The 55,684-nt window shown below is 61.4% G+C and carries 52 protein-coding genes and 1 pseudogene; 15 read left to right on the top strand and 38 right to left on the bottom strand.

Annotated features, from left to right (window positions below; genetic code table 11):
- Positions 1-462: 462 nt before the first annotated feature.
- Positions 463-1,107: a ribbon-helix-helix domain-containing protein gene (locus tag ACE3PR_RS21010; protein WP_374376203.1), complete on the bottom strand. Its 645-nt coding sequence runs from the start codon at positions 1,105-1,107 to the stop codon at positions 463-465.
- 333 nt (positions 1,108-1,440) lie between these two features.
- On the opposite strand from ACE3PR_RS21010, the gene ACE3PR_RS21005 reads away from it, so the two are divergent.
- Positions 1,441-1,785: a hypothetical protein gene (locus ACE3PR_RS21005; protein WP_374376200.1), complete on the top strand. Its 345-nt coding sequence runs from the start codon at positions 1,441-1,443 to the stop codon at positions 1,783-1,785.
- A 64-nt stretch (positions 1,786-1,849) separates the two neighbouring features.
- On the opposite strand, the gene ACE3PR_RS21000 is transcribed toward ACE3PR_RS21005, so the two are convergent.
- Positions 1,850-2,182, bottom strand: coding sequence for a hypothetical protein (locus tag ACE3PR_RS21000; RefSeq protein WP_374376198.1), 333 nt, complete (start codon positions 2,180-2,182; stop codon positions 1,850-1,852).
- A gap of 475 nt (positions 2,183-2,657) precedes the next feature.
- Between ACE3PR_RS21000 and ACE3PR_RS20995 the strand changes: the two genes are divergently transcribed.
- The 5 genes from ACE3PR_RS20995 to sseA all read left to right on the top strand — a co-directional run bounded on the left by ACE3PR_RS20995 (position 2,658) and on the right by sseA (position 10,228).
- Positions 2,658-5,678, top strand: coding sequence for an EAL domain-containing protein (locus tag ACE3PR_RS20995; RefSeq protein WP_374376196.1), 3,021 nt, complete (start codon positions 2,658-2,660; stop codon positions 5,676-5,678).
- Positions 5,679-5,736: 58 nt separating this feature from the next.
- Entirely contained in the window at positions 5,737-7,446 is a 1,710-nt protein-coding gene (gene ade, locus ACE3PR_RS20990; protein ID WP_374376194.1) for an adenine deaminase, read from the top strand.
- A gap of 97 nt (positions 7,447-7,543) precedes the next feature.
- Positions 7,544-8,542, top strand: coding sequence for a cysteine synthase A (locus tag ACE3PR_RS20985; protein ID WP_374376192.1), 999 nt, complete (start codon positions 7,544-7,546; stop codon positions 8,540-8,542).
- 106 nt (positions 8,543-8,648) lie between these two features.
- Entirely contained in the window at positions 8,649-9,359 is a 711-nt protein-coding gene (locus tag ACE3PR_RS20980; RefSeq protein WP_374376190.1) for an alanyl-tRNA editing protein, read from the top strand.
- A gap of 14 nt (positions 9,360-9,373) precedes the next feature.
- The gene (sseA, locus tag ACE3PR_RS20975; RefSeq protein ID WP_374376188.1) at positions 9,374-10,228 is read left to right on the top strand and encodes a 3-mercaptopyruvate sulfurtransferase; all 855 of its coding nucleotides are present in this window, start codon (positions 9,374-9,376) and stop codon (positions 10,226-10,228) included.
- Positions 10,229-10,240: 12 nt separating this feature from the next.
- Here sseA and ACE3PR_RS20970 read toward each other — a convergent pair whose 3' ends face one another.
- The 9 genes from ACE3PR_RS20970 to ACE3PR_RS20930 form a co-directional block, all read right to left on the bottom strand.
- Positions 10,241-11,485: a peptidoglycan DD-metalloendopeptidase family protein gene (locus ACE3PR_RS20970; RefSeq protein WP_374376186.1), complete on the bottom strand. Its 1,245-nt coding sequence runs from the start codon at positions 11,483-11,485 to the stop codon at positions 10,241-10,243.
- A gap of 3 nt (positions 11,486-11,488) precedes the next feature.
- Complete coding sequence (locus tag ACE3PR_RS20965) at positions 11,489-12,166, bottom strand: protein-L-isoaspartate(D-aspartate) O-methyltransferase (RefSeq protein WP_374376183.1); 678 nt, start codon at positions 12,164-12,166, stop codon at positions 11,489-11,491.
- Entirely contained in the window at positions 12,163-13,005 is an 843-nt protein-coding gene (gene surE, locus ACE3PR_RS20960) for a 5'/3'-nucleotidase SurE (RefSeq protein WP_374376180.1), read from the bottom strand. Before surE ends, ACE3PR_RS20965 begins: the two co-directional genes overlap by 4 nt.
- Positions 12,998-14,275 (bottom strand): serine--tRNA ligase, encoded by a 1,278-nt coding sequence (serS, locus tag ACE3PR_RS20955; protein ID WP_374376177.1) that lies wholly within the window; start codon positions 14,273-14,275, stop codon positions 12,998-13,000. Before serS ends, surE begins: the two co-directional genes overlap by 8 nt.
- A gap of 93 nt (positions 14,276-14,368) precedes the next feature.
- On the bottom strand, positions 14,369-15,172 hold the full coding sequence (gene tatC, locus ACE3PR_RS20950) for a twin-arginine translocase subunit TatC (protein WP_374376174.1): 804 nt from the start codon (positions 15,170-15,172) through the stop codon (positions 14,369-14,371).
- Positions 15,173-15,182: 10 nt separating this feature from the next.
- A complete protein-coding gene (tatB, locus tag ACE3PR_RS20945) occupies positions 15,183-15,650 on the bottom strand; it encodes a Sec-independent protein translocase protein TatB (protein WP_374376170.1) in 468 nt (155 codons plus the stop codon).
- A 75-nt stretch (positions 15,651-15,725) separates the two neighbouring features.
- A complete protein-coding gene (tatA, locus tag ACE3PR_RS20940) occupies positions 15,726-15,944 on the bottom strand; it encodes a twin-arginine translocase TatA/TatE family subunit (RefSeq protein WP_374376168.1) in 219 nt (72 codons plus the stop codon).
- 125 nt (positions 15,945-16,069) lie between these two features.
- Complete coding sequence (locus ACE3PR_RS20935; protein WP_374376166.1) at positions 16,070-17,203, bottom strand: ABC transporter ATP-binding protein; 1,134 nt, start codon at positions 17,201-17,203, stop codon at positions 16,070-16,072.
- The gene (locus tag ACE3PR_RS20930; protein WP_374376163.1) at positions 17,200-18,933 is read right to left on the bottom strand and encodes an ABC transporter permease; all 1,734 of its coding nucleotides are present in this window, start codon (positions 18,931-18,933) and stop codon (positions 17,200-17,202) included. Before ACE3PR_RS20930 ends, ACE3PR_RS20935 begins: the two co-directional genes overlap by 4 nt.
- Positions 18,934-19,163: 230 nt before the next feature.
- Here ACE3PR_RS20930 and ACE3PR_RS20925 point away from each other — a divergent pair, with 230 nt between their 5' ends.
- From ACE3PR_RS20925 to ACE3PR_RS20910, 4 genes are all read left to right on the top strand, one after another.
- The gene (locus ACE3PR_RS20925; protein ID WP_374376160.1) at positions 19,164-19,598 is read left to right on the top strand and encodes a group III truncated hemoglobin; all 435 of its coding nucleotides are present in this window, start codon (positions 19,164-19,166) and stop codon (positions 19,596-19,598) included.
- A gap of 41 nt (positions 19,599-19,639) precedes the next feature.
- Positions 19,640-19,918, top strand: coding sequence for a hypothetical protein (locus ACE3PR_RS20920; RefSeq protein ID WP_374376158.1), 279 nt, complete (start codon positions 19,640-19,642; stop codon positions 19,916-19,918).
- Positions 19,919-20,051: 133 nt separating this feature from the next.
- Complete coding sequence (locus tag ACE3PR_RS20915) at positions 20,052-20,972, top strand: class I fructose-bisphosphate aldolase (protein ID WP_374376156.1); 921 nt, start codon at positions 20,052-20,054, stop codon at positions 20,970-20,972.
- Entirely contained in the window at positions 20,956-21,582 is a 627-nt protein-coding gene (locus tag ACE3PR_RS20910; RefSeq protein WP_374376207.1) for a thiamine phosphate synthase, read from the top strand. Before ACE3PR_RS20915 ends, ACE3PR_RS20910 begins: the two co-directional genes overlap by 17 nt.
- A 4-nt stretch (positions 21,583-21,586) precedes the next feature.
- Here ACE3PR_RS20910 and ACE3PR_RS20905 read toward each other — a convergent pair whose 3' ends face one another.
- The 4 genes from ACE3PR_RS20905 to ACE3PR_RS20890 form a co-directional block, all read right to left on the bottom strand.
- Entirely contained in the window at positions 21,587-22,315 is a 729-nt protein-coding gene (locus ACE3PR_RS20905) for an amino acid ABC transporter ATP-binding protein (RefSeq protein WP_374376205.1), read from the bottom strand.
- Between the two features lie 68 nt (positions 22,316-22,383).
- Positions 22,384-23,532, bottom strand: a complete 1,149-nt coding sequence (locus tag ACE3PR_RS20900) for an amino acid ABC transporter permease (RefSeq protein WP_374376153.1) — start codon at positions 23,530-23,532, stop codon at positions 22,384-22,386.
- Between the two features lie 7 nt (positions 23,533-23,539).
- Positions 23,540-24,754 carry an amino acid ABC transporter permease gene (locus tag ACE3PR_RS20895; protein WP_374376151.1) on the bottom strand — a complete coding sequence of 405 codons (1,215 nt, stop codon included), beginning with the start codon at positions 24,752-24,754 and terminating at the stop codon, positions 23,540-23,542.
- 88 nt (positions 24,755-24,842) lie between these two features.
- Complete coding sequence (locus tag ACE3PR_RS20890) at positions 24,843-25,880, bottom strand: amino acid ABC transporter substrate-binding protein (protein WP_374376148.1); 1,038 nt, start codon at positions 25,878-25,880, stop codon at positions 24,843-24,845.
- A 302-nt stretch (positions 25,881-26,182) separates the two neighbouring features.
- Here ACE3PR_RS20890 and metC point away from each other — a divergent pair, with 302 nt between their 5' ends.
- Positions 26,183-27,352, top strand: a complete 1,170-nt coding sequence (gene metC / locus ACE3PR_RS20885) for a cystathionine beta-lyase (RefSeq protein WP_374376145.1) — start codon at positions 26,183-26,185, stop codon at positions 27,350-27,352.
- Positions 27,353-27,411: 59 nt separating this feature from the next.
- Here metC and rpsD read toward each other — a convergent pair whose 3' ends face one another.
- From rpsD to cimA, 5 genes are all read right to left on the bottom strand, one after another.
- Complete coding sequence (rpsD, locus tag ACE3PR_RS20880) at positions 27,412-28,026, bottom strand: 30S ribosomal protein S4 (protein WP_374376143.1); 615 nt, start codon at positions 28,024-28,026, stop codon at positions 27,412-27,414.
- A 189-nt stretch (positions 28,027-28,215) separates the two neighbouring features.
- Positions 28,216-29,283 (bottom strand): WD40/YVTN/BNR-like repeat-containing protein, encoded by a 1,068-nt coding sequence (locus tag ACE3PR_RS20875; RefSeq protein ID WP_374376141.1) that lies wholly within the window; start codon positions 29,281-29,283, stop codon positions 28,216-28,218.
- Between the two features lie 28 nt (positions 29,284-29,311).
- Complete coding sequence (locus tag ACE3PR_RS20870; RefSeq protein WP_374376139.1) at positions 29,312-29,581, bottom strand: MoaD/ThiS family protein; 270 nt, start codon at positions 29,579-29,581, stop codon at positions 29,312-29,314.
- Positions 29,582-29,645: 64 nt separating this feature from the next.
- Positions 29,646-30,386, bottom strand: coding sequence for an RNA methyltransferase (locus ACE3PR_RS20865; protein ID WP_374376137.1), 741 nt, complete (start codon positions 30,384-30,386; stop codon positions 29,646-29,648).
- 14 nt (positions 30,387-30,400) lie between these two features.
- On the bottom strand, positions 30,401-32,002 hold the full coding sequence (gene cimA, locus ACE3PR_RS20860; RefSeq protein ID WP_374376134.1) for a citramalate synthase: 1,602 nt from the start codon (positions 32,000-32,002) through the stop codon (positions 30,401-30,403).
- 115 nt (positions 32,003-32,117) lie between these two features.
- Here cimA and ACE3PR_RS20855 point away from each other — a divergent pair, with 115 nt between their 5' ends.
- Positions 32,118-32,753 (top strand): LysE family translocator, encoded by a 636-nt coding sequence (locus ACE3PR_RS20855; protein WP_374376131.1) that lies wholly within the window; start codon positions 32,118-32,120, stop codon positions 32,751-32,753.
- 2 nt (positions 32,754-32,755) lie between these two features.
- On the opposite strand, the gene ACE3PR_RS20850 is transcribed toward ACE3PR_RS20855, so the two are convergent.
- The 4 genes from ACE3PR_RS20850 to ACE3PR_RS20835 are packed head-to-tail and all read right to left on the bottom strand — an operon-like array spanning position 32,756 to position 37,673.
- On the bottom strand, positions 32,756-33,196 hold the full coding sequence (locus ACE3PR_RS20850) for a PAS domain-containing protein (RefSeq protein WP_374376129.1): 441 nt from the start codon (positions 33,194-33,196) through the stop codon (positions 32,756-32,758).
- Positions 33,197-33,254: 58 nt separating this feature from the next.
- Positions 33,255-34,631, bottom strand: a complete 1,377-nt coding sequence (gene cysS, locus ACE3PR_RS20845) for a cysteine--tRNA ligase (RefSeq protein WP_374376127.1) — start codon at positions 34,629-34,631, stop codon at positions 33,255-33,257.
- 10 nt (positions 34,632-34,641) lie between these two features.
- Positions 34,642-35,982 carry a glutamate--tRNA ligase gene (gene gltX / locus ACE3PR_RS20840; protein ID WP_374376125.1) on the bottom strand — a complete coding sequence of 447 codons (1,341 nt, stop codon included), beginning with the start codon at positions 35,980-35,982 and terminating at the stop codon, positions 34,642-34,644.
- Between the two features lie 32 nt (positions 35,983-36,014).
- Positions 36,015-37,673: an NAD+ synthase gene (locus ACE3PR_RS20835; protein ID WP_374376123.1), complete on the bottom strand. Its 1,659-nt coding sequence runs from the start codon at positions 37,671-37,673 to the stop codon at positions 36,015-36,017.
- A 114-nt stretch (positions 37,674-37,787) separates the two neighbouring features.
- Here ACE3PR_RS20835 and ACE3PR_RS20830 point away from each other — a divergent pair, with 114 nt between their 5' ends.
- Positions 37,788-38,087 carry a hypothetical protein gene (locus tag ACE3PR_RS20830; RefSeq protein WP_374376121.1) on the top strand — a complete coding sequence of 100 codons (300 nt, stop codon included), beginning with the start codon at positions 37,788-37,790 and terminating at the stop codon, positions 38,085-38,087.
- A gap of 3 nt (positions 38,088-38,090) precedes the next feature.
- Here the strand turns inward: ACE3PR_RS20830 and ACE3PR_RS20825 are convergent, their stop codons facing one another.
- From ACE3PR_RS20825 to ACE3PR_RS20780, 10 genes are all read right to left on the bottom strand, one after another.
- On the bottom strand, positions 38,091-39,263 hold the full coding sequence (locus ACE3PR_RS20825) for a nicotinate phosphoribosyltransferase (protein ID WP_374376119.1): 1,173 nt from the start codon (positions 39,261-39,263) through the stop codon (positions 38,091-38,093).
- On the bottom strand, positions 39,235-40,614 hold the full coding sequence (locus tag ACE3PR_RS20820; RefSeq protein ID WP_374376117.1) for a class II 3-deoxy-7-phosphoheptulonate synthase: 1,380 nt from the start codon (positions 40,612-40,614) through the stop codon (positions 39,235-39,237). Before ACE3PR_RS20820 ends, ACE3PR_RS20825 begins: the two co-directional genes overlap by 29 nt.
- Positions 40,615-40,762: 148 nt before the next feature.
- Positions 40,763-41,254, bottom strand: coding sequence for a hypothetical protein (locus ACE3PR_RS20815; protein ID WP_374376114.1), 492 nt, complete (start codon positions 41,252-41,254; stop codon positions 40,763-40,765).
- Between the two features lie 116 nt (positions 41,255-41,370).
- Positions 41,371-42,663, bottom strand: a complete 1,293-nt coding sequence (locus ACE3PR_RS20810) for an MBL fold metallo-hydrolase (RefSeq protein WP_374376112.1) — start codon at positions 42,661-42,663, stop codon at positions 41,371-41,373.
- Positions 42,664-42,670: 7 nt separating this feature from the next.
- Positions 42,671-44,419 carry a hypothetical protein gene (locus tag ACE3PR_RS20805; RefSeq protein ID WP_374376110.1) on the bottom strand — a complete coding sequence of 583 codons (1,749 nt, stop codon included), beginning with the start codon at positions 44,417-44,419 and terminating at the stop codon, positions 42,671-42,673.
- Between the two features lie 102 nt (positions 44,420-44,521).
- The gene (locus ACE3PR_RS20800; RefSeq protein ID WP_374376108.1) at positions 44,522-44,980 is read right to left on the bottom strand and encodes a hypothetical protein; all 459 of its coding nucleotides are present in this window, start codon (positions 44,978-44,980) and stop codon (positions 44,522-44,524) included.
- Between the two features lie 24 nt (positions 44,981-45,004).
- The gene (gene gor / locus ACE3PR_RS20795; protein ID WP_374376106.1) at positions 45,005-46,363 is read right to left on the bottom strand and encodes a glutathione-disulfide reductase; all 1,359 of its coding nucleotides are present in this window, start codon (positions 46,361-46,363) and stop codon (positions 45,005-45,007) included.
- 68 nt (positions 46,364-46,431) lie between these two features.
- Positions 46,432-46,908, bottom strand: coding sequence for a hypothetical protein (locus tag ACE3PR_RS20790; RefSeq protein WP_374376104.1), 477 nt, complete (start codon positions 46,906-46,908; stop codon positions 46,432-46,434).
- A gap of 92 nt (positions 46,909-47,000) precedes the next feature.
- Positions 47,001-48,416, bottom strand: coding sequence for a hypothetical protein (locus ACE3PR_RS20785; RefSeq protein ID WP_374376101.1), 1,416 nt, complete (start codon positions 48,414-48,416; stop codon positions 47,001-47,003).
- Positions 48,413-49,372 (bottom strand): ABC transporter ATP-binding protein, encoded by a 960-nt coding sequence (locus ACE3PR_RS20780; RefSeq protein ID WP_374376099.1) that lies wholly within the window; start codon positions 49,370-49,372, stop codon positions 48,413-48,415. The genes ACE3PR_RS20785 and ACE3PR_RS20780 overlap by 4 nt, the downstream gene beginning before the upstream one ends.
- A 268-nt stretch (positions 49,373-49,640) precedes the next feature.
- On the opposite strand from ACE3PR_RS20780, the gene gltA reads away from it, so the two are divergent.
- Positions 49,641-51,053 carry a citrate synthase gene (gene gltA, locus ACE3PR_RS20775; RefSeq protein WP_374376096.1) on the top strand — a complete coding sequence of 471 codons (1,413 nt, stop codon included), beginning with the start codon at positions 49,641-49,643 and terminating at the stop codon, positions 51,051-51,053.
- Between the two features lie 77 nt (positions 51,054-51,130).
- Complete coding sequence (locus ACE3PR_RS20770; RefSeq protein ID WP_374376094.1) at positions 51,131-51,742, top strand: dimethylsulfonioproprionate lyase family protein; 612 nt, start codon at positions 51,131-51,133, stop codon at positions 51,740-51,742.
- Between the two features lie 2 nt (positions 51,743-51,744).
- Here the strand turns inward: ACE3PR_RS20770 and gloA are convergent, their stop codons facing one another.
- The 4 genes and pseudogenes from gloA to ACE3PR_RS20750 form a co-directional block, all read right to left on the bottom strand.
- Positions 51,745-52,134, bottom strand: coding sequence for a lactoylglutathione lyase (gene gloA / locus ACE3PR_RS20765; RefSeq protein WP_374376091.1), 390 nt, complete (start codon positions 52,132-52,134; stop codon positions 51,745-51,747).
- A 34-nt stretch (positions 52,135-52,168) separates the two neighbouring features.
- Positions 52,169-53,521 carry a phosphoglucosamine mutase gene (glmM, locus tag ACE3PR_RS20760; protein WP_374376088.1) on the bottom strand — a complete coding sequence of 451 codons (1,353 nt, stop codon included), beginning with the start codon at positions 53,519-53,521 and terminating at the stop codon, positions 52,169-52,171.
- A 66-nt stretch (positions 53,522-53,587) separates the two neighbouring features.
- Positions 53,588-54,631 (bottom strand): dihydropteroate synthase, encoded by a 1,044-nt coding sequence (gene folP / locus ACE3PR_RS20755; protein ID WP_374376086.1) that lies wholly within the window; start codon positions 54,629-54,631, stop codon positions 53,588-53,590.
- 74 nt (positions 54,632-54,705) lie between these two features.
- Positions 54,706-55,684: pseudogene (locus ACE3PR_RS20750) on the bottom strand (cell division protein FtsH); the annotation flags it as partial.

Genomic DNA, 55,684 nt, shown 5'->3' with positions numbered 1-55,684 from the left:
ATCGTCTCGCCAGGCGTCACCTGGATGCGAACAACGTTCTCGCCCTGGGGCAATTGGACCTGGGTCGCACCCTGGGTCAGGTTTGCCCGCTCGACCTCGCCCTCATGGGCAACGGTCGAATTGACGGTTTCGTTTTGGATGTTCGTGGTGTCGGTGGCCATGGCTCGCTCCAATCAGTCGGGTGGACTTTTGCGATAGGAGGGGAGGCGACATCTTTTGTTAACTATGCGGACGTCGACGCCGCTTCCCCTGTTCGTGACGTGACAATATGAGCCTCGGGCCGGAGGCTCAATGCGAGCTAAGCTTGAATCGACATACGATCGTATGTGCAGGATCGTTTTTTGGGAAAATTTGGAATAATTACGCCGTGCAATCGTTCGGAATTGTCACGGCATTCAATGGAAATGGCCGGCATCTGTGACGCCGGCCATCCTCGTCTGGCGCGTTAAAAACGCCTAAAAATCATGTCGTTTCAATCATTAGGATATAAGCGAGGTCGCCTTCCGCCCGGCGAAGGATCGGGCAGATGTTCGCCTTGGCCATGATCAGCCGGCCAGGACGCAAGCAAACGATTCGGGCCGGGAAAACCTGGTTCCGGCCGCCGGCAAATTGTTCGACGATCTGGTTTAGTGGTAGCGACGACTTGACTTGAAAATATTGGTCGAGCGGTTTGCCGACCAAAGCCGATTCCCCCAGCCCCAGCCACTTCTGCGCCGCGGCGTTGGCTTTGAGCATCACGTTCTGGCCGTTGGCGACAAAGGCCGGCACAGGGCAGGCATCCGCGACGAGAGAAGCCGAGACACCCTGCCCCGACATCGATTGCTGACGGACCCGGTCTTCCAGATCGCCGATCTGCTGCTTCAACTCGGCCAGGCATTGCGCCCGTACCGTGGCCGAAAAATTGCCTTCGTGATTGGTGGCGACCGACAACTCGTCGACCAGTTGATTGAGCCGCATGCGGCGGCGGTTGGCGGCCTGTTCGAGGGCTGCCCAGGAAGCCTGATCCAGTTTCAGCGAATATCGGCGGCCGCGATATTGAACGACCCGATGCACCAGCTTCGGATCCGGCAGCGCCTTCGCCAGCGCCACCGTTGTTTCGCGTTGCAACTCCATTCCACTCGACCTTTCTTGCGGTTTCGTTGAGGTCTTAGAGATGGCTCATCTGCCCCCGGAACCGGTCGATTCCCAGGGCACAATTTCCCCACGATGCAACCTCATGAGTTTGGCCACATGGGACTTGGCACATGGGGTCTCGGCACATGGGATTGGGTGGCGGCCAAATGGCGACCGGACGCCGCCGAACCGGCGGGCCACGCACCTGACAGACACACACGACAGTGTGACACAACTGGAGGCAATCTGGCTAGACTCTCATTTCTGCTTTTAGCCGGCGCCTGCAACTGGCTAGAATGGCGGCAGAAAGTGTTCTGGGGGAATAAGATGCCATTCGTAAAGCGGGGCGAAGACGGTCGAATCATCGCCCTTTACCGCGAGATTTCGGCGGGTGCCGAGGAATATTTACCCCCCTCGCATGCGGAAATCGTCGATTTCGTGCGCGATACGACCGATATCGACCGACCCAGCATGCTGCAATCCGATCTCGAGATGATCCGCGTTTATGAAGATCTCACCGATCTCTTGATCGGCAAGAACATCGTCATGCTGACGGACTTCCCGCCCGCCGCGCAGGAGAAGCTGATTCGGCGCAAGCGCCTGCGCTCATCTCTGAGCCCGATTACAGAATTGCTGGACGGGTCGGACGAAGACGATCAGGAATTGCTCTGAGAGAGCTTGGCTAAGACGGACCCGTACTGAAGACGGGCCTCGACATTGGCTGAAACCGCCGCGTTCAGGCGATCACGTGATCGACTGAAATGCTGAGGCCAGGCGAGTAATAGAGCTTGGTGCCATCCTCGAAGACCCAGTATTGCAGGCCTTTGACGTCGATCCCGCCATCGGTCACGTGGGATTCCGCGATGCCGCTTTCCAGCAGCCTGAGATCGGTAACGATGTTGAGACTGGGATCGTCCCCCTCATTGAGAATGACGATCTCGCCATTGGCATCCGGCAGCAGGTCCGAAAGGTTCAACGTGAGCGCATCGACCGGCATCATGGCATCCGCCATGCCGCCGATCTGGCTTGCTTCATCGATCTTGGGGTCGTTCATCTCCGTCTGACTCATCGCTGCGCCCATCCCTTTTTGCGCTACCGCGCCATCCCTTATGCGCCGGAGAAGTTAAAATTCTAGTTAAAAGCTAATCGAATCGATTCTACTGCGCAATCCCCAGCCCAAACCCCTGGTCGCGCCGTAAATTGCATAATTTTACCTGAATAAAATACAATATCATATTGATTATAAAATATAATAACTATGGATATGAAGATGGGAAGTGCCAAGGGAGAGTCGGTCAAAAATGTGAGGTCATGCGGAAAATCATTTCTTCCGCACGATCGAATCACTTTCTCCGGGCAAGCGAATGGTTGAGTCGCCGCGCGAAAACAGATCATTATCGCTACAGAATCAGCGACGGGAATCACGCGGCGTGACGCAGGCTTTTGAGCAAAATGGCGAGCCATCGCCGCGCCCGTCTGACTCCATGCCAGTCGTCAGGGGCCGCCCTGCGCCACGCCCCCGGCGCCCAGGCTTCCTCGCTGCTTTGCTCGCCACCGCCCTGGTCGTCGCAGCGCATTACATCGCACCCGTCCAGCTGGAGCGATTGGAGCGCCTGACCCTGGATTGGCGCTTCCTCATGCGTGGCCCCGAGCAGCCCAGTGGCGACGTGGTCATCGTTGCCTATGACGAGGCCTCGATCCGCAGTTTCGGCCGACTTCCGGTGGATCGTAGTCTGATGGCCCAGGCGATCGACCGCGTGGCCGCCGAAGGCGCCAAGGCCATAGCGCTCGACTTCCTGTATCTGGAGCCACAAAAGAACCTCGATCACAGGGTTCGGACGGTGCTGGAAGCCCTCGCCGGCGGCCGCCCGGCTTCCGATCCACTGGCGAAGGATGCTCGGCGTCTCGCGGATGAAAGTGCCGCCGATGTCGACCTGGCCGGTGCCATTGGCCGGGCCGGAAACGTCGTCCTGGCCTTTGCCATGTCGGAAGATTCCGGCGAGGAGCTTCCGCCTGGCTCCGTCATCGATTGGGCCTATCCCTATAGCTCCAGCGCTTGTGAGCCGCCGGCGGTCTATCAATTTGGCCCCCGGATTCAGGCGCCCATCCCCAGCCTGGCGGACAGCGCCGTGCTGGGTGGAACGGTGAATGTGAATTTCGACGTCGACGGTTCACCGCGCGCCGAACTGATGGCCTCGGCCCTCGACGGATATTGTTTTCCGCCCCTGCCCTTCGCGGCAGCCGCCGCCTATCTGGACATCCCCTGGAGCAAGGGGAATATCGGAATCGCCTTTGGCGAGCATCTTCAGATAGGCGATCGCCAGATAACGGTCGGTATCGATAACGAGCTTGTCGTCAATTATTTCGGCGCCACCGGGACGATCCCCACCATCTCCTACGCCGAGGTGATCAGCGGCCGGTTGCCCACGGGCGTGTTCGAGAACCGGCTGGTCTTCTTCGGCACGCGGGTTCTCGGCGGCATCGACGTCTTCCGCACCCCCTTCGACGGCAATCTGCCCGGTGTCGAGCGCAACGCGACCGTGGCCGAGCGCTTGCTCCATGGCGGCAATATCGTGCAGCCGATCTGGTCCGGCATCGCCAGCCTTGCCGCGGTCGTTCTGCTGGGGGCGCTCAGCGCCTTCATCGCCCGGTTCCTGGCGACCGGTCCGAGCATCGCCGCCAATGGCGCGCTGGCCGCGGGCTGGTTCGTCTTGGGTTACGTCGCCCTCTTCCCCTATGGGATCTGGCTCAACGTCCTCTATCCGGTGGTCTCGATCGTGCTCAATGCCGCCGTGCAACTGGCTTTCCGAACCATTGCCGAGGAACGCAACCGCCGCCGGGCAGAGGTCGACCTAAAACGCAGTGAAGAACGCTATGCCCTCGCCGCCCGCGGTGCCAATGACGGGTTGTGGGATTGGGACATGCTGTCGGGCACCTTCTACACCTCGCCGCGCTGGCAGCAGATGCTGGGTTTGCGCGGAGACCGCATGGCCGGTTTGCCGGGTGACTGGTTCGACCGCGTACACCGGGACGACATCGACACCTTGCGCGCGGCGATCGATGCGCATCTCAGCGGCTCCTCAACACATCTCGAACAGGAACTGCGCATGCGCCACGCCGATGGCGAGGATCGCTGGGTGGTCGTGCGCGGCATGGCGGTACGCGATAGCAATGGCCGGGCGTCGCGCTTTGCCGGTTCGATGACCGACATCACCGCGCGGAAGCTCGCCGAGCGGCAATTGATGTTCAATGCCCTCCATTCGCATCTCACGGGCCTTCCCAACCGCGCGCTGCTGATCGACCGGACCGACCAGGCCCTGCAACTCTGGTCGCGCGACAAGAATGCCGATGTCGTCATGGCGGTCCTCGATCTCGACCGCTTCGGTCACTTCAACGAAAGCCTCGGCCAGAAAGTGGGCGACGACATCCTCATCATGGTGGCGCGCAATCTGGAGCAGGCCATGCGCCCCGACGACACACTCGCCCATCTCGGCGAGGACGAATTCGCCGTGACGCGCTTCATCGCCGGCAATGTTGAGGAACAGGTCGAAGAACTGATCGGCACGCTGAAATCGGTTCTGGCGGAGCGTCTGAATATCGCCGAACGCTCGCTCGAAATCGAAGCCTCGATCGGTTTTGTGATCGCCTCGCAGGCGGCCGGCGCCGCCGCCGACGAATTGCTGCGCGACGCGAACCTCGCCCTCTACCGGGCCAAGGCCCAGGGCCGCAATCAGATCGTGCGCTTTGAGCCCAGCATGCATCAATCGGCCATGAAGCGCTTCGGCCTGGAAGCCGATCTGAAGCGCGCGATCGCCGCCGGCGATCAGCTGGAGCTGTTCTATCAGCCGATCATCGACATGAAGGATGGGCATGTCCATGGCTTCGAAGCGCTCATTCGCTGGCGCCATCCGGAACGTGGCATGATCTCGCCGATCGATTTCATCCCGCTCGCCGAAGATACCGACATGATCGTCGAGATCGGCCGCAAATCGATCATGGAAGCCGCGCGCCAGATCGCCGCCTGGATGCCCGCCGAGGGCGAACCGCCGCAAATCGCCGTCAATGTTTCCGGCAAGCAATTCATGGCGGCGGGGCTCCTCGAGGACATTGAGCGAACGCTCAAAGTGACCGGCATTCCGAAGGGATCGCTGAAACTGGAAGTGACCGAAAGCCTGATCATGGATAACCCGGAGCGCACTGCGGAGATCCTGCGCAAAGTCATCGCCATGGGCTGCAAGGTCTCGATCGACGATTTCGGGACCGGCTATTCGTCGCTGAGCCATCTGCACCGCTTCCCCTTCCATACGCTGAAGATCGATCGCTCCTTCGTCATGCGCATCACCGACAGCCGCGAGGGCCTCGAAATCGTGCGCGTAATATCGAGCCTCGCCCACATCCTGGAGCGCGATGTCGTCGCAGAAGGCGTCGAGACCGAAGAGCAGGCAGCGGCCCTCGCCAAGCTCGGCATCCAGTTCGGCCAGGGTTACCTCTGGTCCAAGCCTCTGCCGGCCGGCGAAGCCTCGGTATTTCTCGCCAAAAACCGCCAGAAATTCGCGCGGCATTGAGCCGCTCTGTCGCCTGAGTTGACAGCATGCTAGGCTTCCACACCAAAGGAGAGGCAGCATGAGCGCGTTGCGCCAGCAGATCGAACGCGGCATCGACCAGGGATTGGGCCGGGACGTCGCTGACCTCGTCATAAAGAACACACGCTTTCTCAATGTCGTCACCGGCGAGATCGCCCAGGGCGACATCGCGATCTGCGGCGACCGCATCGTCGGCACATATGAAAGCTATAAGGGCCGCCGCGAGATCGACGGACGCCGATTGATCGCGGTGCCGGGCTTCGTCGATTGCCATCTGCATGTGGAATCGAGCCTGGTGGCGCCGGCCGAATTCGATCGCTGCGCGCTTCCGCGTGGTACCACGACGGCGATCTGCGACCCGCACGAAATGTGCAATGTGCTGGGCAAACAGGGCCTCGACTTCTTCCTGGAAAGCGCCACCGCGACGGCGATGGATCTGCGCGTGCAGCTTTCCTCCTGCGTGCCGGCGACACATCTGGAAACGGCAGGCGCCACGCTCAGCGCCGCCGATCTAACGCCCTACCGCAATCACCCCAAAGTCATCGGCCTCGCCGAGTTCATGAACGCGCCCGGCATCTTCCACAAGACGCCCGAGGTGATCGACAAGATCGAGGCTTTCTGGGGCGCCCATATCGACGGCCATGCGCCGTTGATGAAGGGCTACGAGCTCAACGCCTATCTCGCCTGCGGCATCCGCAATTGCCACGAGACGACCAGCGAAGCGGAAGCCTGGGAAAAGCTCAGGAAGGGCATGCAGGTCTTCATCCGCGAAGGCAGCGCCTGCAAGGATCTCCATGCGCTGGCGCCCATCATCAATACGCGCACCGCACCCTTCCTCGGCTTCTGCACCGACGATCGCAACCCGCTCGACATCGCCGAGGAAGGCCATATCGATCATCTAATCCGTGGCGCCATCAAGGCCGGCGCGCCGATGGCCGATGTCTATCGCCTGGCCACCTGGTCGGCGGCGCGTGGTTTCGGCCTCACCGATCGCGGCCTCATCGCACCGGGCCAACGCGCGGATATCGTGCTCCTCGGCGATCTCGACGATTGCGCCGTGGTGCAGGTGATCGCAGGTGGCCGCGTGGTGGATGACGAGCTCTTCGCCGCGCGGCAGATGCCGCTGCCGGTCGGCTACAATTCCGTGAAACTGAAGCCGGTCCGCGCCGAGGATTTCCGCGTGCCGGCGAGTGGGCCGACCGGGCCTGTCATCGGCATCCGCGAAGGCCAGGTCCTCACCGACTTCCTCACCTTGACATTGCCCTACAAGAACGGCGAGCGCCTCGTCGACCTCGCCCAGGATGTGATCAAGGTCTGCGTCTTCGAGCGGCACGGCCGCAGAGGCAGTGTCGGCCGCGGCTTCGTCAGGGGATTGAAGCTCGCGCGCGGTGCCATCGCCTCCTCGATCGGCCATGACAGTCACAATGTCTGCGTCGTCGGCAGTGTGGATTCCGACATGGCCTTGGCGGTCAACCGGCAGATCGAACTGGGCGGCGGTTTCGTACTGGCGGAAGGCGGCAAGATCCTTGCCGAAATGCCCCTGCCTCTAGCGGGGTTGATGAGCGATCACAGCTTCGAAAGTGTTGCCATGCAGATCGGTGCCTTGCGCCGGGCCGTCCGAAACCTTGGTTGTCCGCTTGCGGAACCCTTCCTGCAGATGGCCTTCCTGCCCCTGCCGGTTATTCCACACCTCAAAATCACGGATCTTGGCTTGGTGGATGTGGATAAGTTCGAGCTCGTCGCTGCCTGAGACATTCTGGCGCCACTCAGAAAGCCCGCCTGACCCTTGATCCACCTTGGCAAAGCGCCTAATTTCACACCAAGAACAGATTTCCGCGAGGATTGAGATGGATTACCGTCAGGGCTTTGTCGACACGATCGGCAACACACCGCTCATCAAACTCAAGAAGGCCTCCGAACTCACCGGCTGCACCATTCTCGGCAAGGCGGAATTTCTCAATCCCGGCGGGTCGGTGAAGGATCGCGCGGCGCTGGCGATCATCGAAGACGCTGAGCAGAAGGGCCTCATCCGCAAGGGCGGCCTCATAGTCGAAGGCACTGCCGGCAATACCGGCATCGGCCTCGCTTTGGTCGGCAATGCCCGCGGCTACAAGACGCTCATCATCATCCCGGAGACGCAGAGCCAGGAGAAGAAGGACATGCTGCGCCTCGCCGGCGCGGAGCTGCGCGAGGTCCCGGCCCTGCCCTACAAGGATCCCGGCAATTACGTGCGCGTTTCCGAAAGCGTCGCCGAGGAATTGAAGGAGACCAATCCCAACGGCGTCATCTGGGCCAACCAGTTCGACAATGTCGCCAACCGCCAGGGCCATTACCGCACGACGGGTCCGGAGATTTGGCGCCAGACGGATGGCAAGATCGACGGCTTCGTCTGCGCCGTCGGCACGGGCGGGACATTGGCCGGGATTTCCATGTTCCTGAAAGAGCAAAACCCGAAGGTAAAGATCGGCTTGGCTGACCCCGAAGGCGCCGCGCTCTATTCCTATTTCAAGACCGGCGAATTGAAATCGTCCGGATCCTCGATCACCGAGGGCATCGGCCAGGGCCGCATCACCAAGAATGTCGAAGGCACGCCGGTCGATTTCCCCTACCAGATTCCTGATTCCGAAGCCCTGCCGATCGTGTTCGATCTCCTGAAGGAAGAAGGCCTGTGCCTGGGCGGTTCCAGCGGTATCAATGTCGCAGGCGCCATCCGCCTCGCCAGGGAATTGGGGCCGGGTCATACCATCGTCACGATCCTGTGCGATTTCGGCACGCGCTATCAGTCTAAATTGTTCAACCCGGCCTTCCTGGTCGGCAAGGGACTGCCGACGCCCGGTTGGCTTTAACCCGGGCTGGCTCTAAACGCGAAATCGTCCCGGTACAATCGGTCGCCTTGACCACCCGGTGCCCCCATCTATGATCGGGGTTAACGCAGCAAAAAAGTCGACCGGGATGGAAGAGCTCTTTCGTCAGGATTCCTACCTCAAGAACTGCACCGCCAGAGTGACCAGCGCGGATGCCGAGGGTATTCGCCTGGATCGCACGGTCTTCTACCCGACCGGTGGTGGCCAGCCCGGCGATGTCGGGCGCCTCCTGCTTTCTGACGGCAGCGCGATCGAGATCACCGATACACGCAAAGGCGCCGCACCCGGCGAGATCCTGCATATTCCCGCCGAAGGCAGCACCCTCCCCGCCATCGGCGCCGAGGTGACTGCCGAGATCGATTGGGAGCGGCGACACCGGCTGATGCGCATGCATACCTGCCTGCATCTCCTCTGCTCCCTTATCACCGGCGATGTCACCGGCGGCCAGATCAGTGATGGCAAGGGACGGCTCGATTTCAACCTGCCGCCCGATGCCAATCTCGACAAGGTGGTGCTGACCGAGGGCCTCAACAAACTGGTGGCCGAGGACCGTGACGTCACACCGCGCTGGATCAGCGACGAGGAACTTGCAGCAACGCCGGAACTCGTCCGCACCATGTCGGTGAAGCCCCCGTCGGGTCAGGGCAAGGTACGCCTGCTCGACATCGCGGGCGTCGACCTGCAACCCTGCGGCGGCACTCATGTGCGCCGTACAGGCGAGATCGGCGCCGTCGAGGTGACCAAAATCGAGAGCAAGGGCAAGATGAACAAGCGCGTCAATATCGCTTTCAGGGCTTGAAGGAACGCATCGACATGGCCGGCAGCTACGTCAATCCGCAATACCTCGTTTCCACCGAATGGCTCGCCGCCAATCTTGATCAGCCGGATCTGCGCATCGTCGACGCGACCTACTACCTGCCGATGCAGAACAAGAATGCGCGTGCCGAATACGACGAACGGCACATACCGGGTGCCATTTTCTTCGACATCGACGATATCTCGGATGGCAGCGTTGACCTGCCGCACATGCTGCCGCCGCCGGAGAAATTCGCCTCGCGCGTGCGCAAGCTAGGTATCGGCGACGGCAACCGCATCGTCATCTATGATTCCCAGGGCATGATGAGCGCCGCCCGCGTCTGGTGGATGTTCCGCATTTTCGGGGCGAAGGACGTGGCCGTCCTTGATGGCGGCCTGCCGAAATGGCTCTCGGAAGGCCGGCCGGTGGACGACCATCAGCCGATCCCGCGCGAACGCCATTTCAGCGCGCGGCTCGACAACACGCAGGTACGCAGCAAGACGCAGATGCTGGCCAATCTGAAGACAGCGCGCGACCAGGTCCTGGATGCCCGCGCCAGTGGCCGCTTCAACGCAACCGAGCCCGAGATCTGGCCAGGTCGTCGCGGCGGCCATATCCCTGGCTCGAAAAACCTGCCCTACACACAGCTCCTGAAGCCCGACCAGACTTTCCATGATGGCGAGACATTGAAGGCAAAATTCGAAGCGGCCGGTATCGACCTCAAGAAGCCCGTCGTCACCAGTTGCGGCTCGGGCATCACGGCGAGCGTGCTCGCCCTCGGCTTATCGCTGATCGGCCATCGCGACGTCTCGGTCTATGATGGCTCCTGGGCGGAATGGGGTCTTCCCGGCGACACGCCGGTAGAGCCTTAAGCGGCGCCGTCCTTAAGCACCGTCCAGATACTTCATCGGATCGACGGCTTCTTCGCCTTTGCGGATCTCGAAATGGAGCTGCGGCTTGTCAACGCTCCCGGTCGAGCCGACGCGGGCGATGACATCTCCGCGCTTCACCTTGGCGCCCTTCTCGACCAGCAGCGATTGATTGTGGGCATAAGCGGTGATGAGACCGTTCGAATGCCGCACCAGGATAAGGTTACCAAAGCCACGCAGCTGGTTGCCGGCATAGGCGACGGTGCCGTCGGCGGCAGCCATGACCGGTGCACCGGCGGGTGCTGCGATATTGATGCCGTCATTGCGCAGACCGTCCGCTGTGGCGCCATACTTCGCGATCACCTTACCCTGGACGGGCCAGGAGAAACCGGCGGAACTCGCGGGCCCCACCACAGGTGCCGCAGCCGCACTTTCTACCGGCGCGGCCTCGACCGCGGCAGGCGCCGGCGCGGGCACGGGCGCCGATGTTGCTGCGCTCGCGGCTTGCTTCTGCTTTTGCGCCTCTTCATAGGCATGTTCCGCCGCCTCTTCCGCGGCAGTGAGATCGGGCTCTGCCGGCACCGTGGCACCGGTATTGGATGCCGGCGCGGTCGGCGTCGAGGTTGGCGCCGCTGTCGTGGGCGAGCTGGCGACGGGATCCGGCGTGAAGGGCTTGGCACCTGTCGGCGTTGCGGCCTGGCTGCCGGCGGGAACTTGCGCACTGCCGCCGCCAACCGGCGGCAGGGGTGTTGCCTCGACGGAACCCGACGGCGCGGCATCGATCGGCTGCTGGGCGACCATGGTCTGCTGCGGCGCTTCAAGCGTGCTGGGCAGGGTCAGCGACTGGCCGATGCGCAGCAGATAAGGCGGCGTCAGATTGTTGAGATCGACCAAAGCGCTTTGCGACACCTGGAACCTCCTGGCAATGCCGCTCAACGTGTCGCCTGACTTCACCGTATAGGCCTGACGTTCGGCAATGCGCAGTTCCTGGCCGGGACGCAAGTTATATGGCGGCTGCAGATCATTGTTGTCGATAAGGGCCCGGATCGGCGTATTGGTGCGGGCCGAGATCGTCGCCAGGGTATCGCCCGGCGCCACGAAATAGGCGTCATTGACGATCTTGCCCATCTGCGGATTGGCGGGGGTCGCCACGGCGTCGCCGGACTGGTCGAAGATGGGCGCGCGCAAGCCACCGCAGGCGGTCAACATCGCCCCGCAGATCAGCATCATGCCCAAGGCGTTCATGCGACGAAGCCGCATCGCTCAGTTCTCCATCCGCCGCGGCGCCGGACGCGGCTCGCCTTCCGGCAAGGCACCCGCCACCAACGGCACGAAACGCACGTCGGAAATAACTTTTGCCGCAAGGCTGCCATCATCGTTCTTGGTCAGCTTGACCAATACCTGATCGCCGCGCTCCGGCCCCACCGGAATGACCATGATACCGCCCACCGCCAATTGATCGGCGAGCGCCTGCGGCACTTCCGGTGCGGCGGCGGTGACGATGATGCGGTCGAAGGGCGCTTGCTCGCGCCAGCCCTTGCTGCCGTCGCTGCAGCGGCTCGTAATGTTGTGGAGCCGCAATTGATGGAAACGCTGTTCCGCCTCTGCGAGCAGCGATTTATAGCGCTCGATCGTGTAAAGGCGCCGGCAGAGTTTGGAAAGCACAGCGGCCTGATAACCCGAGCCGGTGCCGATTTCGAGCACCTTGTGGGTCTTCTTGACCTCCAGCGCCTCGGTCATCATGGCGACGATCTGCGGCTGGCTGATGGTCTGGCCATGGCTGATGGGCAGAGCCTGGTCTTCGTAAGCCTGGTCGTGGAAATGATCGAGCACGAACAATTCGCGCGGGATCCGTTCGATGGCATTGAGGACGTCGCCATCGGTAAGGCCCGCGCGCCGCAGATTCATGATCATGCGGATCTTGCGTGCGTGCAGGCTCATTGCGGGCCGATACCCCTCTTCTTGCCCTTCTTCGCGGCGGCTTTCTTCAGCGTCGATTTTTTCGAAAACAAGCCGTCAATCCGGCGCAACATGGAATGATGCGTCAGATCGAAATGGAGCGGCGTCACCGAAACCGATTTGTTGAGGACGATGCCCAGATCGGTTTCCGGATGTTCCGGTTCATCGGTCGGGAAATCGCCGATCCAGGTTACTTCACGCTCGAATGGATCGCGGGCATGCACCACCTCGACATGGGACATGCGGCGCCCCTGCCGGCCCGTCTCGATCCCGGTCACTTCCTTTGGCGGCACGGCCGGGAAATTGACGCTCATCAACACGCCCTTGGGCCAGGCAACCGAGGTCAGTTTGCGGATCACCTCCGGCGCGAAGGCCGCGGCGGTTTCCCAATGCAGCTTGTCCTTGATCCGCACCTGGCTGAAGGCGATTGCCGGAATCCCCAGCATCGCCCCTTCCATCGCGGCCGCCACAGTCCCTGAATAAAGCACATCCTCGCCAAGATTGCCGCCGCGGTTGATGCCAGAGAGAACCAGATCCGGCCGGCGGTCCTTCAAAAGATGATTGACCGCGATCAGCGTGCAATCGCTAGGCGTTCCCGAAATCGCAAACCGGCGCGGCCCAACCTTGCTGATCTGCAGCGGCCGGCGCAGGGTCAGTGAATGCGAGGCGCCGCTATGCTCGCTCTCCGGCGCCACGACCCAGACATCAGGCGACAGGCTCTTGGCGATGCGCTCCAGCACCTTCAAGCCCGGCGCATGGATGCCGTCGTCATTGGAGACCAGGATGCGCGCCTTCTTCAGATCAAAAGGAAGTTCAAGCATGGGCTTTGATGACCTCGACGCCGTTCATATAAGGCCGCAAGGCGGCCGGAATCAGGATCGAACCATCTTCCTGCTGATAGTTTTCAAGAATGGCGACGAGCGCGCGGCCGACGGCGACGCCCGAGCCGTTGAGCGTGTGCACCAATCGGGTGCCCTTCTCGCCCGGCTTGCGGCAGCGCGCCTTCATCCGGCGCGCCTGGAAGTCACCGCAATTCGAGCAACTGGAGATTTCGCGGTACATGCCCTGCCCCGGCAGCCAGACCTCGATGTCATGGGTCTTCTGCGCGGCAAAGCCCATATCGCCGGTCGAGAGCGTGAGAACCCGATAGGGCAGTTCCAGGCGTGACAGCACGGTTTCGGCGCATTTGGTCATGCGCTGCAATTCGGCATCCGATTCATCCGGATGCGCGATCGATACCATTTCGACTTTCACGAACTGGTGCTGGCGGATCATGCCGCGCGTATCGCGACCGGCGGCACCCGCCTCGGACCGGAAGCAAGGCGTCAGCGCCGTGAAGCGCAAAGGCAGCTTCGGCTCGTCGATGATCTCATCCGCCACCAGATTGGTCAGAGGTACCTCGGAGGTCGGGATGAGATAGAGCCCCTGCTCGGTCTTGAACAGATCCTCGGCGAATTTCGGCAATTGCCCGGTGCCGTAAAGTGCCGCGTCGCGCACCAGGAAGGGCGGATTGATCTCGGTATAGCCATGTTCGCCGGTATGGAGGTCGAGCATGAACTGCGCCAGGGCTCGCTCCAGGCGCGCCAGCGCCCCTTTCAGCACGACGAAGCGCGCGCCCGATATCTTCGACGCCGCGGCAAAATCCATCAGGCCCAGAGCTTCGCCAAGTTCGAAATGCTGCTTCGGCGCAAAGGCGAAGTTGCGGCGGTTGCCGATCTCGCGTTCGACGCGGTTGGCGGTTTCGTCCGGCCCTTCCGGCACGTCGGCTGCCGGCAAATTGGGCTGCTGTTCCAGCAGCGCATCCAATTCGGCCGCAGCTTTCTGTTCCTCGATTTCCGCCGCGGCCATCTGATCTTTGAGGGCCGCAACTTCCGCCATCACGGCGGCTGCATCGCCGCCCTTGGCTTTCAACTGGCCGACCTGCTTGGAAAGTTCGTTACGCTTGGCCTGCATCTCCTGCCAGGCGGTCTGGGCAGTGCGGCGCTTGGCATCCAGGGCGATGACGGATTGGGCGAGCGGCGCCAAGCCGCGCCGGCGGCGACCCGAGTCGAAAGCATCCGGATTGTCACGAATCCATTTCGGATCAAACATCTAGCGGCCGAGCTCCAAATCGATGATTCGGCTCAACTTATATGCTGGAAGCGGCGACCGGTCAAAGCGTGAACGCGGGCGCCTGGGGCAGGATCAGGCCGGGGTGATGTCGGTGCTGGAAGCGTCCTCATCGGCCGCCTCGGCCTCGTCCCGCTTCTTTTCGATGAGCCGCGCCAGCCAGATCGAAATCTCGTAAAGCGCCACCATGGGCAACATCAGCGACATCATGCTGATGGCATCGGGCGGCGTCACGATCGCAGCCACCACGGTCACCGCGATGACGGCATAGCGCCGCTTCTCGCGCAGCCCCTTGGAAGAGACGATACCCACCTTGGCCAGCAGCGTAAGGAGCACCGGCAGTTCGAAACAGAAGCCGAAGGCGAAAACCAGCTTCATCACCAGGCTGACATATTCGCCGATCTTGGCGTCGAGCTGGATCGGCAGCGTGCTTTCCGTGCCCAGTGTTTCAAAACCGAGGAAGAACTTCCAGGCCATCGGCATCAGGACGTAATAGACAAAGCTGGCGCCGATCGCGAACATCACCGGCGTCGCCACCAGGAACGGCAGGAACGCTTGCTTTTCATGCTTGTAGAGACCCGGTGCGATGAACGCCCAGAGCTGGGACGCGATCACCGGGAACGAGATGCAGATGGCGCCAAAGGCGGCCACCTTGAGCTGCGTGAAGAACGGCTCGGTGAGATCGGTAAAGATCATCCGGCGCCCTTCCGGCAGCAGGGCCGCCAGCGGTTTCTGCAGGAAATCGAGGATCGGCTGCGCGAAATAGAGACAGACCAGAAAGGCGACAAGAAACCCCAGCGCCGAATAGAGCAGGCGCGAGCGCAACTCGACCAGATGGTCGAGCAACGGCATTTTCTTGTCTTCTTCAGCGCCGGTCATGGATGGTTACTCACGCGGAAATGCTTTTCTCGCCGACACCTTTGTCGCCAACATCCTGATCACTCGGGCTCTTGTCGGCGATCGTCGTTTGACCGGATGGCGTGGTGTTCGAGATGTTGGCAAATGGATCGATCGGCTTGGCCGCAATTTCCGGCGCCGGCTTGGCGGCCGTGTCGAGCTTGGCCGCTTCGGTCGTTTCGTTCATGGCCTTCTTGAGGTCGCCCGCAGGATCGATTGCCTGCTCGATCTTTTTCTCGATCGAGTTCTTGCTGATGCCCTGCAATTGCTTGCGCGCATCCTCAAGCTCAGCATCGCGGACGATTTCATTGACGCCGCTCTGGAACTCGGAGCCCAGCTTGCGGGCGGTGCGCATCCAATGCGACACCGTCTTCAGGGCGTGCGGCAGTTCCTTGGGGCCGAGCACAACCAAGACGACGACGGCAATGATCGCCATCTCGCTCCAGCCGATGTCGAACATCCGACGTTACCCTTTTTGGCCTAGAACCATGAAACGAACCAGCAGCGGTGAGAAACCCAGGCGACGCGACACAGCTCAGCTGCGATCGACGATGGTCTCGCGCGTCTTGTCCTCGGTCTTGGCGGCCGTATTGGCTTCCGGGTCTTCCTTGCTGCCGTCCTTGATGTTTTTCTTGAAGTCCTTAATGCCGGCGCCCAAGTCGCCCATGATCTTCGACAGCTTGCCGCCGCCGCCAAACAGGACGAGCACGACGACCAGCACGATCAGAAGATGCCAGATGCTGAAGCTACCCATTTCTTGGGTCCTCTCCCTAAATCCATACACTTCCGGCGAAGAGCGCCGGACCCGGGCGGACTATCGCAAATCCGCCGCTTGGCCACAATAGTTTGTCGCCTGATATTTACTTGATATGGGCTGCCTTAAGAGCCTGACAAGACAGAAGATTTGCCACTCTCCCGATGGTGGAGCGACGGCACCTCGTCACCCGTGGCGAAGATCAGGGCGTCCAGCGGGTCGAGATGGATCAAAATCTGCCCCCCGATTTCGGGCAGGAAGCGGCCGCTATGCCGGATTCTGAGTTGCGGTCCCTCGGCGCCCAGAGTGACGGTCAACAATCTGACGCTGCCCAAAAACCGGATCTCGTCCAGGCGGCCGGCCACGATTTGGCCGGCAGAGGTGCTTTCCCCCGGCGGCACCACCCGCAGGCTTTCCGGCCGGATCAGAATCTGTGCCACCACACCGTCTGCGAGCCCGGGCGTCGGCAGGCGGCCGAAGGGACTGGCAACATGGGCGTCCACCACTGGGCCGCGCCATTCATTGAGGGCGGTAAAAAAGTGAGCGACGAAAGCGCTGACCGGCCGGCGATAGAGCATGTCGGGCGACCCGCTCTGCACCACCCGCCCCGCATCCATCAAATAGATCCGGTCGGCCATGAACATGGCCTCCTCCGGATCATGGGTGACCATGAGCGTTGCTGTGCCGCTGCGTTTGAGGACATGGAGCGTGTCCTCGCGGATCTGTTCCCGCAGACGGGCATCAAGGCCAGAAAATGGCTCATCAAGGAGGAGCACTTCCGGTTTCGGTGCCAGCGCGCGGGCAAGTGCTACACGCTGCTGCTGCCCGCCGGACAGCGCATGCGGATAGGCTGCCGCATAGTCGCCCATATCCACCTGCGCCAGCACCTCGGCGACACGGAGCGACCGAGCCGCGGGTGGCAGATGGCCGAGACCGAAGGCGACATTGCCGGCGACGGAAAGATGCGGAAAGAGCGCGAAGTCCTGGAAGACCAGACCGACCCCGCGCTGTTCCGGCGGCACACTGAGGCCGTTGGCACCGTCCGCGACCACGCCCCCCGCCATCTTGGCTTGTCCGCGTTGGAGTTGCTCCAGGCCTGCCGCAACCCGCAGGATGGTCGACTTGCCGCAACCCGACGGCCCCAGCAGACAGACCAGTTCGCCGGCATCGATATGCAGCGAGACATTGTCGACCGCGCGCAGATCGCCGTAGGTGTGGCTGATATTCTTCAATTCCAGGGCGAAAGTCGGGTCGGTCATTCTGCTGTGATCTTCATTCCATCGAGCGGTGCGCCGGTCATCGTTTCCGCAGGTTGCTGACCCGGCCGGGCGAAGGCGCTGGCCCGCGCCATCAGATAGACCGGAACGATGCCGACCAGAACGATAGCAAGTGCCGGCCCGGCGGCCTCGGCCAGCCGCTCGTCACTGGCAAGGTTGTAGGTCATGGTGGCAAGGGTGTCGAAATTGAACGGGCGCAGCACCAGGGTTGCCGGCAATTCCTTCAGCACATCGACGAAGACGACGATGGCCGCGGTCAGCAGACTGCCGCGCATGATCGGCAGATGCACACTGCCCAGGGTGCCGAGTGAGGTGCGCCCCAGCGAACGAGCCGCATGATCCATGGAATAGGTGATCTTGCCGAGGCTGGCTTCGACCACGTTGAGGCTCACTGTCAGGAAGCGCACCAGATAGGCAAAGGTCACGGCCACCAATGTGCCGCTCAGAATGAGGCCCGGCGACAGCCCGAAAGCGGCCTGCAGCCAGTCGTTGAGCGCATGATCGATCGCCGCGAAAGGCAGCAGAATCCCGACGGCCAGGACCGGTCCCGGAATGGCATAACCGAAGCTGGCGATGCGCACGGCAAGGCGCGTGGGCATCGACGGGCGAAGACGCAGCGCATAGGCCAGGATCGAGGCCAACATCACGGCGAGCAAAGCGGCAAAGCCGGCCATCATGAAGCTGTTGCGTACAAGCACGACAAACCGATCTGCGCTCCACATGTCTAAATTCGCAATCGCCCAGGAGAGCAGCACGGCCGCCGGCACGAAGAATCCCAGCAACACGGGCAATGCGCAACACATGACGGCGCAGACCGCGCGCCAGCCACGGAGCTGGTAGCGCGGCAGAGGTCGATACCGGGTGCTGGAATGAGCAAAGCTGCGATGGCCGCGCGACCAGCGCTCGATCCAGAGCAGGATGAAGACCAGCACCAGCAGAAGGGCCGCGATCTGCGCGCCGGCGACCGCGTCGCCCATGCCGCGCCAGACGCGATAGATTCCAGTGGCCAGCGTTTCGACCCCGAAATACTGCACGGTGCCGAAATCGTTGAGCGCTTCCATCAGCGCCAGAGCGACCCCCGCCACCAAAGCCGGCCGGGCCAGCGGCAGCGCCACGCGCCAGAAGCCGCGCCAGGGCGAGCAGCCCAATGTCCGGCTGACCTCCAGCACGCAGGCCGATTGCTCAAGGAAGGCCGCGCGCGCCAGCAGATAGACGTAGGGATAAAGCACCAGGACCAGCATCAGGATGGCACCGGGCAGTGACCGAATCTCGGGCAGCCAGCGCAGGCCACCCGGCGCGTCGAAGAACACCCGCATCGCAGACTGTACCGGGCCGGCATAATCGAGAAGCCCGGTATAGGTATAGGCGACGACATAGGCCGGCATCGCCATGGGCAGCAGCAGCGCCCAATCAAACCAGTGGCGGCCGCGGAACCGGCAAAGTGTCACCAGCCACGCCGTCGGCACCCCGATCAGCAGCACACCGACGCCGACGCCAGTCACCAGGATCAGCGAGTTGGCGACATAGCGTGTCAGCACCGTTTCGGCGAGATGCGCCCAGATTTCACCGCGCGGCGCCAGCACGTATGAAAAGACGATGACGATCGGGAAAGCGACGGCACCCGCCACCAGCCAGACGGCAATGGTCCAGAAATGTGACTGCCACCGACCGATGAACGAACGGTGCCGAGGGGCAGTGGCAGAGGAATTCATCGCAACCAAGGCACCCACACCCGTTCGATAGCGACCCGCAGAAATCTGTAGAATGTCGAATTCCAAAGAGTTCTGAGGCCGCGTGAAGCTATTGCGCAACAATATTGCGAATTATTCTGAATTACAACGATAGGCGTTTCCCCGCCAAGTCCCAAGAACCATGATGTCGCATTGCTGCGGGCCTCGCCGTAAATTAAGTATTCTACATGAACCTTAAAGCGGAATCTGACATGCCGGTTTCATTGCCCGATACCGATTTGCTGCCGACCGAAGCCCAGATCGAGGATTTGGTGGCGACCTTTTATGCCCGCATCCGGCGTGACCCGGAATTGGCACCGATTTTCGAACGCGCGATCGGGGCGGATTGGGGGCCACATCTGCAGACCATGTGCAGCTTCTGGTCCTCGGTCATGCTGACCAGCGGCAAGTACAAAGGTCGCCCGATTCCCGCCCACCTGAAGGTCGGCGGTATCGAGCCACAGCATTTCGCCCGCTGGCTGAGCCTGTTCGAGGCAACCGCCCACGAGCTCTTCTCCGACCGGCTCGCCGCGGCTTTCATCGAGCGTGCCAAGCGCATCGCGGAAAGCTTCAAGCTGGCCTTCGCCTTTCATTCCCCGGACCCCGCCAAATGGGTCCCCAACATGCCGCCGCTTGTACAACCCTGATGGCCCCGCCAGTCACGAACCTGGCTGAGGCAAAGGCAGCCTTGGGCGCGGATCCGGAGGCGGATGAATTGTGGTCCCCACCGGACGCCGCGAGTATCCACGGTGTTCTTTGGTTCGTTGCACTTCAACAGGCGCTGGATCGTGATTTTCCCGGCCGGAATGCCCGGATCGTCCTTGATTGCGGGGCACGGGCCGACCTCGCCATCGAGGCCCTACGCGCCGGCCTTGCCGCCGTCGCGATTGCTGCGCCAGAGCGGATTACCGGAAAAGTTACCGATATCGCTGCTCAATTGGGCCGCCGGGTCTACCTGCGTCCATAACTTAGGTGTGGCGAAAGCCAGGTTTCACCCTTCCCCGCATTGAACTTGCGGCCATTTCTGGCTATGAACCGGGCCCGACCTATCACCATCCGGCCGGCACCCTGCCCCGGTTCGGCCTTCGGGAGCTAACTGCATGAAAACGACGCAAAAAGTCCGCAAGATCCTTGCCAATTATGAATCTGACAATCCCGGTACCAAGGCCAATCTGGCGCGAATCCTGATGCAGGGCCGCCTCGGCGGCACCGGCAAGCTGGTCATTCTGCCGGTCGATCAGGGTTTCGAACATGGCCCGGCCCGCAGCTTCGCCCCCAACCCGGCGGCCTATGACCCCCACTATCATTTCGAGCTGGCAATCGAAGCGGGCCTTTCGGCCTATGCCGCCCCGCTTGGCATGATCGAAGCGGGTGCCGATACCTTTGCCGGCCAGATCCCGACGATCCTCAAAGTCAACAGCTCGAACAGCCTCGCCACCCTCAAGGATCAGGCCATCACCGGCACGGTCAATGATGCGCTCCGCCTCGGCTGCTCGGCCATCGGCTTCACCATCTATCCAGGCTCGGATTTCGCCTTCGAGATGATGGAGGAAATCCGCGAGATGGCCGAGGAAGCCAAGGCCGCCGGTCTTGCCGTCGTCGTCTGGTCCTATCCGCGCGGTGACACCATCAGCAAGGACGGCGAGACGGCGATGGATATCTGCGCCTATGCCGCGCATATGGCCGCCCTCCTCGGTGCCCATATCATCAAGGTGAAGCCGCCGACGGCTTTCCTCGAACAGGGTGAAGCCAAGAAAGTCTACGAGAAGGAAAAGATCGATATCAGCACCATGGCGGCGCGCATCCGCCATGTCGTGCAGGCCTGCTTCAACGGCAAGCGTATCGTTGTCTTCTCGGGCGGTGCCGCGAAGGGCCTGGACGGCCTCTATGACGAAGTGCGCGGCATTCGCGATGGCGGCGGCAACGGTTCGATCATCGGCCGCAATACCTTCCAGCGCCCACGCGACGAGGCCTTGAAGATGCTCGATACCCTGATCCGCATCTATCAGGGCAAGGAGTAAGGCCATCAGCGCCGATACACCCAGCTGCCGGCTCTATCTCACGACGCCGCCCGAACTCATCTCGGGCGGCGTCGCTGCGCCTGCTTTCGCAGCCCTCCTCGACCGCGCCATCGCCGCGGCCGATATTGCCTGTCTCCGCATTGCCGGCGGTGATGCCGCGCGCGTGATGACTATCGCCAAGGAGTTGCTTTTACCGGCGCAGAAAGCCGGTATCGCCGTTTTGCTGGATGACGCCGATCTCGCCGAAAAGTTGGGCGCCGATGGCGTGCATCTCGATGATCCGGCGCTCTATGCCCAGGCGCGCCGACGTCTCGGTGCTGGCGGCGTCATCGGTGTCGCCTGTCCGCTGGAGCGGCATGTCGCGATGGAAGTCAGTGAAGCCGGGGCCGATTACGTCCAGTTCCCCTTCACGCCGGACAATGCCGAAGATGCCCTCGATCTCATCGCTTGGTGGGCCGAGGTCATGACCGTGCCCAGCGTGGTTACCTGCCTGCCGGACCCTGCGGTCGCCAAGCGGATCGTCACCGCCGGCGCGGATTTCCTGGCACCGGCGCCCATCCTTTGGGCCGAACCGAATCTCGCCGCAAGCCTGGCTGGTCTCCTCGGCTGACGCCTCAGTGATGCAGGATCTGGCTGAGGAACAGCTTGGTCCGTTCGGATTTCGGGTGATGGAAAAATTCCTCGGGATCGTTCTGTTCGATGATCTCGCCGCGATCCATGAAGATCACGCGATTGGCGACCGTGCGCGCGAAACCCATTTCATGGGTGACGCAGATCATGGTCATGCCGGATTGCGCGAGGCCGATCATCACATCCAGCACTTCCTTGATCATTTCCGGATCGAGCGCCGACGTTGGCTCGTCGAACAGCATGACCTTGGGGTTCATGCACAAGGACCGCGCGATCGCCACGCGCTGCTGCTGGCCGCCTGAAAGCTGGCCCGGGAACTTCGCCGCCTGTTCCGGAATCTTGACGCGCGTGAGGTAGTGCATCGCCACCTCCTCTGCTTCCTTCTTCGGCACTTTTTTCACCCAGATCGGCGCCAGCGTCAGATTCTCCAGAACCGTCAGGTGGGGGAACAGGTTGAAGTGCTGAAACACCATGCCGACTTCGCGGCGGATCTGCTCGATATGCTTGAGATCATGGGTAAGCTCGATCCCGTCGACCGTGATCTTGCCCTTCTGGTGTTCCTCCAGCCGGTTGATGCAGCGGATCAAGGTCGATTTTCCCGAACCGGACGGGCCGCAGATGACGATGCGCTCACCCTTCATCACGGTAAGATCGATGTCCTTGAGGACATGGAACTGGCCGTACCATTTGTTAACGCCGGAAAGGCTGATCATGACCTCGTCGGTCACCACCATCTCGCCCACAGCTTGTGCATTTGTGCTCATCGATTGTCCTCCCCGGCTTAACGGCGCTTGTGGCCGGTGTGAAGTTTGCGCTCGATCCGCATGGAGTAGCGCGACATGGCGAAGCAGAAGACCCAGTAGACGAAGGCGCAGAACACGTAGCCTTCGAGCTCGGTGCCGATCCAATTGGAATCGCGCGAACCGGCCCGCACGATGTTGAGGAAGTCATAAAGGCCGACAATCGCCACCAGCGTCGTATCCTGCGTTAGGCTGATGAAATTGTTGACGATGCCGGGAATCGCAATGCGCAAGGCCTGTGGCATGATGATGAGGCGCATCATCTGCCAATAGCCGAGACCCATCGCCATGGCACCTTCATACTGGCCCTTTGGCAGAGCCTGCAGGCCGCCGCGGATGACCTCGGCCATATAGGCCGAGGCGAACATGGTGACGCCGATGAGGATACGCAGCAGAATATCGGGCTCGAATTGCGGCGGCAGAAACAGCGGCAGCATGATGTTGGCCATGAAGAGAATCGTGACCAGGGGCACGCCGCGCGCGAACTCGATGAAGAGCACGCAGAGCAGATGCACCACCGGCAATTGCGACCGGCGTCCCAACGCCAGCAGAATACCGATCGGCAGCGAGAAAAGAATGCCGATACCCGCGATGATCAGGGTCAGCATGAAGCCACCCCATTTCGAGGTCGGCACCTCTTCCAGGCCCAATCCGCCATGGAGCAGGAAGAAGGCAAGGAACGGGAAGATCACGAAGAAGAAGATCGCGATCGGTTTCTTGTTGGGTATCCGCTCCGACAAAAGCCCGTAGACCGACGCCACCAGCATGATGAAGGTGATGTCGACCCGCCAGCGCGAGGCTTCGGGATAGAAACCGTAGACGAATTGCCAGAACCGCGCCCGGACGAAAATCCAGCAGGCGCCGCCGCTGGTGCAATCGGCAAATTGCGGCTGCTTCTCGCCCGCAAGAACCGAGGGCAGGAAATTCCAATCGGACGTGAAGATTGCCCAATCGAGGAAGGGCGGAATGATCAGGTAGAGAATATAGATCGCCGCTATCGTGAGCAGGCTGTCCCACCAACTCGAAAAGAGATTGTGGCGTAGCCAGCCGATGACACCTGCTTCGGATACCGGCGGCGGAAGGCTGGGCCGGTTGCCGGGAATGATGTCGGGTGCGGAAGTATCGGTCATGGCGCCCTCACCTTTCCACCAGCGCAGCGCGCTTGTTGTAGACATTCATGATGGTGGAGATGATCAGACTGACGGTCAGATAGAATCCCATCAGAATGATGATGCATTCGATCGCCCGACCCGTCTGATTCTGCGACGTGCTGATCACCGAGAAGAGATCGGCAAAGCCGATGAAACCGGCCAAGGTCGAGTTCTTCACGACGTTGAGATACTGGCTGATCATGGGCGGGATCATGACGCGCAAGGCCTGCGGCAGAACCACCAGGCGCAGGGTCCATTGCGACTTCAGACCCAGCGCAGAGGCCGCCTCGGTCTGACCGTGGCTCACCGACATGATGCCGGCGCGCACGATCTCGGCGACATAGGCAGCCGTGCTGACGCCGATGCCGACGATGAGCGCCGTCATCTCCGGTTGAACCGCAAGACCGCCCTTGAAATTGAAGCCGCCCTTTTCAGGCAATTCCCAGCCGATCGGCTGGTGCAGCAGCATATAGGCGATCGCCGGAATGCCGATGATGATGAGTGTGTTGACGGTGATGATCGGGAATTGCTGGCCGGTTGCCATCTGGCGCTGGCGCGCCCAGCGCGCGAGGCCGATGGCACCGATGATTGCCACCACCACCGCGGCAAGCAACAGCCCGATCCCCTCCTGAAGCAACGGCTTGGGCAGGAACAGGCCCTTGATATTCAGAAAGGCTGCGTCGAACAGGCTGAAGCTGTCCTTGTGCCGCGGCAAGGCCGTGATCACCAGCGTGTACCAGAACACGAGCTGCAACAGCAGAGGCACGTTGCGGATGATTTCGATATAGGTCGCTGCGATCCGCGAGATCAGCCAGTTGCTGGACAAGCGCAGCACACCCACCACCAGGCCCAGCACCGTCGCGATGATCGCCGCGAAGAAGGCAGCCACCAGGGTACTCATCGCCGCCGAAACGATCAGCAGGCCGATAGGCGAATCCAGTGTGATCGGCAGAAGCGAGAAACTGAGCTGAAATCCGGCGACATTTTCAAGAAAGTCGAAACTGATCGCCGGGCCGCCGCTCTTCGATTGCTTCTCAAGGAAGTTGTAGATCAGAAAGGCGAAGAGAGAGAGCAGGATGAGGATCGCGGCTACCTGAGTAATCAGGCCGCGCATGCGCTCGTCGCGCCAAAAAGCGATCTTTTTGTCGTGAGATAGATTATCCGCGCCGCTGACGGCTGCGGCAGTCTTTGCTGACGCCATGTCAACGCCTCCCCACAGGGTTGCGTGCAAATGATAAGAACCTACGCCCGGCTCTGGGCCGGGCGTAGGATATCACTGGTGATCTGGCTTAGCGGACAGGCGGTGCATATTGCAGACCGCCTTTGGTCCACAGCGCGTTCAAGCCGCGCTCCAGACCGATCGGCGTCGCAGGGCCGACGTTGCGGTCGAAAATCTCACCATAATTGCCGACGGATTTGATGATGTTGTAGGCCCAGTCGTTGCTGAGCCCCAAACCTTCGCCCATCTTGTCGGTGATGCCCAGCAGACGCTGGATTTCCGCATCGGCAGCAGCGTTGTCGGCACCATTAGCGGCCTTCACGTCATCGACATTGGCCATGGTGATGCCCTTTTCCTCGGCCACCAGGGTCGCGTTATGCGTCCAGCGCACGATGTCGCCCCAGGCACTGTCGCCATGGCGAACGACCGGACCCAGCGGCTCCTTGGAAATGATTTCCGGCAGAATGATATGGGCTGCAGGGTCCTTCAGCGCGGTGCGCTCGCCGGCAAGGCCGGAGGCGTCGGTGGTGTAGGCGTCGCAGCGACCTTCGTCATAGGCGGCACGGGCCTGATCGTTTTCCTTGAACTTGACCGGCTCGAAGCCCAGGCCATTGGCCTTGTCGAAATCGCCCATGTTCTTTTCGGTCGTGGTGCCTTCCTGCACGCAGACGGTGGCGCCCTTCAGCTCCAGCGCGCTCTTCACGCCGAGCTCTTTGTTCACCATGAAGCCCTGGCCGTCATAATAATTGACGCCGACGAAATCGAGGCCGAGCTGCGTGTCGCGCGAAAGGGTCCAGGTGGAGTTGCGCGCCAGGACATCAACTTCACCCGCCTGCAAGGCGGTGAAGCGCTGTTCGGCGGAAAGCGGCTTGTACTCAACCTTGGTGGCATCGCCAAAGACGGCGGCGGCAACGGCCTTGCAAAGGTCGATGTCGAGACCGGCCCATTCGCCCTTGTCGTTCGGCGCGCCGAAACCGGCGAGGCCCGTCGTCACGCCGCAAACCAGTTTGCCGCGCGCCTTGACGTCGTCGAGCGTAGCCGCCTGCGCAGCACTCGCCATCCCAGCGAGCAATGCAACGCCAGCGACAGCATATTTAACGTGTTTCATATTTTAGTCCTTCCCTGGATCATTTGTTCTTCGTCACCAGCACACCAATGCCCCACTTTTCGCAGGTGCAGTTCCCAGAGGTGCGAACCGGCTTAATTTTTCTCTAACACATGGGTTGTTGCCCTACAAGCTTCCTGACCGCCTGTTAAGCCCTGCGGAACGCTTGAAAAGACAGGCCAATCGCCACATTAAGAAAGTTTCAGTTATTGCTCGGCTGGGCAGGACGCCCCCGGGCTAGGAAGCCGCGTCGCGGGATGGTAAAGCCTCCTGAGCCACTCACGCAGCTCGCTGGATGACCCGTAATGAAGAAGCGCGACCGCACCCTGGCCACCCATGCCGGGAACAACCCCAAGGCCAATAAGGGCGTCGTCAACCCGCCGGTCTATCACGCCTCGACCATCCTCTATGACAGCGTCGCGGACATGCGTGCGCGCCATAAAGATCGCTTCAACACAGTCTATTACGGGCGCTACGGCACACCGACCACCTTCGCACTGGAAGAAGCTGTGGCGGCACTCGAAGAGGCGGATCGAGCCGTTGCCCTTCCCTCCGGGCTCGCCGCCGTTGCCGGTGCCCTCCTCAGTTTCGTCTCCGCGGGTGACCACATCCTGATGGTGGATTCAGCCTACGAGCCGACCCGCGTCTTCTGTGACAATCATCTCAAACGGTTCGGCGTCGAGACCACTTACTACGACCCCACGATCGGCGCTGGCATTGCCGAACTCATCCGACCCAATACCAAAGTCGTATACATGGAGAGCCCGGGCTCGCACACTTTCGAGATCCAGGACGTCCCCGCGATCACCGCGGCCGCCCATGCCAAGGGCTGCATCGCCATCCTCGACAACACCTGGGCAAGCCCCCTCTACTTCAAACCCTATCGCCATGGCCTCGATCTCGTGGTGCATGCCGCCACCAAATACCTGGTCGGTCACTCCGATGTGATGATGGGCATCATCACCATGCGCGAAAAGTTCTTCACCCAGGTGAAGACACAGGTGCACGGGATGGGCTTTGCCGTCGGTGGTGACGATTGTTATTTGGCCTTGCGCGGCATCCGCACCATCGGTGCGCGCCTGGCGCAGCATCAGCAGACGGCGCTCACACTGGCGCGCTGGTTGCAAGCCCGGCCGGAAGTGCATCGCGTGCTGCACCCGGCCCTCCCGGACCATCCCACGCATGCGCTCTGGAAACGCGATTTCCTGGGCTCCAGCGGTCTTTTCGGAATCGTGCTGAAAGAATCCAGCGACGAACGCGTTGCCGCCATGATCGACGGCATGGAATTGTTTGGCCTCGGCTTTTCCTGGGGCGGCTATGAAAGCCTGATGGTGCCCACGAACCTCACCAGCGCACGGACCGCCACCAAATGGCAACAGCCCGGCCCCACCGTGCGCATCCATGCCGGCCTCGAAGACCCTGACGACCTCCTCGAAGACCTGGCCCGCGGGCTCGATCGCCTGCGCGGGAACTGAAACGAAAAAGGGCCGGTCCATTTGGACCGGCCCTTCTCAACCTTGGGTAATCGACCCGCTTAGCGCGAGTAGTATTCGACCACCAGATGCGGTTCCATGCTAACCGGATACGGCACGTCGCCGAGGGTCGGCACGCGCACGAACTTCGCGGTCATCTTCTTGTGGTCGGCATCGACATATTCCGGCACGTCACGCTCTTGCGACTGGACGGCGCCGAGGACGATGGCGAGCTGCTTGGCGCGGTCGCGGACTTCCACGACATCGCCTTCCTTCAACTGGTAGGAACCGATGTTGACGCGCTTGCCGTTCACCAGGACATGGCCGTGGTTGACGAACTGGCGGGCGGCGAACACGGTCTGCACGAACTTGGCGCGGTAGACGATGGTCTCCAGGCGGCGCTCAAGCAGGCCGATCAAATTCTCGGAGGTATCGCCACGGCGGCGCGAAGCTTCTTCATAGAGCTTGCGGAACTGGCGCTCGCCGATCGAGCCGTAATAGCCCTTCAGGCGCTGCTTCGCCATCAACTGGATACCGTAATCGGTCGGCTTCTTGCGGCGCTGACCGTGCTGGCCCGGACCATATTCGCGGTCATTGATCGGGCTCTTGGGGCGGCCCCACAGATTGACGCCCAAACGGCGGTCGATCTTGTGCTTGGCCTGAATACGCTTCGACATAGAGAATCCTCTCGTTTTTTCACGACGTTGTTGGTGTCCCGGCTGTCCGACCCGGTCGAAACCGGCGGCTGGAGATGCCCCGAAGGCAGTCCGGCGCGGGAGCGGGCGGAATATAACCGCTAAATCCCCCCAGTCAAGCATTGTAGGCGCGGCATATGGCGCCGACAATGCCCTGATATATAACAATAATTACTGAAGCATGCGGACGCAATAGATGGGCGGCAGGTGCCCGGAGAGCAATTCCCACCCCTCCCCGCCGTCAAAACTTGTCCACAGATTGCCGGTCGTGGAGCCAAAGGCCAGCCGGTCGCCACTCCCATCGACATCCAGGGCATGGCGCAGGACGAGGTCGAAAGCCGGCTTTTGCGGGAGCCCCCGGGTGATGCTGCGGAAGCTCTTCCCCCCGTCGGCGGTCTTGGTGACGCAGAAGGCTTCGTCCTTGGGCATCCGGTATTCATCCTTCTCACCCGGGATGAACCAGGCAGTCAGCGGATCCTTCGGGTGGACGGCGACGGCAAAGCCGAATGCCTTGGAAATCTCCTGCCAGGTTCGGCCGGCATCGGCCGAGGTGAAGACGGCATTGTGGTGCTGGATGTAGAGCCGGTCGGGATGGCTGGGCGAGCGGCGCATCTGATGGACGTCCTGAACGTTTGGATTTTCGGCTTGGTCCGGCGGCATATAGGCTGCCCACAATCCCTTGGACGTATTCTTCCAGGACTTGCCACCATCCTCCGTCTGCCAGACGCCGCCTGCCGAAATCGCCACGGCCATCCTGCGGCTATCGGCAGGATGAAGCACGATGGAATTGAGCGCCGGGGTATCGTTGCCGGCACCGCCCCATTCAGCGCGCTGCGGCAAGGCCATGAAAGGCTCGTTGAGAGTCCAACTCATGCCTTTGTCATCCGACCGGAAGATACCGGCGGGCACAGTCCCGGCCCATATCGTTCCCGGCATGTCGCTGCCGGCGGGCTCCATCGCCCAGATATTGATCACGGCCGGCGCATCCTTGCGTTCGGATGCCGGAAAGGCGGGCGGCGTCACTTCCTGCCAGGTGGCGCCTTCATCATCCGAACGATGCAGCTTCGGGCCGAAATGGCCGTAATCGAGCGCGGCATAGAGAGACCCGTCGCGCGGATCCTGCATCACCATGCTGACCGGCGTGCCACGGAACTGCACGCCGTCATAGCGCCAGCCTTTGCCCTCGGCGACATAAAGGATCAATCCCTTGCGGGAACCGATTGCCAGTTTACGAGCCATTCGTTCCTCCCCATCATCTTTCGCAGGGTCAACCGCCGGACAAAGCTTGCAGCACATAGATTTCGTCGGTCGCGCCGACCGGATGATGCGGCCAGTCGGCCGCGGTCAGTCGCGCGCCGTTGAGAAAGATGACGACATGGCGGCGCAGGCGGTTCTGCTCGTCGACCACATAAAGACGCAGTTTGGGAAATTGGGTAAAGACCGGTTCCAGGGCCGCGCCGAGATCGGCACCGCTCACCTCAACCACGCCAGTGGGGGCGACCTTGCGAAGATGCGATGTAAAGGCGACACGCGGCATCTGGCCTCGCTTGGCATATCGCCTCTGGGGCGGAGCGCCTTGGCTGGGCGGAAAAGATCGGGCGCTATTTTCGCGGCACGCGGAGCGTTGTCAATTCCTTGACGACACCATGCAGGGTCCGCACCTCCTGCTCGGTCAGATGGGCGCGCGACCACATATTGCGAAGATTACGCACCATATTGGGCCTGGCGGCCTCGTTGCGCAGAAAGCCGCAGGCATCGAGTTCGCGCTCGAAATGCGCAAAGAATGCATAGACCTGCTCCTTGGTTGCCAGTTCCGTGCCGTTCATGTCGATCTGCGCGGGTGGCGTGGTGTCGCCTGCCTGGAACCATTCATAGCCCACCAGCAGAACCGCCTGAGCAAGATTGAGGCTGGTGAATTCCGGATTGAGCGGCACGGTGAGGAGCGCATCGGCCAGGGCGACGTCATCATTGAGAAGGCCCATCCGTTCGGCACCGAACATGAAACCGATCTTGCCGCCGGCGGCGATCTTTTCCCGCGCCTCGCCAGCCGCATACCGCGCCGTCACAACCGGCTTCACCATCTTCCGGTCCCGCGCCGAGGTGGCGTAGACATAGGTCAGATCCTTGAGCGCATCCTCGGTGCGCTCGAAGATCTGCACCGGCTTCATCATCTCGAAGGCGCCCACGGCCGCCCGTTCAGCCTTGACGTTCGGCCAGCCGTCGCGAGGCCCCACCAGGCGCAGATCGGTCAGGCCGCAATTCAGCATGGCTCGTGCGGCCGTCCCGATATTCTCGCCCATCTGCGGCGTGATGAGGATGATCGCGGGTGTGCTGTCGGTCATGGTCGGGACGCCGGTCACTCGGCGCTCTTCGCGCCCGATTTCAGCAGCTTCCAGGTGATCGCATCGTTGAGCGCTTCATAGGAGGCGTCGATGATGTTGGGCGAGACACCGACCGTGCTCCAGCGCTCGCCGGCACTGTCCGCACTCTCGATCATGACGCGGGTGATCGCCTCGGTGCCGGCCTGCGGCGTCAGGATGCGGACCTTGAAATCCACCAGGCGCATATCCGCGAGTTCCGGATAATGCGGCAGCAATGCCTTGCGGAGCGCGGTATCGAGCGCATTGACCGGGCCGTTGCCGGTCGCCACGGTCATCAATTGCTCGCCCTTCAAATCCAGGGTGACGGTCGCCTCGGATTCCGTGATGAGTTCACCGCGGACGTTCCAGCGGCGCTCGTCCATCACGCGGAACCGTGCCAGGCGAAAATAGCCCGGCACCGAACCCAAAGCACGCCGCGCCAGCAATTCGAACGATGCTTCGGCGCCGTCATAGGCATAGCCGTCATATTCACGCAGCTTCACCGTCTCGACCAGCGCTGCGACCTTGCCGTCATCGGCTTCGATATCAAGGCCGATCTCGCGGAAGCGCGCCAGGATATTGGCGCGGCCGGACTGATCGGAGACGACGATATGCCGGCGGTTGCCGACCAGCGTTGGCTCGATATGCTCGTAGGTTCGCGGATCCTTCTCGACTGCCGAGACATGCAGCCCGCCCTTATGCGCAAAGGCGCTTTCGCCGACATAGGCAGCGCTGCGGTTGGGGGCACGGTTCAATCTTTCGTCCAGCAACCGCGAGACATGGGTAAGCTGTTTGAGATCGTGCTCAGTCAATCCGATTTTGAAATCGGTCTTCAGCGCCAGCGAAGCCGCGAGGGAGATCAGATTGGCATTGCCGCAGCGCTCGCCAAGGCCATTGAGGGTGCCCTGGATCTGGCGCACACCGGCTCGCACCGCCGCCAGGGAATTCGCGACCGCATTTTCGGTGTCGTTGTGGCAGTGAATGCCAAGTTGCGTGCCGGGGATCTTCGCCGTGACCTCACCGACGATACGCTCCACTTCATGGGGCAAGGTGCCGCCATTGGTGTCGCACAGCACGATCCAGCGCGCGCCGGCCTTGTAAGCGGCCAAGGCGCAATCCAGCGCATATTGCGGATTGGCCTTGAAACCGTCGAAGAAATGCTCGGCATCGAACATCACCTCGCCGCAGCGTTCCTTGGCATGGGCGACGCTCTCGGCGATCATGTCGATATTCTCGGTTCGGCTGATGCCGAGCGCCACGTCGACATGGAAATCCCAGCTCTTGCCGACCATGCAGACAGCGCCGGTCTTGGCGTTGAGCAGCGCGTTCAAGCCGGGGTCATTGGCCGACGAGCGGCCGGGGCGGCGCGTCATGCCGAAGGCCACCAGTTTCGCCCGCTTGAAAGCTGGCGGCGCCCCGAAAAAGGCATCATCGGTCGGGTTGGCCCCGGGCCAGCCGCCCTCGACATAATCCACACCCAAGCGGTCGAGCGCCTGGGCGATCGCCAGCTTGTCGTTCACGCTGAAATCGACACCCTGGGTCTGGGCACCATCCCTAAGCGTGCTGTCGAAGAGGTATACGCGTTTGTCGTCGGCCATGATCGGCAGGGCTTTTCCAGCAATTTCCGGTAATTGACCGGGTATTCAGCATATGGGACTCTGCCCGTCAAGCAGCGCCGCCGACAGATAGTTACCCAGCCGACCGAGGTTTGAAATGCCGGATCTTGTCACCCTCGCCCCGTTTTTCCTGGCCGCTTTGGCCCTGAACCTCACGCCGGGCGCCGATATGACCTATGTCATTGCCCGGGCTGCGACCCAGGGACGCGCCGCCGGGGTAGCCGCCAGTTTCGGCATTGCCGGGGGCTCGATCGTCCACACTTTCCTGGCCGCCTTCGGGGTGTCGGCGATCCTGGCGCATTCCGAGGCCGCCTTCCTGACCGTGAAAGCCGCGGGCATCGTCTATCTGCTGTTTCTCGCCTGGAAGGCCCTGATGGCGGGACAAGCTCGTGCCACGGGACAGATAACGGCGCCTCGGATCGCGAGCCATGGCCGCATCTTCGCCGAGGGAATCCTCACCAATGTGCTCAACCCGAAGGTGGCGCTGTTCATCCTCGCCTTCCTGCCGCAATTCGTCGACCCGAAGGCCGGCCCGGTTTGGCTGCAAATTCTGATCCTCGGGACCTTCTTCAATATCGGCGGCACGGTGGTGAACTGCCTGGTGGCGCTATCCGCGGCCACCGCGGCCAATTTGCTGCGCGGATCGGCAAAAATCGGGGTGTGGCTCAATCGGCTGACGGCGCTGGTCTTCGTGGGCCTTGCGCTGAAGCTCGCCTTCGCCGAACGGCGATAGGCTCAGCGCACCGACAGCGGCTCGATATCCTGATAGATCAGGATCTGATCCACACGTTCGCCAGCATTCGAGAGCGGCAGGAACAGCGTGCCGACCTCCCGCGCCATGCCGGAACGTGACGGCGTGGGATCGTAATCGAACACGATCGATTTATCGTCGATCGCGATCCGGTAATTTTCCAGGATCTCGTCGCGCTTGTTGCCGTAGAGACCTTCTTCCACCGGCCGCCCGGTGGGATCGAAGCCGCGATGCTCGCAGACGGCGGTACCGACAACCCGGTAGGTGATGCGGCGCGGTTGCGCGACATCGACCAGCACCAGGCCCGGAAGCCACGGCTTCATTTCAACCGGATCGATGTCCTGTCGGCCGGGCAGCTTGTGGCCATGCTTCTTCTTGCTCCAATAGCGGTAGATCGCCGCCGTGCGGAGAGAGCAATGGTCCAAGAAAGCTTCCGACGTCAGGCGCTGATAAGTCATATCAGCGAAACCTGCTATGCCGCGTTTACGCCCGGCGCCACGTCGTCCCCGAGGAGCTATCTTCTAGCAAGATGCCCTTCGCCGCAAGGTCGTCGCGGATGCGATCCGCTTCGGCGAAGTTCTTGGCCTTGCGGGCATCGAGGCGGGCCTGGATCAGCGCCTCGATCTCGGCCGCCTCATCTTCGGAACCGCCTGATTGCAGCCACTTGGCGGGATCCTGACTCAGGATTCCCAGCAATTGTGCACCGCCCAACAGCGCCGCTTTTGCCGCCCGCTTCTCGGCTTCGCCGGTCGCTTTGTTAAGCTTTGTGACCAGCTCATGAAGCTCGCTCAGCGCCAGCGGTGTGTTGAGATCGTCGGCGATTGCCGCCAGCACATGGTCGGTCGGCGCCGGTTCTACCGCGAGGCCCGCATGCATGGCGAGCGCCCGGTAGAAACGGTCGAGCTGCGATTTCGCGTCGATAATGCCGTCGCGCGTGATGTCGATCGGCTGGCGATAATGCGCCGAGAGCAGGGCGAGGCGGATCGCTTCGCCGCGAAACCCCTCCTCCAGCAATTCATGCACGGTGAAGAAATTGCCGAGCGATTTCGACATCTTCTGACCGTTCACCTGGACAAAGCCGTTATGCAGCCAATAGCGCGCCATGACCTCGGTGCCGTGGGCGCAGCGGCTCTGGGCGATCTCGTTTTCATGATGCGGGAAGATGAGATCAATCCCGCCGGCATGAATGTCGAATACCTCACCCAGGATCTCGCCCGACATGGCCGAGCATTCGATATGCCAGCCAGGCCGCCCCTTGCCCCAAGGGCTCGGCCAGCCGATCTGGCTCTCGGCCGACGGTTTCCACAGGGTGAAGTCTGCCGGATGCTTCTTGTAGGGTGCCACATCGACGCGGGCCCCTGCGATCATGTCGTCGAGACTGCGTTTCGACAACTGGCCGTAATCCGACATCGCCGGCACGTTGAACAGCACGTGCTTCTCGGCCTCATAGGCATAGCCCTTGGCGATCAGCTGCTCGATCAAAGAGATCATCTGCGGCACATATTCCGTCGCCCGCGGCTCGCGATCGGGCGGCAGCGCATTCAAGGCCGCCATGTCGTCGTGATACCAGCCGGCAGTGCGCTTGGTGATGCTCTCGATACTTTCCCCGGTCTTTTCGGCGGCGGCCAGGATCTTGTCGTCGATATCGGTGATATTGCGCGCATAGGTGACGTGGTCGGCGCCATAGACATGACGGAGCAGACGATAGAGCACATCGAAAGCAACCACTGGGCGCGCATTGCCGATATGGGCATAGTCATAGACGGTCGGCCCGCAGACATACATGCGGACGTTCTGCGCATCGATCGGTTCAAAAACCTGCTTCTCGCGCAGGAGCGTGTTGTAGAGATGGATGGTCATCGGTTTTTCCTCAGGCACTTTCGCCTCGCAGGCGGCGCAAGGTCTTCTCGCGGCCGATCAGGGGCAAAAGCAGACGCAGTTCCGGGCCATGTTCCAAACCGGTCAGCGCCAGGCGCAGCGGCATGAACAAATCCTTACCCTTGCGGCCCGTGGCGGCTTTCACCGCCTCGGTCCAGTTTTTCCAAGTGCCGTCATCCCACGGCTCGGGTGGCAGAACATCGGCCGCCGCCGCGGCGAAGGAAGAATCGGCAAGATGCGGCGCGATGGCGCCCCGACAGATGCGATGCCATTCCCCAATCTCCTCGATCTTTTCCACATTGGCACGCGCCACTTCCCAAAGTGCCACGTCGACCTCACCAAGGCCGAGTGCCACCAGATGCGGCTTCGCTTCGTCATAGGGCAGCAGATGCAACAGCCGCGCATTCAAATGCAGCAGTTCGGCCGGGTCGAAGCGCGGGCTCGATTTGCCGAATTTGCCGAGATCGTGTTTTGCGATCAATTCATCAAGGTGCCGCACGGGGAGCACGGGCTCGCCGGTGCCGATATGCGCAAGATAGGCGTTGAGTGCCATCGGCTCCAATCCCTGCGCGCGCAGATCGGAGATGGAAAGCGAACCAAGCCGCTTCGACAGCCCCTCGCCGGCTGCGTCGACCAATAACGGAAGATGCGCGAAACCCGGCGCCGTGCCGCCCAGTGCTTCGAAAATCTGAATCTGCGTCGCCGTATTGGTGACGTGATCGTTGCCGCGAATGACCTGCGTGACACCTAGGTCGATGTCATCCACCACGGATGGCAGGGTGTAGAGATAGGTCCCGTCGGCGCGGATCAGCACCGGATCCGACTGACTGGCGGCGTCGATATGCTCTGGCCCGCGCACCAGATCGTTCCATTCGACGCGGCGGCCTTCCAGCTTGAAACGCCAATGCGGCTTCTGGCCAGCCGCTTCCAGCTTGGCCCGATCCTCGGCACTGAGTTTCAGCGCGGCGCGGTCATAGACCGGCGGCTTCCCCTGCCCCAACTGCACCTTGCGCTTCAGAGCCAGTTCCTCGGCGCTCTCATAGCAGGGGTAAAGCCGGCCGCTCGCCTTCAGCTTCTCCGCCGCGGCGTCATAGGCGACGATGCGCTCGGTCTGCCGCGCAAACACATCCCAGGTGAGGCCGAGCCAAGTGAGATCGGTTTCGATCCCGGCGGCGAATTCGGCGGTGGAACGTTCGACATCGGTATCGTCGAGACGCAGCAGAAAGGAACCGCCGCGCTGCCGCGCGAACAGCCAGTTATTCAGGGCAACATAGATGTTGCCGACATGAAGCCTGCCCGTGGGACTGGGCGCAAAACGAACGCGAACCGACATTACGACACTCGACTTCCATCAATCTGGTCCCGTCAACCTGGCCTGAAGCCGTTGGTGATCGGATAGCGGCGGTCCCGGCCGAAGGCGCGCCGCGATATTTTGACCCCCGGGGGAGCCTGGCGGCGCTTGTATTCGGCCAGATCCAGCATGCGCCAGACCCGGTGAACCGTGGCCCTGTCATAGCCCTTGGCGACGATCTGGTCCACGGCCATCTCCTCCTCGACCAGGCAGGTCAGAATGCCGTCCAGGACCTCATAGGGCGGCAAGGTGTCCTGGTCGGTCTGGTCGGGCTTCAACTCGGCCGAGGGCGGCTTGGTGATGACCCGTTCCGGCATCACCGGCCCCATCGGCCCCAGCCCGCCTGCCGGGAAATGGCCGTTGCGCCAGCGGCACAGCCGGAACACCGTCACCTTGTAGATGTCCTTGAGGACCGAATAGCCGCCGCACATGTCGCCATAGAGGGTGGCATAGCCAACCGACATTTCCGATTTGTTGCCGGTGGTGAGCAGCATATGGCCGAGCTTGTTGGAGAGCGCCATCAGGGTGAGGCCGCGCGCGCGGCTCTGGATGTTCTCCTCGGTCGTGTCCTTCTGCCGACCGGCGAAGATCCCGGCGAGCATGCCCTCGAAGGCGCGCATCGCGGGTTCGATCGAGACGGTGTCGTAGGCGATGCCCAGCATCCCGGCACAAAGGGCCGCGTCTTCCAGGCTGTCCTTGCTGGTATAGGGCGAGGGCATCATCACGGCGCGCACCTTGTCCGGGCCCAGCGCATCCACCGCGACCGCCGCCGACAATGCGCTGTCGATGCCGCCCGACAGGCCCAGCAGCACGCCCGGGAAGTTGTTCTTGCGCACATAATCCCGCAGGCCCAGCACCATGGCGTGATAGATCGATTCCAGCGGCTTGAGGCTTTCCGCGATCTCGCCCGGCAGGCACAGCCAGCCGGCATTGCCGCGCTGCCATTCGGTCACGGTAACCGCTTCGGCAAAGGCCGGCAGGCGCCAGCGCACTTCCCCACCGCGATCGAGCACGAAGGAATCGCCATCGAAGACCAGTTCGTCCTGCCCACCCACCTGGTTCACATAGATGATGGGCAGATCGGTTTCCTGCTGCCGGGCGCCGGCGATCTCGAGGCGCTGATCCGGCTTGTCGTGCTCATAGGGGCTGCCATTGGGGACCACCAGCAGATCGGCCCCCTGGGCCTTGAGATGCACCGCCGTGGTCGGAAACCACAGATCCTCACAGATCATCAGGCCCAGTTTCATGCCGTCGAAAACAACGGGCTCCGGCAAAGGTCCCGGCACGAAGACGCGCTTCTCGTCAAAGACGCCGTAATTGGGCAGATCGTATTTGAAGCGCTTGGCCGCGACCTTACCTTCGCTCAGCAGGAAGACTCCATTATGGAGCTTGCCTGCCTCGACCCAGGGGGCGCCGACAACCAGGGCCGGTCCGCCGTCGCCGGTTTCCCGCGCCAGGGCCTCGACCGCCTCGCGGCAAGCCACCTGAAAAGCGGGTTTGAGAACCAGATCCTCGGGCGGATAGCCGGAAATCCCCAGTTCGGCGGTCACCACCAACTCGGCGCCGGCAGCGGCAGCTTCGGCGCGGGCGACACGAATTCGGGCCAGATTGCCGGCGATATCGCCGACCTTGGGGTTCAATTGCGCCAGGGCTATTTTCTTGCTTTCAGTCATGGTGGCAAACTTAGCGGGCGTTTGGCACAAGTCAAATGCAGGCCCGGCAAAGCTGATCCGCGCCGCCAGGGCGCTGTGGTAGAGTACCGTGCAAATCAGCAGGAGGCGGAACTAATGCGCTGGATCCCGATTCTGGCCGGCATGGCGATCTCGCTGGGTGGATACCCGGCTTTCGCACAGGATTACGAAGGCAGCCTGACCCCGACGCCGGTCATCGAACAGGCCGGCAATCGCTATATCCTGATGGTGCTCGATCAATCGGATTCCGACATCACGAAATCGCGCAGCATCGTCAACGTGCTGCTCGATACACGCACCGGCAAGACCTGGGCGCTGCAATGGGGTGTGAAGCCCAACAGCAACGAGCGCGGCTATGTCTGGTCGGAAATCCCCTTCGCGGTGGCGCCGAAATAGCGCCTATTTCCGAAACAGGAACTCGCGACCGACTTTGACGCGCTTGACGCCGTTATATTCGATGATGTCGGCGGTGGCGTAGGTTTCGGTCCAGCGCTGCGGCAGGAACGAGCCGGTCCCCACCACGTCGATCGGTACCTTGGCTTCGGCCATGACCTTGCACTTCGCCGGATCGAAGCCCGACGAGGCGACGATCTTCACCTTGTGAAAGCCCTCGCGATCGAGCGCGTCGCGGAGATGCCAGATCGCCGCGGCGGAGACACCTGCCCCCACCAGATGGCGCAATTCCGCCTCGCTGCGATAGCCGCGGATGACATTGGGCACATGCCGGTCGAGAACCGCATAGGAAGCCGGTGGGTCGAGCCCTTCGATAAAACGGCTGCCCGGCGTGTCGATGCGGACCGAGAGTCGGCCTTGCGATGCAAGCGCCGCAAAACGGCGCGCCACGGTCAGCGCATCGGTCACTTCGCGGCCGAAATAGTCGACGAGCACGGTCATCGCCTCGTCCGGGAAGGTCTCGCTGAACATCTCGGCCGCACGCAAGGTCGAGCCGGCATAACCGATCAGCGCATGGGGCATGGTGCCCAGCGCCTTTTCCTGGCCGAAATAATGCGCTGTCGCCTGGGTGGCGTTGCCGACGAAGCCAACGGCATTCACCTTGCGCCGCGCGCGGTCGGACCCGACGGAGGCCGCATAAGCCATGATTTCGGCCATTTCCAGCCCGGCGCAATGGCGTGCATCCATGGCGAGGAACGCGATCTTCGGCAGATCAGCGCACATGGTAAAGGCATTGAACGCAGCGACGCAGGCCGGCCCCAATTTCATCAGCAGCAGGGTTTCGAGATCGGCCAGATGCACGAACGAACCGGTGATATACATGATCGGCTCGCCGGCACCGACCCAGCGGCCTTCATCGTAAACCAGATCGATCTTGAATTCTGTGTCACGCTCGCGGGCGATCTTCTGCAGCCAATCGAGCGCCAAGCGCGGCGCCGAGACGACAGGTCGGCGCATGAAGATTGCATAGGTGACCGTGCAATCGCCGAACTTCTCGACCGTTGCCTTGGTTTTCAGGAAGTACTGATCCGACCAATCGGCGATCTGGGGCGAAGCTGGACCGGCAGCCGGCCCCGCTTCGCCCTTGTCGTTACGAGGCTTCGGCGATGCGTTGTCCACCGGCGCGCTCCGCTTTCAATTGCTCGGCAATAAGGAAGGCAAGTTCCAGGGCCTGCGTCGCATTGAGGCGCGGGTCGCAATGGGTGTGATAACGATCGGCGAGTGCATCTTCGGTCACCGCCTTGGCGCCACCGATGCATTCGGTAACGTCCTGGCCGGTCATTTCGAAATGCACACCGCCGGCATGGGTACCCTCGGCGCGGTGCACGGCGAAGAAGCCCTTCACTTCGGCAAGGATGCGGTCAAAGGGCCGCGTCTTGTAGCCGGTCGAGGATTTGATCGTGTTCCCGTGCATGGGATCGCAGGACCAGACCACCTTGGCGCCGTGGCGCTTCACCGCGCGCACCAGCGGCGGCAGCTTGTGTTCCACCTTGTCATGCGCCATGCGCGCGATGAGGGTCAGGCGGCCCGGGATGTTCTGCGGATTCAAGGCGTCAATGAGGCGCAGCAAGTCATCCGGCTCCATGGTCGGACCGCATTTCATGCCGATCGGATTCTGGATGCCGCGCATGTACTCGACATGGGCCGCATCCAACTGACGCGTGCGGTCGCCGATCCATAGCATATGGGCCGAGCAGCCATACCACTTGCCGGTCAGGCTATCGACGCGGGTCATCGCCTGCTCGAAGTTCAGCAGCAGCGCTTCATGGCTGGTGAAGAACTCGGTCTCGCGGATCTGCGGCACGGTCTCGGAGGTCAAGCCGCAGGCCGCCATGAAATCGAGCGTTTCCGAGAGCCGGTCGGCCAATTCCTTGTAACGATGACCGAGCGGTGAATCCGCCACGAAATCGAGGTTCCAGCGATGCACCTTGTGCAGATCGGCAAACCCGCCCTGGGCGAAGGCGCGCAAAAGATTGAGCGTTGCTGCCGATTGGTTATAGGCCTGGACCAGGCGCTCGGGATCTGGAATGCGCGATTCCGGCGTGAACTCTATGCCGTTCACGTTGTCGCCGCGATAGCTCGGCAATTCGACGCCGTCGATCACTTCCGTGGGCGAGGAGCGCGGCTTGCCGAACTGACCGGCCATGCGGCCGATCTTCACCACCGGCATGGCGGCGCCGAAGGTCAGCACCACCGCCATCTGCAGCAGCACGCGGAAGGTGTCGCGAATATTGTTGGCCGAGAATTCGGCGAAGCTCTCGGCGCAATCGCCGCCCTGGAGCAGGAAAGCCTTGCCTTCCGCCACCTGACCCAGCACCTCGGTCAGACGCCGCGCCTCGCCGGCAAAAACGAGCGGCGGATAGGCGCGCAGGCGCTCCTCGACCGACGCCAGCTTGGCGGCGTCCGGATAGACAGGAACCTGGGAGATTGGCTTCGTGCGCCAAGTCTCCGGCGACCATTTCGTGCTCATCTTCGGCCTCTGCGCGCATCCGCGCTCGTGGGTTAAATCGCTCGCGGCTGTGGATAACAGCCGCCATGGATATACGATTTATGGGCCGCTCATGCAAATGATGCAAGAAAGGCCAACAACACATTGGAAAATAATGAAAACTGACAGATCAAAGCTCCATGCCGCCCTCACGTTCTCCAACAACAATTCGAACGGGGTCGGAGACCTCCACCCATAGAGGCGTATAACGCCAATTGCCGTCTCTGATCGGATCATAGCTCACCCGCTCCATGGTCATGACCACGAAGACGCTGCTCGACCGATCCGATGGTGAAAGTACAATTGTTTTACTGATCCCGACATGGAGCGGCAACAGTTCCTCGCCATCCCGTCGAGAAGAACTCGAATCGTAGCGGACGGAAAATCCAACCCCATCCACATCAAAGGTCGCTTCTTCGCCATTGAGCGGGAGGCAGAACGCCCCCGATTGAGGATGCCGATTATTGGTCGACCACGGTTCCTCGACGCGATCGTGCGCCGGTCCATACCGCACACGGATCGCTGCAGCCGTATTGCATTCCAGCGTGTCGACATCACCCAAAGCTGGTATCGAGCCACCAATGGCCAATATCAGGCCGATAAAAACAGGAACCTTCTTCATTCTCCCCCCGCTTTATCCGGGCAATATACGACGGCCCAAGATCCGGTGCTGGGGCGGAACTACCCTGTCACGAAATTGTGAAATTGTTTGCGGCCAGTCTTGGCGACGCCGGTATCTTAGACTAGGGATATGGTGACTTCCGAGCAAAGCTTGCTTGGCCCGATCTGCTGCGTGGAATGAAGATGGGAATGATCTCTGAGTTCCTTCAACAAGGTCCGCCGCGGGACTTCCGTCCGCTTTTCTTCGGATCCATGCTTTCCCGTCATGGTCGACAGCAGGCTGGTGAGGCGGCCCGGCCTGCTCTTGCCCCCCTTTTTCTCGAACCTGTTCCACAAGGTTTTCGGCGTTGCATTCAGGCTGCCGTGGTGCCCGACCTTGTAGACATCGACATCGGCCAGCATTTTCAGCACGCGCTCTTGCTGCAGCGCATAGCGCCAGTTCTCGATCTGGGCATCGCCGGGGAATAACAGCTTCTTTCCGCCGACTTCGAACAGCAGGATAAGGCTGGTATTGTTCATTTGCTTGTCGAGTGCGGTCACGATGGAGAGCAGTTGGTCGCTCCGCGCCTGCTTCAGCTTGTTGGCGAACCAGCGGATGCTGTGCGGATGCTGCCCACGCGGCCAAACCGGAGCTCCGGGAAACAGCTCTTCCTGCCTCTCGTCGAATTCTTCGTCCGCGCCGAGATTTTTAAGTGCCAGATGCCAGAATTCATCCTCGTCGCGCGCTTTCTGGCGGCGGATCGTATCTGTCTGCTTGAGTGTCGGCGGTCCGAGGACATGCGTCCTGACGCCGGGCAATACCCGCGTGAGTCCGCTATCGCTGCCGTGAAAAGCATAGACATTCTTCCGCCCCATCGCGGCGAGATTCTTTACCGCCGAAACATTCTTGATATTGTCTTCGCCCAGGAAGCGCAGCCGATCCCGCGCGGCAGGCGCCATCCATTTCAAGCCACCCTCATCGAGCATGCGCACGACACTGCGCGCAAAAAGATGCTGCGTATTGAGGCTGCGGTGGAATCCTGCCAAACCCTTGGCACTTCCCACCGCCGGTCCCAAGGCATCGATATCGAGGTCAAGTTGCTCGGTCCATGGCTGCACCACAACATCGACGTTGAGGCCGAGAATGATATCGCCTGGCGCATTTCCGGCCGCATTCGTGGCGAACCCGCTGATGTGATCGGCGTGGCGATGGGTAGCGATGACCGCCTGCAACTTGCCCTCGCATCTCCTTTCTATGTCCCTGGCGATGCGGGTTAGCTGGTCCTTGGGCGCGTTCTTCGGCAGAGCCGTGGTACCGAAATCGATCAGGATATGACGCTGCTTTGTGCCGTAAGCGAACCGCACCAAGAAGCAATCGCCAAAACCGACGTTATAGGAGAAGATGGTCACGCTGGTCGGTTTCTGTGCCATCACCGCTTCACCCCTGGCCACGCAAACGATGCAGATGCGCAAAGCTTCCCAACAGCCCGCTCTCACCGTCGAGATAGCCTTCATCCCAAAGATATTGCAGAATTTCGCTCTGCCGCGGCGCATGCAGCGGCTTGGCGATGTGATACTTGATCTGTCCATGCTGGTCGAAAATCAGGACGCCACCACCATGCGCGGTAAAGTACTGCGTCGTCGGCATGCCCGCCGGCCTTTCGACGCCCAGCATCGATTTGCATTCGGCGCCAAACATCTTGGCAACCTGAGCATATTCGCAAATGGTTTCGCGCAGCATGAAACCGTCATAGCTCAGCCGATGGCAAGGCCGCACCGACAGCACCTTGGTATAGGCGCGACTGTCCACGCTCAGCGCATCGCGATTCTCCCAGATGAAGCGGAAGACCTCTTCCCGATCGTGAAGCATGGACTCGTACTTGGTGTTGCGGTAGGTGATTTTTTCACCCTCGGCGAAGGGCTTCCAGGTTCCTGAATCCGTTTCGCATAGATCCGTCGGCGTCTCGATTCCGAAGCTCGCAAAAGTCTGCCGCAGCGTCTTGCGATAGGCAAAACGCGAATCATCCGGCATGACCTCATGATCCGCTGTCAGTAGCGCGGCCAGGTAGTCACCATAGGTCATATCGATGGCCGGGCAGTAATCGAGAGCGCGAATGGCCATTGTCAGCAGATGGTCGGCAACCTTCGTACCTTCTTCGACAACCATGTCCAGATTGTAGTCATCCTTGCCGAAAGTGCCGAGTTGGCCGATCCGGTTGACCCACAGAGCGAGAAACGAACGCATCATGGCAGCCGCGAAGATCTCGCCCCGAACATGGGGTTCCAGATAGTCTCGCTTCGACAGCAGCTTCTTGTCCGGTTTCAACATCACCGAACGCCGCAGGGCATCACCGCGGCTATCCTGAAGTTCGGCCCCCATCTGATCTGCCAACCCCAGGATGACCGATTTCGACAAGGCATCCCTGGTCAGATAGCGGCCGGAAATGACCCTTATGCTGGTACCCTTGTAGCGGCGCAGGCCATTCGCCGACAGGATCGAGGCAATCACCTCCCTCAGCGAAAAGGCGGACAGCATCGCCACGACATCGGCAAAGCCTTCGTGAAAGCCGGCGACATCCGGGCCGGATGGGTTCATGAAGCCGGTGCGCAGGCCGTCCAGCAGGGCATGGGTGGCTTCGTGCGCGACAATGTCGTGGGACAGGCTTGTGTGAACGATCTTCCCCGACTTGCCGCGAAAATAACCGAACAGCAGGCCACGATCGCTGCGGGAATAGAAGGCATTTGCGTCGCAGAAGGCATGCGGCGCGATATGAATTTGATGCCCGTCAAAGCCCCAGTGCACGCGCCGCCCCAGGGCGAATTCGAACCGCGCCAAGGTGCGCATGACGATGGCATAGACATTCTGGGCATGGAAATTGGGATCGCCCAGCAGACGACGTTCATAGGCAAGGCGGCTTGCCTTGGATTTCAGATCCTTCGGCGTCGCGGCGAAAGGATCGACGAAAGCGCCCTCTTTCGTCTCGTATTTGGCGCGGGCAAAATAGGCCACATTGGCCGAAGCATCGAAATCGACCACTTTCACCCGGTACCCGGTCGGCCCGTCCGCGAGTTCTTCGGCAGGCACTTCGACCTGCGCGAACGCCAACGGACCGGACGGCCCGCCGAGACGCACGCCAGGATCTTCTGCCAGTATTGTGAGCTTTCGGACGCGCGGAATCTCGGCCATGCACCTGCCTCCCGACGACGCAGGCGTATTCAATCATTAAACGATCTTCATGGCAATACTATACTAAAAGTTAAAGCAAGCCTGCTTGCCCCGCCGCGCGCCCTATTGGCCAAGTTTCACCACGCGACCTTTCAGCGCCACGCCGGCGACGATGGCGCCGGCATGGCATTCGAAGAGGGTTTCGCTCTCGAAGACGCGCTTCTTGTAATAGCTCACGATGCCGACGACCGCATCGCCACCCTCGGCCAACGCCCGCTCGCCGAGTTCTTTCAAGGCCGAGATCATGGCCCAGGTACAGGCTTCCTCATCCGACTTGCCGAACGAGTTGGTCTTGCGGTTGGTGACGAATTCGCCGCGATCTTCTCCAGCCGGCGCCGCCTGCCCGGCGAAGAAGAATTTCACATTCTGCGGCACGGATTCGGCATAGCGCGGATCGGCCATCACATCGGCAATGCTGAGCTCATAGCGGGTATCGCGGGCGGTCGCAGGGGAAATATCGGCAACCACACCGGCAACCAGTGTGCTCAGCAGGAGTGTGACAGCCAGGACAAATCTCGACATTAAATCGTTCCTCTCTTCGACTAACTACGCAGCCGCGACGGGCGTGCGCATGGTGACGAATTCTTCCGCCGCCGTGGGATGGACGGCCATGGTGGCGTCGAACTGGCTCTTGGTCGCCCGCATCTTCACGGCGATCGCGAGGGCCTGGATGATCTCGGGGGCGTCCATGCCCACCATATGGGCGCCGAGCACCACCTGGCTTTCACGGTCGACCACCAGCTTCATCAAGGTGCGCTCGTCACGCCCCGACAGCGTATGCTTCAACGGCTTGAACTCGGCTTTGTAGATATCCAGCGCCAATCCGGACGCCCGCGCCTCCTCTTCTGTGCGCCCGACGACGCCGATCGGTGGATGACTGAAGACCGCGCTGGCAATAGTGGCATGATCGACGCACCAGGACTTGCCGCCAAAGACGGTATCGGCATAGGCATGGCCTTCCTTGATCGCGACCGGCGTCAGGTTCACACGATTGGTGCAATCGCCGATGGCGTGAATATTGCCGATCGACGTCTTCGAAAAAGCATCGACCTTGATCGAAGCATCCTTGGCGAGTTCCACGCCCACCTCGCGGAGGCCCATGCCATCGGTCTTGGGCGACCGGCCGGTGGCATACATGACGACATCACAATCGATGATCCCGCCATCCTTCAGGGTGACACGGCGGCGTTCTCCAATGGCCTCGATCTTCACGACATCGGCATGTGTCCGCAGATTGACGCCCTTCTTGACGATTTCGGTCGCCGCGAAATTGCGGACATCGTTGTCGAAACCGCGCAGGATTTGCTCGCCGCGATAAAGAAGATGCGCTCTGGCACCAAGACCGTTGAAGATACCGGCGAATTCCAGGGCGATATAACCGCCGCCGACGATCACCACATCCTTCGGCAGTCGCGGAAGATGGAAGGCTTCGTTGGACGAAATGGCGAATTCGATCCCGGGCAGCACAGGCATCTCCGGCCAGCCACCGACCGCGATCAGGATTTCCTTTGCGGTGACCTTCTTGCCACCGACATCCAGCGTATGCGGGTCCAACAATACGGCGCGGGATTCCAGCAGCGCCACATTCGAGCCGGACAGCAATTTCTTGTAGATTCCGTTGAGGCGATCGATCTCCTTGTCCTTGTTGGCGATCAGGGTCGGCCAATCGAAGGTCGCCTCGCCTGATGACCAGCCATAGGCACGGGCATCCTCGAAATCCTCATGAAAATGCGCCGCATAAGAGAGCAGCTTTTTCGGCACGCAGCCACGGATGACGCAGGTGCCACCGACCCGGCTCTCTTCGGCAACGGCCACCTTGGCGCCATGCCCCGCCGCGATCCGCGCCGCGCGCACGCCCCCGGACCCGCCGCCGACGACAAAAAGATCATAATCGAATGTGGACATCTGCCAGCTCCTGCCTTTACCGGCGGCAGCTTTGCACGACACCCCACATGCCGGTCAACTAAACTTGGTTACTTTGGATCGGCCGCATATCGCGCGACGTAGTAGTAGATCTCGTTTTCCGGACCCTCTTCCAAATTTCGGATCACTTTATTGAGCGGATAAGTCGATTTTCGATTGTCCGCCGATATCAGCACCGCCGCCGACATCAAATCCTCGGGGACAAGTTCCTTCATCTGCGGTTGTTTTTCGATGAACTCGTCATAGTTCGCCCAGCGCCACGTCTCGAAGGCATTGCGCCGCAGGACCTCGCCGACATAGCAGCCGGTCGCCAGGATCGTGTTGGTATAGTCCTGGTTCTCGATGATGTCCTTATATGGACGTACCGCATCCAGATAATCGTCCACGGCATGAAGCGACTCTACCGAGTAATCCAAGACGGCCACATTGAGACGTTCGTGAAAGGCAACCTTGCCCTCTTCGAATGCAGATTGGCCCAAGAAAGCAGCGCAAAAAGCCGGGAGAAGGCTGACGACATCATAGCTCATGGACATTCACCGAGTTGTATTATGATCCGTAAATATCCTTATTAAGAGTATATTGAGTCAAGTGAAATTCAACCAAAATTGATGCCGGCAAATCAACGCAAGGCAATCCCCCTGCCCGGGCTGCGGATGGCCTGCAGCCAAGTCATCCGCACGAACCAGGCCGCGACCAGCACCTGGCAAAGGATCGGGCCGAAATTCAGCAGCGGATTGTCGCCGGCCAGCGGCAGCACCAGGGTGATGAAATCGAAATAGCCGCTGAAGGTAAGGATGATCCCCAGCGGCCAATAGACCAATGCCAGATAGACCAGCCAGGTCATGTCCGCACGATGCCGCCAGGGGCCGAAGCTGAGGCAGAGCAGCACCAGGATGTCCCGCATCATGAACAACGGCACCATCAGGACCGATTCCGTCAGATTGTCGTAGCTGACGAAGACCTCAAAACGCAGCATCGCATCCAGCATGCTGTCGGGCAGCCCATCCCGCGGAATCGTGATCAGTGTTGCAACCAGCACGCCAACGGCGCCCAAAGTTGCGACGAAGCTCAGCAGCCACCAAGGCAGTTCGGCCAGGCCGCGCGTGAAATCGCCCTTGCGCAACGCCAGCAGGCCGGAGCGGTAGCGGATCGGGTCACGCCGGTCCGCGAGAGCCGAGGCATAACAGAGCAACAGCATGATCACGGTGACTGCCGCCAGCGTCGCCAGCATCCCGCCATCCGGTCCCGCCGATATATTGGCCGTGGCAAAAGCGCAGAAAGCCACGAACATCGCCCAGGCCCAGGGCCAGGCGCGGTATTGAAGCTCGGTCCGCATCAGGCGGAAGGCGGCGATCAGCGCCCAGATCAAAAGACCGGTGCCGAGAATGGCACCGATCGCAGGAAGCGGCAGCGTATCGCCGCCAATCGTCCCGACCGGCAGCACGGGATCGGTCTGTTCCAGCACGCGCGCGGAATCCACGCCGCTGAACACGATATAGACGAAAAACCCGATCGTCTGGGCCAGGGTGATGGTGAGGCGCCGATAGAACACGACTTTGCGCAGCAGCAACAGAGAGACAGCGAAGGCCGTGGTGTGACTGAGCGCCGCCCCCATCACGGCCAGATAGACGCCAAGCCAGAAATTGCCGGTGCGACCGGGCGGATAGCCGAGCTGATGGCCGGCGATGATGTAGCAGGCCAAGGCCAGGAATCCGCAATACCAGACGAAGGCGCAGCCGCCGACCAGCTTTCCCCAGACCATCGACCAGGCGGAAAGGCCCGACATGCGCTGCGTTTCCCAGGTGCCGATCCCAACCTCCTCGGCCAGGGCATCCGCCGCCCGCCGCGGGCCCCACATGCCGAAAGCCACCAGAATGGCGAGATTGGCTCCTAGAAAAACCCGCTTGAAGCCGCCGAAGCTATAGAGGGCGTAAGCAATCGTGACGCCGACCACCAGGGCGGCCAAAAGGCGCTGCCAGCTGCATTGCAGCCACAAATTCCGCTGCAGTTCCGGATTGAGATCGAAGCGCATCACGGTTTGGGCGGCTCCAGGAAAGTTGCTTCCGGTTCCGCCGCGTCCTTCATGCGGTCGAGATAGATGTCCTGAAGATTTCGCCTCTCCGGTGCAAAGGCGGCGAGCGGCAGCCCGGCCGCCACGACCTTAGCCAGGGCGGCGGCGCGCTGCGCCGGATCGGCATCGACCCGGACGATCGCTTCGTCGAATCCGCAACTCACCACTTCAATCCCGGCAATGACCGTGAGGCGCGCCGACAACGCATGATCCGGGGTGGCGAAATCCAGTCGGATCTCCAGTTTCTGCCCGAACGATGCCGCGATCACGTCAAGTGCCGCATGTTCCACGAGGCGCCCGTTCTTGAGCATGAGGATATGGCTGGAATAATCCTGCAACTCGGCCAGGATGTGAGACGAAACTAGGATCGTCATCCCCTCGTCCGCCAATTGCCGCAGGATGGCCGAAAGGCCGATCCGCGCCGCCGGATCGAGGCCGGCCGCCGGCTCGTCCAGCATCAGAAAGCTGGGCTCGTGCAGGACCGCCTGGGCGATGGCCAGGCGTTGGCGCAGGCCACGTGACAATGTCCCGGCCTTTTGGTCCAGGCGATCGGCAATGTCGAGCCGCCCCGCCACGGCCGCCACCATGGCCCGTCGCTCTGACGCGGGCACACCCTGGGTGGCAGCGCGATAGGTCAGGCATTGCGCCACCGTCAATTCGTCATAGAGACCATAGAAATCCGGCAGAAAGCCCATCCGGCGATGTGCCGCGCGCGGGTTGTCATGTACGTCCTGCCCATCCAGGAAGACATGGCCAGAAAATGGCTGTTCCAGCGCGGCGCAAACCCGCATCAAGGTCGATTTGCCGGCGCCGTTCGGCCCCACAAGCGCCGTAATCGTGCCCGGATCCACCGCGAACGACACATCGTCCAGAGCGCGGTGGCCCGGATAATCGAAGACCAGGTTTTGAACCCTCAGCATGCCTGGCAGTTTCGCGGCTTTGGGCCAAGAAAGAAAGCCCATCGAGCGGGCAAATACCCTTTTGCTTCAAGGGACAAAGCGAGGGATGCGACAATCGGACCGAACGCCTTCTCCCATGATGACAGATGCGTCACCATCCGTTAACTTTACCGCCATTAGCACTTGCAGCAATCCGTGGCAGACAGGGCTGCGCATCGCTGTCGCATTCGATGAATCTCGAAGGCGCTACCGGCGCTTTCGTTTCACTATACCGACAAGGGGAATCAACATGGCTGGGAAGACAACCAAGAAGAAAGCCGCCACGGCAAAATCGAAGACTGCGACGGTTTCCAAAAAGACCCAGTCCAAGACCGTGAACAGCGGGATCGTGCCGGCAGCGCCGAAGCCCTATGCGGCAGCGTCGGTGGTCGACAGCCGCAACGGCAAGAAGTTCGAACTGCCGATCCTCAAAGGCACAGTCGGCCCCGATGTGGTCGACATCCGCAAGCTCTATGGCGAGCAAGGCCTCTTCACCTACGATCCCGGCTATGGCTCGACCGGATCGACCCAATCGGCGATCACCTATATCGACGGCGACGAGGGCATCCTCACCCATCGCGGCTACCGCATCGAGGATCTGGCCGAACAGAGCGACTTCATGGAAGTCTGCTATCTGCTGCTGGAAGGCGAGCTGCCGAACGCGCAGCAGAAGGCCGAATTCGAGAAGAACATCACCTATCACACGATGCTGCACGAGCAGATTGCGCGCTTCTTCTCCGGCTTCCGGCGTGACGCGCATCCGATGGCCGTGATGGTCGGCGTGGTCGGCGCCCTCTCCGCTTTCTATCACGACAGCACCGACATCCATGACGCCCGCCAGCGCACCATCGCCTCGCATCGCCTGATCGCCAAGGTGCCGACGATCGCAGCGATGGCCTACAAATACTCAGTGGGCCAGCCCTTCATCTATCCGCGCAATTCATTGTCCTATGCCGAGAACTTCCTGAACATGACCTTCGCGGTCCCGGCCGAGGACTACAAGATGGATCCGGTCGTGGCCAAGGCCATGGACAAGATCTTCATCCTCCATGCCGACCACGAACAGAACGCCTCGACCTCGACGGTGCGCATGGCCGGTTCCTCTGGCGCCAATCCGTTTGCCTGTATCGCAGCCGGCATTGCCTGCCTGTGGGGCCCGGCCCATGGCGGCGCCAACGAAGCGGTGCTGAAAATGCTGGCCGAGATCGGCTCGACCGCCAATATCAAGGACTATATCGGCAAGGTGAAGTCCAAGCAGGACAATACCCGCCTGATGGGCTTCGGCCACCGCGTCTACAAGAACTACGATCCGCGCGCCTCGGTGATGCGGAAATCCTGCCACGAAGTGCTGGACGCGCTCGGCAAGCGCAATGATCCGCTGCTGAAGCTCGCCATGGAACTCGAAAAAATCGCGCTCAACGACGATTACTTCATCTCGCACAAGCTCTACCCGAACGTCGATTTCTATTCCGGCATCATCCTGCAGGCGATCGGCTTCCCGACCTCGATGTTCACCGTGCTGTTCGCAGTTGCGCGGACTGTCGGCTGGGTCGCGCAGTGGAAGGAAATGATCGAGGATCCGACGCAGCGCATCGGCCGCCCGCGCCAGCTCTATACCGGCTATGGCGAGCGCCCCTACCTGCCGCTCAACAAGCGCAAGTAAGCGCGCAAATCTGCGTTATCGAAGATGATGGCTGGGCAGGACCCAGCCATCTTTTTTTGGACAATCGGGGTGCTCTCATGAGCGAGTCGTTTCTGGCCGTCACACGGGCAATTGCGGATTTCGTTGCCACACAGGATTCCGCCGATGAACATCTTGGTGCCGCGATCAGGCATATGGAGAAATCATCCGCCAGTGCAGCACCAAATCCTCTCTATCTACCCGCGCGCCCAACACCGGACTATGGCGACATTCTCGCAATGGCCCTGACGGCAGCTGCCGGATCACCGCTTGCTCATGTAGCAAAAGCCATCGCGCCGGTTTCCGGGCTCTTGCCCTGGCACTATTCCTACCCGACGGAGCCGGGTGAGGAAAATCTCGCCGACCGTATTGCCTTCGCCGAGATCGTCGGCCCACAAGGGGCATTGATCGCCCCACATGCACGGCTGGGATTTACCCTGATGGCCCCGCACACCTTCTATCCCATGCACGCACATCCGGCCGTCGAGCTCTATCTCGTCGTCGCTGGACATGCGGCCTGGCTGTCACCGGGGATCGAAGAGGTCGTTCCCCCGGGTGGCTTTGTGCTGCATCGAACGGGTCAGCCACATGCCATGCGCACCGCCGACGAACCGCTCCTCGCGATCTATGCCTGGCAGGGTGACCTCGATACGCCTTCGATTTATCTCTAGCGCTACTTCTGAATGAGCTCGATCTTGTAGCCGTCCGGATCTTCGATAAAGGCGATCACCGAGCCGCCATGCGCCATCGGCCCCGCCGGACGTGGAATCTTGACGCCCTCCTTGGCGAGCTGGTCACAAGTGCCGTAAATATCCCCGACGCCAATGGCGAGATGCCCGAAAGCCGTGCCGATTTCGTATGGCTCTTCGCGGCCCCAATTATGGGTTAGTTCGATCACCGCATTGTCGTCCTCGTCGCCATAGCCGACGAAAGCCAGCGTGAATTTCCCGCTCGGGTAATCCTTCCTGCGCAACAGCTTCATGCCGAGATGGCGCGTATAGAAATCGATCGATTTATCCATGTCCATGACGCGGATCATCGTATGCAACAGGCGATTGGCCATTCGTCTTTCCTCTTCGTAGCGATTGCTTCGTGAATTAACGGGCGGCGGCTTCAACCGCCGCCACGATGTCATCGACCACACGGGCCACCAATTTTTCGTCTTCACCTTCCGCCATCACGCGAATGAGCGGCTCGGTTCCGGATTTGCGGATCAGCAGGCGGCCGGAACTGTTAAGGGCCGCCTCGCCGGCCGCAATGGCCGCCTTGACCGCTGCCTGATCGAGCGGTGGCTTGCCCCCGGCCTGGAAACGCACATTCTTGAGGAGCTGCGGCAAGGGTTCAAAAGTGCGACCTGTTTCGCTCGCGGGCTTACCCGATTTGATCAGTACCGCCAAAACCTGGAGGGCCGCGATGAGTCCGTCGCCGGTGGTCGCAAAATCGCTGAGGACGATATGGCCCGATTGCTCGCCGCCGATATTGAGACCCAGTCGCCGCATCGCTTCTACCACGTAACGATCCCCGACCGCCGTGCGATGCAGGGTCACGCCGATACCCGCCAGATGCCGCTCCAAGCCCAAATTCGACATCACGGTCGCCGCGATGGCGCCACCCGAAAGGCGTTCCGTCATCTGCCAATCGGCGGCAATCAGCGCCATCAACTGGTCGCCGTCGATGATCTTGCCCTTCTCGTCGGCGATCATGACCCGATCGGCATCGCCATCCAGCGCGATGCCGATATGCGCCTTGTGCTTCAGCACTTGCTCGCACAGTTTCGCCGTGTGCACAGCACCGCAGCCGTCATTGATATTCGTGCCATTGGGTTCGTTGGCGATGGCAATGACATCGGCGCCCAGCTCCCACAGCACAGTCGGTGCCACCTTGTAGGCGGCACCATGGGCGCAATCGATGACGACGCGCAGCCCCTCTAGGCTGAGGCCTTTGGGAAAGCTCGACTTCACGAACTCCATGTAGCGCCCGGCTGCGTCGTCGATGCGCTTGGCCCGGCCCAGCCCAGCAGAAGGCGCCAGATTCTGCGCCTCGCCCAATGCCATACGCGCTTCGATTTCGGCCTCAATATCGTCCGAGAGCTTGTAGCCATCGGGTCCGAACAATTTGATGCCGTTATCCTCATAAGGATTATGCGAGGCCGAAATCATGACACCGATATCCGCGCGCATCGAGCGCGTCAGCATGGCGACCGCCGGCGTCGGCAGCGGCCCCAGCAGCATCACGTCCATGCCCATGGAGAGAAAACCGGAGGTAAGCGCCGTCTCCAGCATATAGCCGGAGAGGCGCGTATCCTTGCCGATGATGGCCCGGTGCCGGTGGCCACCGCGGGTGAAATGGGCACCGGCGGCCAGGGCCAGCTTCAGCGCCGTCACCGCTGTAATGGGCTCTACATTGGCCAGGCCACGCACGCCATCCGTGCCGAAGAGTTTGCGGCTCATGAAAAAATCTGCCTCAAATGATGTACCTCACTTTACCGCCTTCGACGTGAAGTGGAAACGTCCGGCTCAGGCGCCGGCCAGCGCCAGGACCATGGCCCTGGCCTGATAGGTCTCCGCGACGTCGTGGACTCGAACGATCTGGACGCCCTGGGCGAGGCCGAGGGTCGCCACCGCAACCGAACCCGGCATGCGGGCCTTGGGTGCCTCGCCCCGCGACAACCGGCCGATGAAGCTCTTCCGCGACACACCGAGGGTAATCGGGCAGCCGAAGCCATGAAAGGCCGCCAGTTCGTTCAGGATCAGCAGATTATGCGGGTCTTTCTTACCGAAGCCGATGCCCGGATCGAGCGAGATCCGGGCCCGATCCACCCCTAGTTCCGCCAAGCGCTGCAGGCGCATCGCGAAATAATCGACAAGATCCAGCGTGGCGTCCGCATAGACCGGATCGGCCTGCATGGTCTGCGGCTCGCCCAGCATGTGCATGAGAATGATTGCGGCGCCAGATTTCGCAGCCACACGCTCGCTGTCCGGATCGCCGGTGAGGGCCGTTACGTCATTGATGATACGGGCCCCGGCAGCGACCGCCGCCTCCATCACCGGCGCATGCCGGGTATCGACCGAGACCACAATCCCCTTCTCCGCCAAGGCACGGATCACGGGAACGACGCGGCGCAATTCCTCTTCGGTTGAGACGGGGGCGGCCCCCGGCCGGGTGGATTCACCGCCGATATCGAGAATGTCCGCACCCGCCTCCGCCAGCGCAAGTCCACGTGCGACCGCCGCCTCCGCATCGGCATAATCGCCGCCATCGGAAAAACTGTCGGGCGTCACGTTGACGATCCCCATGATGCGCGGCGTGCCGAGATCAAGTCCGGCCCAATGCGGCCGCGGCGCGACAAAGCCCGGCAATTGCGCCGCGACATGACGCTGGATCTCGACGAGACCGGCAGCGACACGCCGTCCCCGGCCCGTTGCATCACGCGTCGCGATCTCGCCACCGGCAAAGGCACAGAATCCGCCCGCCAGAGGCAGAGCCGTGCCGGCAGCAATCGCGCGCCGCGCGGCGGCGCCTGTCAGCAGACCTGTTGGAATGAAATAATCAGACGGCATTCGCCCCTCAAGATACCAGAAGCCCCGCCATCGAGGCGGGGCTTCATGGCAATCGGATTAAAACCCGCCGGCGATCAAGTGCCTGGCTGCGGCTTCGGTTCCAGGCTCGGCCGCACGATCGTGCTGGTCGGGATCGGCGAGCGCGGCTTGGACGGCGCCGAGGCGCTGCCGCCCTGGCCGGTATCCTGGCGGATCGGCTCGCCCTTCAACAAGGCGCGGACTTCCTCACCCGAGAGCGTCTCGAACTCGACCAGGGCCTTCGCCACGGCGTGCAACGCATCGAGGTTGGTGGTCAGGATGTCGCGGCATTTCTGCTCGCCGCTCTCGACGATGCGGCGGACTTCCTGATCGATCAGCTTGCTGGTCTCATCCGACATGTTCTTGCGCTGCTGGCCGATCTGATAACCCAGGAAAACGTCCTGGTCGTTATCGGTATAACGCAGCGGCCCGAGGACCTCGCTCATGCCGAATTCGGTGACCATGCGGCGGGCCATTTCGGTCGCCTGCTGGATGTCGTTCGACGCACCGGAATTGAGATGCTCTTCGCCATAGATCAACTGTTCGGCGATACGGCCGCCGAAACAGATCGTGATGCGGCTTTCCAGCCAGCGCTTGGAGATACTGTAGCGGTCCTTCTCCGGCAGCGACATGGTCAGACCCAGGGCGCGGCCGCGCGGGATGATCGTCACCTTGTGCAGCGGATCTGCTTCCGGCACTTCGATATTGACGATCGCATGGCCCGCCTCGTGATAGGCCGTCGCCAGTTTTTCTTCCGGCGTCATGACCATCGAGCGGCGCTCGCTGCCCATCATCACCTTGTCCTTGGCCTGTTCGAAATCGGACATGGTGACGACGCGCTTGCCGAAACGCGCGGCCAGCAGAGCCGCCTCGTTGACAAGGTTTGCAAGATCGGCGCCCGAGAAACCGGGGGTGCCGCGGGCAATCACTCGGGCATCCACGTCGGGACCCAGCGGAACCTTCCGCATATGCACCTTCAGGATATGCTCGCGACCGTTGATGTCCGGATTGGGCACGTTGATCTGGCGATCGAAA

Origin of the sequence: Dongia sp. (genome assembly GCF_041909655.1) — a bacterium.
Lineage (GTDB): Bacteria > Pseudomonadota > Alphaproteobacteria > Dongiales > Dongiaceae > Dongia.
Note: the sequence above shows the minus strand (reverse complement) of the source record. Positions and strands in the feature narration are given on the sequence as shown.

Excerpts from the sequence above, each read along its gene's own strand:
- serS (WP_374376177.1), bottom strand. The coding sequence starts at position 14,275 with ATGTTTGATCCGAAATGGATTCGTGACAATCCGGATGCTTTCGACTCG.
- ACE3PR_RS20895 (WP_374376151.1), bottom strand. The coding sequence starts at position 24,754 with ATGGCGTCAGCAAAGACTGCCGCAGCCGTCAGCGGCGCGGATAATCTA.
- sseA (WP_374376188.1), top strand. The coding sequence starts at position 9,374 with ATGGCCGGCAGCTACGTCAATCCGCAATACCTCGTTTCCACCGAATGG.
- gloA (WP_374376091.1), bottom strand. The coding sequence starts at position 52,134 with ATGGCCAATCGCCTGTTGCATACGATGATCCGCGTCATGGACATGGAT.
- gor (WP_374376106.1), bottom strand. The coding sequence starts at position 46,363 with ATGTCCACATTCGATTATGATCTTTTTGTCGTCGGCGGCGGGTCCGGG.
- ACE3PR_RS21000 (WP_374376198.1), bottom strand. The coding sequence starts at position 2,182 with ATGAGTCAGACGGAGATGAACGACCCCAAGATCGATGAAGCAAGCCAG.
- ACE3PR_RS20915 (WP_374376156.1), top strand. The coding sequence starts at position 20,052 with ATGAAAACGACGCAAAAAGTCCGCAAGATCCTTGCCAATTATGAATCT.
- ACE3PR_RS20800 (WP_374376108.1), bottom strand. The coding sequence starts at position 44,980 with ATGTCGAGATTTGTCCTGGCTGTCACACTCCTGCTGAGCACACTGGTT.
- ACE3PR_RS20985 (WP_374376192.1), top strand. The coding sequence starts at position 7,544 with ATGGATTACCGTCAGGGCTTTGTCGACACGATCGGCAACACACCGCTC.
- ACE3PR_RS20925 (WP_374376160.1), top strand. The coding sequence starts at position 19,164 with ATGCCGGTTTCATTGCCCGATACCGATTTGCTGCCGACCGAAGCCCAG.
- ACE3PR_RS20980 (WP_374376190.1), top strand. The coding sequence starts at position 8,649 with ATGGAAGAGCTCTTTCGTCAGGATTCCTACCTCAAGAACTGCACCGCC.
- rpsD (WP_374376143.1), bottom strand. The coding sequence starts at position 28,026 with ATGTCGAAGCGTATTCAGGCCAAGCACAAGATCGACCGCCGTTTGGGC.
- ACE3PR_RS20865 (WP_374376137.1), bottom strand. The coding sequence starts at position 30,386 with ATGACCGACAGCACACCCGCGATCATCCTCATCACGCCGCAGATGGGC.
- tatA (WP_374376168.1), bottom strand. The coding sequence starts at position 15,944 with ATGGGTAGCTTCAGCATCTGGCATCTTCTGATCGTGCTGGTCGTCGTG.
- tatC (WP_374376174.1), bottom strand. The coding sequence starts at position 15,172 with ATGACCGGCGCTGAAGAAGACAAGAAAATGCCGTTGCTCGACCATCTG.
- glmM (WP_374376088.1), bottom strand. The coding sequence starts at position 53,521 with ATGAGCCGCAAACTCTTCGGCACGGATGGCGTGCGTGGCCTGGCCAAT.
- ACE3PR_RS20935 (WP_374376166.1), bottom strand. The coding sequence starts at position 17,203 with ATGACCGACCCGACTTTCGCCCTGGAATTGAAGAATATCAGCCACACC.
- metC (WP_374376145.1), top strand. The coding sequence starts at position 26,183 with ATGAAGAAGCGCGACCGCACCCTGGCCACCCATGCCGGGAACAACCCC.
- ACE3PR_RS20815 (WP_374376114.1), bottom strand. The coding sequence starts at position 41,254 with ATGAAGAAGGTTCCTGTTTTTATCGGCCTGATATTGGCCATTGGTGGC.
- ACE3PR_RS20970 (WP_374376186.1), bottom strand. The coding sequence starts at position 11,485 with ATGCGGCTTCGTCGCATGAACGCCTTGGGCATGATGCTGATCTGCGGG.
- ACE3PR_RS20810 (WP_374376112.1), bottom strand. The coding sequence starts at position 42,663 with ATGGCACAGAAACCGACCAGCGTGACCATCTTCTCCTATAACGTCGGT.
- ACE3PR_RS20780 (WP_374376099.1), bottom strand. The coding sequence starts at position 49,372 with ATGCTGAGGGTTCAAAACCTGGTCTTCGATTATCCGGGCCACCGCGCT.
- folP (WP_374376086.1), bottom strand. The coding sequence starts at position 54,631 with ATGCCGTCTGATTATTTCATTCCAACAGGTCTGCTGACAGGCGCCGCC.
- gltA (WP_374376096.1), top strand. The coding sequence starts at position 49,641 with ATGGCTGGGAAGACAACCAAGAAGAAAGCCGCCACGGCAAAATCGAAG.
- ACE3PR_RS20870 (WP_374376139.1), bottom strand. The coding sequence starts at position 29,581 with ATGCCGCGTGTCGCCTTTACATCGCATCTTCGCAAGGTCGCCCCCACT.
- ACE3PR_RS20890 (WP_374376148.1), bottom strand. The coding sequence starts at position 25,880 with ATGAAACACGTTAAATATGCTGTCGCTGGCGTTGCATTGCTCGCTGGG.
- ACE3PR_RS20820 (WP_374376117.1), bottom strand. The coding sequence starts at position 40,614 with ATGAGCACGAAATGGTCGCCGGAGACTTGGCGCACGAAGCCAATCTCC.
- ade (WP_374376194.1), top strand. The coding sequence starts at position 5,737 with ATGAGCGCGTTGCGCCAGCAGATCGAACGCGGCATCGACCAGGGATTG.
- tatB (WP_374376170.1), bottom strand. The coding sequence starts at position 15,650 with ATGTTCGACATCGGCTGGAGCGAGATGGCGATCATTGCCGTCGTCGTC.
- ACE3PR_RS20770 (WP_374376094.1), top strand. The coding sequence starts at position 51,131 with ATGAGCGAGTCGTTTCTGGCCGTCACACGGGCAATTGCGGATTTCGTT.
- cysS (WP_374376127.1), bottom strand. The coding sequence starts at position 34,631 with ATGACCATCCATCTCTACAACACGCTCCTGCGCGAGAAGCAGGTTTTT.
- ACE3PR_RS20900 (WP_374376153.1), bottom strand. The coding sequence starts at position 23,532 with ATGACCGATACTTCCGCACCCGACATCATTCCCGGCAACCGGCCCAGC.
- surE (WP_374376180.1), bottom strand. The coding sequence starts at position 13,005 with ATGCTTGAACTTCCTTTTGATCTGAAGAAGGCGCGCATCCTGGTCTCC.
- ACE3PR_RS20830 (WP_374376121.1), top strand. The coding sequence starts at position 37,788 with ATGCGCTGGATCCCGATTCTGGCCGGCATGGCGATCTCGCTGGGTGGA.
- ACE3PR_RS20875 (WP_374376141.1), bottom strand. The coding sequence starts at position 29,283 with ATGGCTCGTAAACTGGCAATCGGTTCCCGCAAGGGATTGATCCTTTAT.
- ACE3PR_RS20805 (WP_374376110.1), bottom strand. The coding sequence starts at position 44,419 with ATGGCCGAGATTCCGCGCGTCCGAAAGCTCACAATACTGGCAGAAGAT.
- ACE3PR_RS20855 (WP_374376131.1), top strand. The coding sequence starts at position 32,118 with ATGCCGGATCTTGTCACCCTCGCCCCGTTTTTCCTGGCCGCTTTGGCC.
- ACE3PR_RS20905 (WP_374376205.1), bottom strand. The coding sequence starts at position 22,315 with ATGATCAGCCTTTCCGGCGTTAACAAATGGTACGGCCAGTTCCATGTC.
- cimA (WP_374376134.1), bottom strand. The coding sequence starts at position 32,002 with ATGGCCGACGACAAACGCGTATACCTCTTCGACAGCACGCTTAGGGAT.
- ACE3PR_RS20965 (WP_374376183.1), bottom strand. The coding sequence starts at position 12,166 with ATGAGCCTGCACGCACGCAAGATCCGCATGATCATGAATCTGCGGCGC.
- ACE3PR_RS20790 (WP_374376104.1), bottom strand. The coding sequence starts at position 46,908 with ATGAGCTATGATGTCGTCAGCCTTCTCCCGGCTTTTTGCGCTGCTTTC.
- ACE3PR_RS20930 (WP_374376163.1), bottom strand. The coding sequence starts at position 18,933 with ATGAATTCCTCTGCCACTGCCCCTCGGCACCGTTCGTTCATCGGTCGG.
- ACE3PR_RS20835 (WP_374376123.1), bottom strand. The coding sequence starts at position 37,673 with ATGACTGAAAGCAAGAAAATAGCCCTGGCGCAATTGAACCCCAAGGTC.
- ACE3PR_RS21005 (WP_374376200.1), top strand. The coding sequence starts at position 1,441 with ATGCCATTCGTAAAGCGGGGCGAAGACGGTCGAATCATCGCCCTTTAC.
- gltX (WP_374376125.1), bottom strand. The coding sequence starts at position 35,982 with ATGTCGGTTCGCGTTCGTTTTGCGCCCAGTCCCACGGGCAGGCTTCAT.